Source organism: Acinetobacter sp. A3, assembly GCF_012371415.1.
Taxonomy (GTDB): domain Bacteria; phylum Pseudomonadota; class Gammaproteobacteria; order Pseudomonadales; family Moraxellaceae; genus Acinetobacter.
In genome coordinates this window covers 1-53894 of record NZ_JAAZQW010000018.1, presented here as the reverse complement: position 1 = coordinate 53894, position 53894 = coordinate 1, and the positions used below count along the sequence as shown (strand labels likewise).

Here is a 53894-nt window from a genome sequence, read left to right as displayed (position 1 = left end):
CAAATCTGGCTCATCAATTTTCTGACTTAAATTTCGCTCAAATAAACTTCGAGTAATTTAAACCAATCAATCAATGAAATATTTTCGATCAATCAATCAGTAAAAATCCACACAAGTTGTTCTTCATAATCTCTTAATGATCTTCTCGATGCTTCGTCAGCATCAAGCTAGGTCGGCTATACTACTCTCTATTTTAAGAAAGTCAACATGCAATGTTGATTTTATTTTCAAACCCATCTACTCAAAACAAACTCAACCAATCTTAAACCAATCAACCAAGCTATTGTTTTTCAACAAGTTTTTATCAACATCACCGCCGATGGATGTGCATTATAGATGAATTCCCATCGCTTGCAAGCCCTGTTTTTGGTTTTTAGCAAAAATATTGTTTGAGTGGTTGTTTATTCATCAAAATTGTGTAATTTTCTCGAAAAATCTTGGTTATTTCTTTTTTTGATCATAAAAGGTTCGGGACTCAATACTGCCGCGGGTGCATTTTCCGCCTGATCTTGCTCTTGCCACTTCAGCGCACGACAATCTATATATTCACAATAGCCCGCTTCACCTTGTTGCAAGTTTCCATTGATAGAAAGTTGGAATTGAAAACTCCCCACATAACCTGCAGCCGCGCCAAATTTAAAATCTCCTCGACTTTGCGCCTTGACATAAATACTGTTGCCATTTACATCCTGACAAGCCCATTCAAATTCACGCGGTAAATACATAGCCTGCCCAGTTGGTGTGGTTACTTGTGGATAGACACGCTGAATATGTAGCTGAACCTGTTCATCAAACAGAGTACTTTGCCTAGTGCTTGCATCACGCAAATAAATTCGAGATTGCAGAATGCGATTGAATACATCACGACTTTGTAACAACAGCATTTGTTGCTGATTCTCTAAATTAATTACCTGATAGCAAAAGAATGCGACCGCTAAATAAGGAAACTGAATTGATCTGGCGTATTCAAAACTGCCTAATTGTTGAATCTCAAAATGCTGATCTTTATAACGTATATCACCTTCACATTGGCACAATAATGACCAATGTTCGGCTAGATTCATCCGCAGTTTAGTGAAATAAGAAATTGTGGTACTTGTGGTGATCTGCAAATCAAAACTCAGTTCAGAATCATCACGTTGAATCCGAAATTGCGGAAACCTGCCCGTTATGCGTTCTTTATGAGCAAACTGGAAATTGTGTCGACTGAATTTGCAATCGTGTTGCATGGAATAATGATTGGTTTGTCCCACCATGTGTGGACTGGTGCTGCAATGAATACTGGCAGTATCTAAAGCTGAACCGTTCAGCATCTGTTCAGTACGCAACATATTACTATTCAGATGGCCCAATAAACCGAGAAAATTCACATAATGCAATGGTGCAGGTAAAGCAGGAAGAATTAAGCCCTGATAGATAAATTTATAATGATGTTTTGGCGCATGATAAGGCAATTTACAAAGCGCATCAGGAGTTTGATTAAGTTGTTTGGAACGATCTAAAAAATCTTGAAACAGCTGCATATCAAACTCCTTGTGAGTTGATGTGTCAGTCTAATGCTGCACTAACTCACTGCATTTTTTCTTGCCATAAAGGTGGTCACAAAACCTGAAAGTGCATAAATGATTGAAATGACCAAAATACCTACTGGAATGTTATAAGTCATGGCGGCCAAAATAAAGACGGCTATAGGCAAAACAAAAAATGGAACACGTTTACGGTCAAAGGTTTTAAATGAATAATATTTGATGTTAGAAATCATCAATAAGCCTACTGCAATAATAATCACAGCATTCAAGATTTGTAGCCCAAACTCACGAATATCATACAGTTCAGGGAAATCACGCCCCACCCAAACCAAAGACACAATAATCAGTGCTGCTAAAGGACTCGCAACCCCAATAAAATAACGTTTATCGACCACACCAATTTGCACATTAAAACGCGCCAAACGGAAGGCAGCACAAGCGGTATAAACAAAACATGCCGCCAAGCCAATACGGCCTAAATCGTGCAAGCTCCAGCTATACATAAGAATGGCAGGCGCAACCCCAAAGGCCAACATATCAGACAAAGAGTCAAACTGCTCACCAAAAGGACTTTGCGCGCCAATAGCACGTGCCACACGCCCATCTAGACCATCAAATAATGCCGCTAGAAAAATAGCGTAAATGGCTTGGCTAAACTCACCGTTCATACTAGCAATAATCGAGTAAAAACCCGACAACAATGCTGCTGTGGTAATCAGGTTTGGCCACAGGTAGATACCACGACGTTTCACCTTTTGCCCTTCGCGGGTATGCTCTTCTTCCACCACCTCAAATGTAATTCCGTCATGTTCAAGATCACGGGAACTATATTCACCTTCGGGCTTGGATGTGTTTGTCATTATTTTGTGTCCTAACTGTAACCTGAACGTCTATTTAACTTTTTATTCGCCAACCAACCAGCGCACTGCAGCATGCCCACCATGTTCTTGCATGCGTAAATGAGGGAATAGCCATTGCAAGGCTTCATCTGCATCTTCAGAGAATTTCCAAGGTGGATTAATCACCAACAAACCACAGCCATTTAAACCAACTGGCGTGTCATCTGGCCATACACAAATTTCACAAATTAACTGGCGGCGAATACCTGTTTTAAACATTTTCTTTTCAAAACGTTCAATCATGGCGCGGTCTTTAATTGGATACCATACTGCGAATACACCTGTCGGCCATTTTTTATGCGCAGCTGCCAACAATTCCACCAATTGCGGAAAGTCTTTACGTTCCAATTCATAGGGTGGGTCAATCATCACCAAACCGCGTTTTTCTTTAGGTGGAATCACACCCAATAAACCTTCGTAAGCATCACGTTCATGCAAGCCTGCACGTTTGTCACGAATGTTATGACGTAATTGCTGAAATACGTCGCGCTGCATTTCAAAAATAGTGGCTTTGTCGATGTCACGCATACCCTGTAAGGCAAACCACGGAGAACCTGGATAAGCCCCCTGACCATCGACCGTACGCATTTCTTCAACCAGTTTTAAATATTGCTGTACACCTTCTGGTGCCTGACGCTTGATTGAATCATCTAGTTTTACCAAACGGTGAATACCATTTAAAAATTCACCCGATTTCTGTGCAGGTGCTAAAGACAAGTCATATTTACCCGCACCGCCATGTGTGTCGACATAACGATAAGGTTTATCTTTGGCATTTAAACGCGTCAGAATTTGCAGCAATAAGACGTGCTTCATGACATCGGCAAAGTTGCCTGCATGGAAATGGTGACGATAATTCATGTTTGGTTCATTCCTAAAATCAACCGCTATTTTAGCATGAAAAAAAGTTTCATTCAGGAGCTTGTATTCCTCTAAAATAACCAACTCTCAATTTCATCTTTTTCTGAGTATTTTATATGGACGCTACACTTCTCCCAAAGTCCTGGAATGTTGATCGAATTCTTGAAGATTTGGATCAACATGGTTTTGCAATAATTGATGATGCTTATTCACCCGAATATCAGCAACAATTGCTGCTAGAGTGTAGTCAAAATTTAGATCAGTTTCGTGAAGCCGCCATTCAAAATGGCGTGGTCAGCAATATTCGCAGTGATCATATTTTATGGATTCATGAAAACTTAAGCACAGCCCATCAACATACCCAAACGCTTTTAGCCTTAGCAGAACAATTCAATCAGGCATTTTATTTGGGTATTCGTGAAGTCGAAGCACATTTTGCCAGTTATCAAACTGGGTCTTTTTACGCCTTGCACCGTGACAACCCTCAACAGAAAAATGATCGGGTGATTTCTGCCGTTTATTATTTGCACAGTGAATGGCAGCCTGACTGGGGTGGTCAGCTCCGCCTACAAGATAAACACGACCAATGGCATATTATTGAACCATCACCGAACCGTTTAGCCATTTTTCAAAGTGATTTATTGCATGAGGTTTTGCTCGCCAAGCAACAACGCCTATCTATCACAGCGTGGTTACGCAGTGGCAATACGCTTTGGTAAATTTGCTAAAAATGCTTGCAGTTTTTCCAGTGCTTTGGCTTTAAAAGCTCAAATCTGCCCCGATGTATAGCCCATATCGCAACAAGGAATTCACCAATGCGCCATTCGACTCAACAACTTATTCAACGTATTGGTGAAACCGACCAACTTTTCTTACAAGGGAACACCCCAGAACTAGCTTTGGAACGTGCCGATTTACGCTTACAACTGGTCAGTTTAAGTGAGTTGCGCCAAGAGCAGATTTACTTTTTACAAGAAGCGATTGTTCTGTTGGAGCAAGGTCGCGTTGAATTTGAAGAAATGCCCTTGCCGCTTTATATCAATCTATCTTTGCATTTAGCCAAAGCATATATGATGTATTTTGAACTCACGCGTGATGCTAAATATGCACTGATTACCCAACAAATTTTAAAAGCCATGACCCATTATGCACATGGCGATATTTTCTTTTTCTTGGCCTATGCCAGCGCCAGTAAAAATGAAACTGCACTATGCCGCCATTGGTTAGGCAAATATAGTAAAACTGCTGAGTTTGATTTGGAGTTATTACAGATTCACCCTGCATTTAATGCTTACCAAACTGAAGTGTGGTTTAAACAGATGCTTAAAAGCAGAATGCATTAAAACGCCTCGTATTGAGGCGTTAGCATAAATATGAAATGGTTTTTATACTGCTTGCAAACGGTAAGCATCTAAGTGTAGCTGTTGATTGAGTTCATCAATCCAAATGGCCCAGTCATCATCCTGTACCAAATGACTGATTAAAAATTCACGTTGCGATTTATTCCAAAATGGCGCTTCATGTAAATTAATCTGCGCAGGTAATTGATGTGTACGTACATACAGTTCAATGGCTGCAGGGCTACTGGCTAAACCGAGCTGGCTGAATAACATGGCTAATGATGGAGTATTTTGCATGAGCACCTTGCCCCCTTTATTAGTTTATTTGTAATTCCTTATTGAACCAACTTATAACAATTTGCATAAAAAACCCAGTCCTTTGACTGGGTTTGTTGTATCTTTTTGTGATTAATTTTTTGAGCTGCTCTCACTCAAGTTTTTATAACAACACTTCACGCCATTTACGTACTTGGATGCTGATCACTATGCAATTGCTCATTCAGCGTTTCAATCACAATGGCCCAGTCATCATCTTTTTTCCAATGGCTTTGTAGAAATTGACGCTGACCCTCTGTCCAAAATTCAGCACAGTGTAATTTGGTTTCTGCGGGCAACTGATGTTCACGAATAAATTGATCAATTGCAGCATCATCTGCATCTAGACCCAATTGTTGAAATAACAGTTCTAAAGTTGGTTGTTGATCAAACATGACATCCTCCTTTAACTCTTTCAGTGATTAAGATGACTGTAACTCGCTTTATTCAAGCATTCAGCAGCAGCCGAGTTGCAGCATGTTATTTTTTGTACAACACCACCGTTTCTGTGCAAGTTTCAAAGCATGCAATACAAGTAAGAATGAATCAGAAATTGTTGATAAGAATCATGTCGGATGTTTAGCTTAAAGCTGTAAAGAGACTACAAAATAAAAAAGCCAGTCAAAATTTACGCTGACTGGCTGAATAGGTTTAGTTTTAAATTTAGCAACCTGTTAATTTTTCAGGTTGTGGCTTTTCACTTGGAAAGAAAATTGGGCGCAGTTTTACGCCAATTGCATTCCCCATAAAGGCAAATACCAACCACAACCAACCATGCACACTTCCTGATGCAATACCACTGAAGTAAGCACCGATATTACAACCGTATGCTAAACGTGCGCCATAGCCAAGTAATAGACCACCAACAACTGCTGCAACCAGTGAACGACGTGGAATATTAAAGTTAGGCGCAAACTTGCCTGCCAAACTCGCTGCAAGCAAAGCACCGAGCATGATGCCAAAGTGAATTGGCTAGAGCTTTAGCATTGCCAGGTTGTTGCCAGTAATCCCAAGCACTTACATCCATTCCTGCTAAGGTCGCCACTTTTGCAGCCCAAACTGCAAGTGCAGAGGTTACACCCCACGGACGACCTGCTAAGGCCAAGGTAGCAAAGTTAAGCAGGGTTAAAATAATGCCGCCCCAAATCAACGGCCACGGGCCTTTCAGAAAGCGTTTCCAGCCGTGCTGCTGACTTTGTGGCTCTGCCTCTAAACTGCCATGGCGTTTCTTTTCAACCCATACTGTCACGGCTGCAATTAACGCAAAAATAACGAAACTCAACAACAGCGCAGGAATCACCCCAAAGCTTTCTACAATAGAAATGGGTGCTAAATGTGGTAGGTTAAACCACCAATCCAAATGTGATGTTGCAATCAACGAACCTAAGCAAAAGAAGAATAAGGTCACCAACATGCGGGCACTACCACCGCCAACGGTGTACAAAGTACCTGAAGCACAACCGCCACCCAATTGCATACCAATACCAAAAATAAAGGCACCAATCATGACTGACATGGAAACAGGATTTACATTACCTTTGACAGGATTTCCAAATAATTCACCTGCGCCTAAGGCAGGAAAAAATAGCAATACCGCCAAACCCAACATAATCATTTGGGCACGTAACCCACGCCCGCGCCCTTCTTTAATAAATACGCGCCAGCTAGAAGTAAAGCCAAAAGAAGCATGATACAAGGTCATCCCCAAAGCACCGCCAATCAAAAAATAACAGCGCTTGATTCAGACCAACAATTTGATAGGCACCCAAGGTACCCACAATTAATAAGATAAAAGCCACCCAAACCGAAACATTCGATCTTTGGGAAGCAGCAACAATAACAGACATGGAAGAGAGAATTTGAAAAAGGAAACCCGCGTATTCTACGCAATTTCCCCTACGCTGTAGGGCTGACTGCTTATTTTATCGAAGATAATTCATTCTTATATTTGATCAAAAATATAAGGTAATTTGATTTATAAGTCTTATTTTTATAAGAAATATGAACATAGAAAATAAAAGGCCAGTCAATAAAATTGACTGGCCTAACTCGTAACCGAGTTTTTAATTTAATCTAGAAGATTAAATTATTTAATCATGTCAGCAATTGCTGCGCGCTCTTCTTCAAGTTCATTTAACGTGAAGTTGATACGCTCACGGCTGAACTCGTCGATTTCAAGACCTTGAACGATTTTGTACTCGCCATTTTCGCAAGTTACAGGGAAACCGAACATTACGCCTTCAGGAATACCGTAAGAACCATCAGAAGGGATACCCATCGTTACCCATTCGCCGTTTGTGCCAAGCGCCCAGTCACGCATGTGGTCAATTGCAGCGTTTGCAGCAGAAGCAGCAGAAGATAAACCACGCGCTTCAATGATCGCAGCACCACGCTTACCAACAGTTGGAAGGAATACGTCTTTGTTCCATTCTGCATCGTTGATTTTGTCTTTTAAGCTTTCGCCGTTTACATTTGCAAAACGGTAGTCAGCATACATTGTTGGAGAGTGGTTACCCCAAACTGTCATGTTTTTGATGTCAGAAACTGCAACACCCGCTTTTTGAGCAAGTTGAGTTAACGCACGGTTGTGGTCAAGACGTAACATTGCTGTGAAGTTTTTCGCAGGAAGGTCTGCAGCAGATTTCATTGCAATGTAAGCATTCGTGTTCGCAGGGTTACCTACAACAAGAACTTTAACGTCACGGCTCGCAACTTCGTTCAATGCTTGACCTTGACCAATGAAGATTTCGCCGTTCACTTTTAACAAGTCAGCACGTTCCATACCAGGACCACGTGGACGTGAACCAACTAATAAAGCGTAGTCAGCATCTTTAAATGCAACTTTAGGATCATCAGTACCGATCATGCCTGCCAATAATGGGAAAGCACAGTCGTCAAGTTCCATCATTACGCCTTTAAGCGCTTGTTGAGCTTTCTCAACAGGAATTTCTAACAATTGAAGAATAACTGGTTGGTCTTTACCCAACATTTCACCGCTAGCGATACGGAATAATAAGCTGTAACCAATTTGACCTGCAGCGCCAGTCACGGCAACACGAACGGGTTGCTTCATGTAATTATCTCCAGTTGAGGATAGTCAATGCGATTAAATAGTCAGTCCATTTAATCTAATAATCATAAACGCGAAAGATTGTACTCCAATCATTCAGCGGATGCATGCAAAAGCGCATCAAATTCCACAAAAGTCTGATAGAAAATATAAATAAAATATTTCCAAAAGACTCAAAACCACAAATTTAATGCGCTCAAAAACCTAGTAAGAACCTTTAATCACAAACTGACTTGGGCAATTTGACCCAATGTTGGCAGCACACTGCTTATAGCGCCCAGCACTGTTATAGCAAATTTTGATTTCGGTTAAATAACTGCTGCCCTGATGATTCGAGCATTGAAAATGAATGCTTTTGGATGACATACCTGAGTTGGATTTTAAGAACAGGCTACGCAACTGACCCAGTTGTACGGTTTGAGTGTCTTGGCCCGTCAATACCGCAGGCACGTTAATCCGATCTGCATTGTTAATGATCATGCGGAAATACTGACTGGCATTCATAGGTACACACCCACCTATACCCTGCCAAAGCTGTACTCGCGCAGCATCATCGGGCATGACTCGCGCCACTACCTTCGCTTGTAGCGGCGGCAACTTTGCCGATGAATGGGTACTACATTCACGCGTCGCGACTTCAGGATATAAACCCTCAATATTCAGTGAGTAACCTTCCAAACATTTACGCTTTTTGCTTTTGGTAGAATCAATTAAACATACGGCTGGAGTCATTTGAACCGACATCACATAGCCTTGTACAGGAGCTGAAAATGCGTTTTGTGTACACATGACCAAAGCTGCACCACCCAAACTGAGCAATGCAAAATGAATTGGCTGCAAAATGGTACCCATGCTCATTTTCAATGATTCCGCCCCCTTAACAGTGATTCGATGACAAATGGCATGCTTGAGTATTCCACTAACTATGGTGTATTGCGTGATGGAATACTTTGCATACGACTACTCATAGATTGTCCGCCTTGACCTAACATCAATCCATAATGTGTAGCATTGGTCATGACGTGTTTTACATAGTCACGTGTTTCCAACAAAGGAATGCTTTCCGTATATTGGTCTGCCGCAATTTGCTGAAACTCTGGCTGCCAACGGCGTGCACGGTTTGGCCCTGCGTTGTACCCTGCTGTGGCCAGCACAGGACTATTGCTTAATTGTCGCTGAATGGTCGACAAATAAAATGTACCGTAGCGGATATTGGTATTCATATCACTGAGTGCAGCAGGATTAAAAGTTTCACCCATTTGTCGTGCAACCAAACGTGCCGTGTCTGGCATAATTTGCATGAGTCCACCCGCACCGACATGCGAACGTGCCGTAGTATTGAAACGGCTTTCTTGACGCATCAAACCATAAGCCCAAGCAGGATCAATACCTGCATTTTGACTATGACTCACCACATAATTACGGTGTGGCATCGCATAACGGTAACTGTAGTTGTGCTTATTCACAGTACGGTCTGCTGCATAAATTGCACGATCATACCAACCCATATCAGTCGCACGTTTGGCAGCTGCCAAAATCAAACCATCATCTTGTCTTAAATAGGCCTGACGTACCGCCCAATTCCATTCTCGATTCACATAATTGGCGGGCGCATTAATTTCACGTAAGGCAAAAGCACGGTTAAAGTGAATATCCTGATTTAAACGCTGCAAATCATTAGTTGTCGGCTGGCTATTTACTGGAATGGCATTGTAACGCTGCCCAAGACGATCTTTTGCTAATAAGTTGTGATAATCATCGCCCTGTGCCAACTGTTTATAAATATTTTGCGCACTGCGTTTTGATGCTGCATCACCACGTTGTTCTGAGGCACGAGCCAACCAGTATTGCCAACGGTCTTCTTGTTTCTGAGTCACACTCATGCTGTCTACTGCACGAATCACACTTTCCCATGCACCAAAGCGGATGGCCTGTCTGGCATAAATTTCTGCCTCTTCGGGGCTAAATGGCAAGCCATAACTGGCATCTAAGGCATTTAACACTTCACGGTTGAAATTATTTTTCATCACCGTGGTGCCGCCAATATAGCCTACTGCACGGTGCAACGCTTTTTGTACGGCATCGGGTGTGCCCTCTGCGCTCCGTTTTAGCGAAGACAAGGCCGAATCCAGATCACTGTCGGCTAAACGACCTATGGCATAAATTAAATAAGCGTGATCTTCATTGCTGGCTTTTGGGGCCGACCATAAATAATTCAGTGGATTAGCCTGAATACTGTTCAGTTGTGCCAAACTCAGATTCATACCCAAACTTTGCGCAGTCGCCAAAGCTTGCCCTGACTGCCCTGCACGCAATTGCCCCCACAAACGCTGCTGCTTGTCTTGCTGAGTCATGATTGGACTAGAGAGCATCATGCGGCCCAAACCTGTACAAGATTCAGGTTGTGAATTAGTGGTCAGCCAAACATCTTTATATTCAGCCAGCACTAAAGGATCGCCCGAACGGGTGCGCACCTGCGCCATAGCACAACTTTCCGCCTGATCGGCATTACTCACATAGGCAAGCACAGGTTGTGCACTGCCAAAATCTGCCTGTTTAACTTTTTCTTCGACATAGTCGGCAGCCAATTTTTCCGCCATAGCCGATTGAGGATGTCGCTGTGCAAACTGGATAATAGCGGTGGCAGGCTGCATACCAAGGTTAGTATTTAATGACCAATATTCAGGATAATAGCCCAATACATCATTTTGCATGGCATATTGATACTGCTGCAATAAATCAACATCACCTGAATTGGCGGCACGTAACGCATCATTGAACTGTTCATTTGCCGCATGCGTACTTGCCATGACTGCAAACGAAACAAGGCTCAAAGCAAGCTTTTTAGCTAAATTATTATTTTGTTTCATCATTTGCAGCATTCGCTTGCTTTCGGTCATTTACTTCCGCCTCGAGGTCCGCATCTCATCTTTAGGTTTAGTTTAATTAGTCTAGAACCGCAGTTGTGTTCTGTTATGTAACCTTCTGATTAGACACTATTAATCTTACAACTCATGTTCAAACAAATTTCTTCATATTTCAATCAGCTGTTGTGCTGATTTAAGGCTGTCAGTTTAGCGTGAATTCCTGCTAAAATATGCGCCTTTCTTTTGTCTAATGACGTTTATTTTTTATAAACGATTTAGTGAACTATCTCTTAGGAGCCTACATGACGGTTCAAACCTTCATCCCCAATGGTGCCCAAGCTGCCTCAGAAAACACTGTTACCCAGCCACAGCACACCCCAGCCGACGGTTCAGTCAAAAAACTGTATATCGAAACGCAAGGGTGTCAGATGAATGAGTATGACAGTCACCGTATGGCAGACCTTTTAGGCGATTCTCACGGCTATGTACTGACCAGCAACCCTGCTGATGCCGATATTCTGCTCATGAATACCTGTTCGATTCGTGAAAAAGCGCAGGAAAAGGTGTTTTCTGAATTAGGTCGCTGGCGTAAGCTGAAAGAAAAAAATCCTGATTTGGTGATTGGCGTAGGCGGTTGCGTCGCTTCTCAGGAAGGCGACAATATTCAAAAGCGTGCCCCGTATGTGGATATGATTTTTGGTCCACAAACCTTACACCGTTTACCGCAAATGCTTGATCAACACCACGATCAGGTCGAAAAACCAAAGAAAGAAAAAATCAAACTGGTGGATATTTCTTTCCCAGACATCGAAAAGTTCGACTTCCTACCTGAGCCGCGAGTTGAAGGCTTTAAGGCCTTTGTATCGATTATGGAAGGCTGTTCAAAATACTGCTCATTCTGTGTTGTGCCTTATACCCGTGGTGAAGAAGTATCACGCCCCTTAGATGATGTTTTGGCTGAAATTGCAACACTGGCAGAAAAAGGCGTGCGTGAAATTAGCTTGCTCGGTCAAAACGTAAATGGTTACCGTGGTGAAACTTTTGACGGCAAAATTTGTACTTTCGCAGATTTACTGCGTTTAGTTGCCGAAGTGCCTGGCATTGGTCGTATTCGTTACACCACATCACACCCGCTTGAATTTAATGATGATTTAATTCAATGCTACCGTGATTTACCGCAAATGGTGTCGCATTTACACTTACCTGTACAAAGTGGCTCAAACGATGTGCTACAAGCCATGAAGCGTAACCACACCATTGATGTGTATATCGACAAGATTGCCAAATTACGTAAAGTGCGCCCAGATATGCATTTATCTAGCGATTTTATTATTGGCTTCCCTGGTGAAACCGATCAAAACTTTGAAGAAACTTATCAGTTTATTCAAGAGATGGATTTTGACCACTCGTACAGTTTCATCTATTCAAAACGTCCAGGTACGCCTGCATCTGAACTTGAAGACACCACACCTGAAGATGTGAAAAAAGAGCGTTTGGCCAAAGTCCAACAATGGATCAAACAATCGAGTATTGATAAGACCGATGCCATGCTGGGTACGGTGCAACGTGTCCTGATTGAAAATGTTTCTGATAAAGATCCGAACATTTTGGTCGGCACAGCAGACAATACACGTTTAGTAACATTTATTGGTGACCCTGCTTGGGTCGGACGCTTTGCGGAGATTGAGATTACCGAGATTAAAACTTTGAATTTAGTTTATGGTGAGCTCTTGAATCTTGAGCCTGACGTGGCGTAATGTAGGAGCTAAAGTCCAATAACAGATTAAGGAATTCTCTTGACTGCAGCGATTCGACGTACAGTAACTTTTCCTGGTATTTCAATGGAACGTTTAAAAAGCATGCTCGGTGCTTATAACGGACATTTGAAACAAATCGAACAACGCCTAGACGTCCAAATTTCCCATCGTGGTGACGCCTTTTTTATAGATGGGGAAATTGATGCAGTTGAGCGAGCCGAAACGCTCTTGCAACGCCTGCATGAAGAAGCGGAAAGTTCTGCACAAATCAGTGCAGACACGCTCCACATGATGATTCAAGGCAGTCAGACTGACCGTGAATTACAATCGGATGATGGGCAAGAGCATACTGGATTGGATGCTGTTTGGTTACAAACCCGCAAAGGCCGTATTAACCCACGCGGTGCCAACCAAAAGCGTTATGTTCAGCGTATTTTGCAAAGCGATATTTCTTTTGGTATTGGTCCTGCAGGTACAGGTAAAACCTATTTGGCCGTAGCTGCTGCCGTAGATATGCTGGAACGCAATGAAATTCAGCGAATTCTATTGGTGCGTCCTGCGGTTGAAGCAGGTGAAAAACTGGGTTTCCTACCTGGTGATTTAACCCAAAAAATTGACCCCTACTTGCGCCCACTTTATGACGCCCTATATGAAATGTTGGGTTTTGAGAAAGTGGCCAAACTCATTGAACGTCAAGTAATTGAAGTTGCGCCCCTAGCATATATGCGTGGTCGCACCCTAAATCACTCTTTTGTGATTTTGGATGAAGCGCAGAATACCACCCCTGAACAAATGAAAATGTTCCTGACTCGTTTGGGCTTTGGCTCTCGTGCGGTCATTACTGGTGACGTGACTCAGGTTGATTTACCACGTGGTCAGCAATCAGGTTTATCTCATGCGCTGCGTGTCTTGGAAAATGTGCATGAAATTCACATCACACGTTTCCACTCACGTGATGTGGTACGTCACCAGTTGGTGCAAAAAATTGTTGAAGCCTACGAAGGCTGGGACAGTGAGCAACAGCGTTTAAGTGCCGAAGCACGTGCTGAACGCAAAGCACGTCAGGAAGCTTTAATTGCGGAAAATGATGCCGCAGCAGATGCACAGCACTAGTGGCTGTGCGTTCTGCAACCTACTGAAGTATTAAGGATTCATTTTGAAACTAAGTCTAAGCCTGCAACAGGACATTCAAGCACCTGAGCTGGTATTAAAGCGCGCCTATCTTAAAAAAGTGGTGGAAACCACTTTAAGGCATATAGACACCCAAAGTGACTGTGAAATTGGGATTGCCTGTGTTGATCATGCAGAAAGTCTCAAGCTTAATCTGGAATATCGCAAAAAAGACAAATCGACCAATGTCTTGTCTTTCCCGAGTGATTTACCCGATGAAATGGCACAAGTGTTGCCAAGCTTTCCAATTGGTGATCTGGTGATTTGTATTCCTGTGGTTTTACAGGAAGCAGCCGAACAAGCTAAAACACCTTTGGCACATTTCACTCACATGCTGGTACACGGCACGCTGCATCTCATGGGCTACGACCATGAAACCTCAGATGAGGATGCCGAAGAAATGGAAGCTTTAGAAATTGAGATTCTTGCCAAGTTGGGTTTAGAAAATCCATACGTGGAAAGAGATTGAATTTGAAGTTCTAAAAAACTATAAAAATAGTGGGCTTAGGCTCGCTTTTTTGTTTACCCATCCCTCTAACTCCCTCCCAACGGGAGGAAGAACACAGAGTAGAATCGTATGCGTGTATCACACAAAATTCCCTCTCCTTTCAGGAGAGGGTTAGGGAGAGGTGAATAATCATTAACGCACCTCAAACTCAGCTTCAGCAGGGTCAAAGCGCCACGTCCGCACAATCCGTAATTCAGAAATATCTTTCATTTTCGCATCGAATGCGCCAAAAGGTGCAGCCTTACGCACCGAAGCCTTCGCTGCTTCATCCAACATGGCATGACCTGAACTTTCAATTAAACGAATGGCACGAATCCCACCATTGCTGTTTAAAACTACCATTAAACGCACCTCACCCGATAAATTCTGTGCTTTGGCCTGTTCGGGGTAATAGCGGTTGCCATAAAACTCGACTTTTTGACGGAATTTTTCCATATAGCCCGCAGTGTTATCTTGCTTGGCCTGAATTCCATCAATGGTTTTAATTTTTTGCTGACGGCTAAAGTTTTGTTGGCGTTGTAAATATTGCGCTTCAATACTGGCAACCATGGCCGCCTTGGCCTGAAACTGACTATTCAATTCCTGCATGGCTTTTTTACGCTGATTTTCTGCCGCCTGCTTTTGCCAACTAAGCGTGGTCATCAACACTTTTTCTTCAAAGTTTAATTCGCGCTGTTGCTGCATACGCTCTAAGCTTTCCAGCTGTTGTTCACCTGCACTTTGCTCAGTCATAGGTGCTGGCATGTCACTCGACATGCGATGTTCTTCTCGAAAAGTCCCCGAACCTTGCTGATCGGCCTGTGCTAAAAAGTCTGCATCTTCAACTTTTGTATCACTCATTCGTACCGATACCGCAATTTCTTTAACTGCGGCATCGCTTTGTTGTGGTGCAGCAAATTGTACAGCTAAAATCATCACGTGCAGCACAGCAGCCACGAGTAACGCAGCAGCAAAAATAGGGTCTTTCCACCACTCTTGTGAAGTAGGCATCAATTGAATTTTTTTTAGCATCACATTAATCCGACAAAATGTCCGATTCCCCAAGCCGCTAAATGCGGTATAAATCTAAGAGCAAGTTACTTTGAACAGATTTTACTTTTTTCAAAACTGCCAAGTTCATCAAAAAGCTGACTGCCGAATCTTAAAATATTAAAAATGGTGCAATTTATTTTGCTAAACTGCAAGCTTCTGTGCCTGTATTTTTAATACAATTCGATAAAATATTTGTATCTGAAAAGAATCAATGAACGACCTGGACGCCGTATGCAAAGCCTGATCACCAATATCTCTCAACGTATCCGACAAGTGTACCAAAAAGCGGAAGGATTTATTGAGGATGAACGTGAATTTCCATTATCTCAAGTCTTCTTAAATGCGACTTTTCAGCGCTTTGTGACTGATAATGTGAAAATGTTGCAAGATCTGCATGCAGACTTACACGATGACTGGTTACGCCTGTACGCCACGCTGGACTATAACGGTTTAAACATTACCCTTTCGGTTGATTTAAAACTGGTACAGATGGAGCTGAATAAAAACACACAACTGATTGTGTTTGAACAAATCAGTGACACCCAAGTAATTGATGCTAGTTATCCAAGTGTTTTTCATAAAATTGCCGTGAAATGTGCCTTGTTCTACTATCAAAAAATACGCAATGACGACCCTTTGGGGATGATTTTAGAAAAACTTAAAGTCATTAAAGTCAAAGATGACTTACTGCATTTGGACTTAAACCGCTGGCTAGGCAAAAACCGCTCGATCATTGACACCTTAGGCAAAGTTCACGTGAATCACGCTGTATTACGTGAAGCCGAATTGGTACTGATGGGCAACGTCAATTTAACGGCATTGTTCCGTAAAATGTCTGAAGAAAGACTGGATGACCTGAGTGAAACCCTAGAAGATACACAAGTGACACCATTGAAACAAAAACAAAGCTAATGCCTGCCTTGCTCATCGTATCTACTAAATTTGGTTAAATTTTGGAAGAGAATACATACAGGAAAACTACATAAGCCGCATAATTTCCAATTTTCTCTTCATATTCAATGCGTATAATGGCAACAAGCAAGCAAATTGCATCTCCCTACATACAAAGGAAATATCTCAGCAATGGCAAATCATGTATTGAAAACAATGGGTATGGCAGCCGGTGTGTCCACAGCACTGTTCTTGGCTGGTTTCTCTAGCCAAGCATTTGCCATGAGTCCTTTCCAAGCTAGTTACCAGTTTAACTACAATGGTAAAAACTTGGGTTCTGCAACACGTACCTTAAGCAAAACAGGCAATCAGTGGAATTATGTATTTGCAGCCAAAGCAGGTGTGATTGCATCTGCCACTGAAACCAGCCGTTTTACTTTTAATGACGGTAAAATTGGCTCGTCTAGTTTTAGCCGCAGCAGTAAAATTTTGGTGCATAACAACACCATGAATATTAATTTTAATCCTGCTGCAAAAACCATTAACACCAAAAAAGACAGCGATGTACGCTCGTTTGCGTGGAAAGCAGGTGTGTTGGATGAACTCAATGCAGAATTGCAAATTCGTGAAGACTTAAAAAGTGGCGGTTTAAAGTCGAGCTACTATATTGCTGACAACAAAGAAGTTGAATCACGTCGCTTTATTAAACAAGGTTCAGAAAAAATCAAAACCAATTACGGTACGTTTGACACCATTAAAGTGGTTCTTAAACACAACAAACCTAACCGTGACACGATTTTCTGGCTTGCACCAAAACTTGACTACTTACCTGTAAAAGTCACCCACCAAGACAAAGACAAGTCTTATGGATTATTGCTAACAGGTTATAAAGGCCCAACCAACTAATTCTCAACATAGCTGCTGAGCAAACTCGGCAGCTATTCACCATTTGGTAAATTGTTCTTGCATTTTTTCAGGTGCTTTTTAAAATACGCTTTTGCTTTAAAAAGCACCTGCCCTTGAGGATTCTCCCGTGCATGCACTAGAACAGAAAATTTTAGCTGAAGGTATCGTTTTATCTGAGACGGTTCTCAAAGTCGATTCTTTCTTAAACCATCAAATTGACCCTGTGATGATGCAGCAAATTGGTCAAGAATTTGCGCGTTTATTTAAAGATGCAGGCATCACCAAAATTATTACTATTGAAGCATCAGGTATTGCACCTGCAGTCATGGCAGGTTTAGAACTGGGCGTTCCTGTAATTTTTGCACGTAAATATCAATCTTTAACTTTAAAAGATGATTTATACCGTTCTAAAGTGTTTTCATTTACCAAACAAACGGAAAGCACTATCGCCATTTCAAACAAACACATTCATGCTACCGACAAAGTGTTGGTCATTGATGACTTTTTAGCGAATGGTCAAGCAGCACTGGGGCTGGCAGATCTGATTCATCAAGCCCAAGCAGAAGTGGTCGGCATTGGAATTGTGATTGAAAAATCATTCCAGTCTGGTCGTGAATTACTCTTAGAAAAAGGCTACCGTGTCGAGTCATTGGCCCGTGTTAAATCCTTGGCAAATGGTACAGTTGAATTTGTACGTGATTAAGCCTTGCTCGCAGAAGCAATAAATCTAGTCATGACACAAAATTAAATCTCAAAAAGAGCGCTACGGCGCTCTTTTTTTAGCCCTATTATTTTGCAAACTTAAGCAACTCATTTACATATATTTTATTTACAAAATGACAGCGCTACGCCATGCTGAACCTCTTAAACAATAGTGTGTAAATCTCTTAAATATAAAGAAGGGAAAGATTACTCACTCTTTTGACATCCTGCTTGCAGTTATGCAAACAGCATCAGTACAAGGCATTTTACAGTCATGACACAAGACAATCCGTTGATGGAACACAGTATCGTCTGTCCAAAGTGTGGCTCAACCCAAGTTGAAAAACGCGACCATGAACAAAGCTTACAAAAAATTGGTGGAGTCTTATTAGGCTCGGCAGGAACAGCGGCTGGAACCGTCGGCGGTGCTGCCTCTGGTGCATCAATTGGTGCTGCAATTGGTACTGTGGCAGGGCCTCTTGGGGTGATTATGGGTGGTACCATTGGCACTTTTGTAGGTGCAATTAGTGTTGGAATCACTGGCGGCTTTTTAGGGCATCGCTTTGGTAAAAAAGCAGGTGTAATTGTCGACCAAAATATCTTTCTTGATTTTCACTGTCTGAAATGCAAACACCGTTTTAAAAAACAAATCAAACCAAGCCAATCTTAAACACACCAAACGTAGATTTTCATATAAAAAAGTGCTGTATAAAACAGCACTTTTATCACATCTTTTTATTATTTTACTTGTACATTTTCGGCTGCAATTACTGGCTTTTGAGCTGCTAAATATTGAACTTCTGCAGGTTGTTTTTGGGCTGGTTGTTCTTGGGGGAAGTTCAGACTGTGTACAATCTCAGTTGCAGCTACACTCGACCACGAACAGCCTAAACTCAATACAGCTAAACCAATTAACACTAACTTATTCATTTCCACTTTTCCTCAATCTCTCATTTTTACAGCAATCCATTGTGCTTAATACATATACCTGCACAAAAAATGCTGCGTGAACCGTGACAGAAAATTCTGCTTTTAAAGTGGCTATTAAATGTGAAAAGTGAAAGACTGAATATCACTAAAAATAGTGATTTTACGTGAAAAGTAATTTGTTTTTTTGCATGAATAAAAATACTCAAATTACCGCAGCCAATGAAGCTCAAATACAATCAAGGTGTAAAACATTCTATTCGTTTTACACCTGAGTTAATGATTCAGAAAATTACATTCCTTGTAACTTTTTCACCATTTCGCCTAAACGTTGCCCTTGTGCTTCACACAAGATTTTTTCATCCTGACTCAAAGCCTGATCGTGGCGTGGGCCACTCACATGAGTTGCCCCATACGGTGTACCGCCTGTCTTGGTGTTGGATAACGCAGGATGTGCATTGTGCAAGCCCATGATCATCATGCCATGGTGAAAAAGTGGCGGTAACATAGTCAGTAAAGTGCTTTCCTGTCCGCCATGCATCGAACCTGAAGAGGTAAACACACAGGCAGGTTTATTATGTAACGCACCATTCAGCCACAGACTGGTGGTTTGATCCCAAAAGTATTTCATTTCTGATGCCATATTGCCAAAGCGTGTTGGCGAACCTAAGGCTAAACCTGAACAATTGGCCAGATCATCCAAAGTACAGTAAATATCGCCTTCTGCTGGAATACTTGGCTCAGCTTGTTGTACAACAGTTGAAATATTGGGTACGGTTCTAATTTTAACAGGCATGCCACTGGCCTCTACTCCATTGGCAATTAAATGTGCCATTTCCTTAGTAGAACCATATTTACTAAAGTACAAAACCAGAATATATGCTTGCATCATGCGAATAAATCAGACTAAAAATGAAAACTATACGGTATTTTGCTGCTTTTTTGGTTAAGCTTAAACATGAAAACACATAAAGATGATTAAAAATTGAGACAGCGACTGTATGATTGTTGAGTATTTAAAGAAACTGCCCTTCTATGACAAAAAATGGTTTCAATTTGTCTTATTTGTGCTGCGTCGCTTTGAAGCCGACCGCTGCCGTGAACAAGCAGGTTCTTTAACCTACACCACCCTGTTTGCGGTTGTGCCGATGCTGACCGTTTTTTTAGTGATCATCTCTTCCATTAAGGCACTTGAACCTGCACGCCAACAATTACAACAGCTGATTTACAGTAACTTTTTACCTAAAACCACCATCGCATTCGACAAAGCCTTAAGTGCTTTTACTGATAAATCTAGCAACCTCACGATTATCGGGATTCTGTTTTTATTCATTACCACAGTGATGATGCTGACCAGTATTGAAACCGTGTTTAATCGCATTTGGCGTGTCAAAGAAACCCGTGGTGGCATTATGGGTTTTATGCGTTATTGGACCATTATTTCTTTAGGACCTATTTTGCTGGGCAGTGCCTTTGTTATTTCATCCACTTTGGCATCTATGAATGTACTCAGTAATAACTTTGCAGGTTATGAGCTCAACGGTGCGTTTATTTTATGGCTGATTTCATTCGCACTGACTGTTTTAGGCTTTTTTATTCTAAACTGGACGATTCCCAACCGTAGTGTGCCTGTAAAAGCCGCCCTAATTGCAGGTGTTTTTAGCGCAGTGGTGTTTGAATTATTAAAAAACCTGTTTGGTTTTATTATGTCCAACTTCACCAGCTATGAGCTGATTTATGGTGCATTTGCGGCTGTGCCTATTTTCTTACTGTGGATTTTTCTGTCTTGGAACATCGTACTCTTAGGTGTCGAAATTAGTTATGCCCTGACCGCATTTGAAGCCAGTCGAGAAAAAAAATGCCATCCCCTACTTATGCTTTTAGACTTGCTGGAATTGTTCTATAAAAAGCAAATGCGTGGCGAGAGTGTGAGCGAGGCAGAAGCACTGGATGTTTTAGGCCGCAATGAAATTGGACGCTGGCCATCTTATGTATTGATGTTGGAACAACAAAATTTAATTAAGCGCACTGAAAATGATGAATTCGTGTTGGTGCGTAATTTGTCTCAGGTGGATTTTTGGAGTTTTTATTCAAAATTACCTTACTCTTTACCACGCCGTCAGGAGTTAGCCAATGTGTATCCTGATGATGAATGGATGCAAAAACTAGGGCCTATTTTAATTGAATCTGACGACTACTTAGCTGCCAAACTTTCCATTCCGTTATCTAAAATTTTTGAAGCGAAATAACGGCTAATCTAGATCATTTCAATTTTTGGCACAAACCATCTTCAAGTTTAGGTATGCAATTCCCTAAGTCGCTTGAAGATGGTTTTTGCTTGATTGCAGATAAAGTCTGACAAACCACAACCCAACCGAATTCAAACCGAGCAGCACAGCTTATTTGCTTTGCATTACCTGAGTTTTATTTTTAAACCAACCTTGTGCATTGACCATCAACACGCCCAACATGACCAAAATTGCCCCGACGATAAAACTTTGACTCAGACTTTCATTCAATAACCAAACACCAAACAACACCCCGAATAAAGGCGTTAAAAATGAAAATACGCCTAAGCTAGAGGCTAAATATTGCTTCAACAACCAAAACCAAGCCAAATAGCTAATAAATGAAATCAACACAGCATGAAAAACCAAACTTGCCCATGCAATAGCAGTCCAATGAATGTCTGCTTGCCCGAGTGCATACGCCATAGGCAATAAAATCAGAAAGCCACCTACCAATTGATAAAACAGGGTTTGCGTTGCAGGTGCTTCAGACAAACGGCTTAAACGTACAGCTATCGTGGTGGCTGCCCAAAGCATACCTGCACTTAAGGCCAGTAAATCACCAAAAAGCATTTGGTTGAAGTCTTGCTGTTGAGATTCAGCACGCCACAAAAACGTAACCGCAATCCCAACAAAAGCCAAAATAATTCCGCTCCACTGCAAAGGAGATAACCGCTCTGCAGGTAGTTTCCAATGTAAGCCTAAAGCCACAAAAATAGGTGCAGTGTATAGTAAAACCACCACGTGCGAGGCAGAGGTATATTGAATAGCTTGCCCTAGCATAAAAAATTCTGCGGCAAACAACACCCCGACCAATATGCCGGGATACACGTATTGTGCTGCAAACAATTGTGTATTTCTTGCCATCCACAACAAAGGCAACACCATGCTGGCAGATAAACCTGAGCGTAATGCCAATTGCATTAATGGAGAAATATCAGGTGCGGCCAGCTTCAGCACCACTTGTTGTAAACCCCAAAAGACGCACAAAATAAGCATCATACTACTGGCTTTTGCATCTAGTGCTTGGCGTGAACTCATGGCTGAACCTGATTTAAACAAAAAATAGACTTTCAAATAAGCGGCGAACTCAACCCAAATAGCTTGGTTGATTAAATACGCTTGAGTAGGTGAAATATTTTGGCATTATGCGTGAGTTCGCATAAAAAAAGCGACCTTAAAAGATCGCTAATTTTAAATAAGATATGGGCTTAATCGTCTGTTGCAAAAGCAATATCACTGAGTCCGGCTTCACTCGCACGTGACATCACTTGCGCTACAGTATCATAACGCGCTTCTTTGTCGGCTCTTAACACCACCGTTGGTTGCTGAGCTTGCTGACTGGCGCTGTTAAAGCGGGTTTGCAACTCATCTAAGCTAATAATTTGATCATCCCACGCCACTTCACCATTGGCATTGATACTGACCTGAATTTGCTCAGGTGGTAAATCGACAATCTCTGCAGTCGTTTGCGGCAAGGTTAATGGTATAGATGGGTTGGCAACGGTCGCTGTCACCAAAAAGATGATCATCAATACCAACATAATGTCGATCAGGGGAATGAGGTTCATCTCATTCATGCCTGAGTCGTTGTCTTCACCCAATTGAAAAGCCATTAAACCTGACCTCCCACCAAACTTTGTTGTGTTGCTTTCACTTCTGTTTTTTGCACAGATGAATCTTGCTGCAACATGGTATCAATCAACAAGCTGTGTGCATGATCTTGCAGATTGTTCGATAAGGTACGGTTCACGCGTGAGCAAATGTTGTAGGCAATCACTGCTGGAATTGCGACTGCCAAACCAAAGCCTGTCATAATTAAAGCTTCACCCACTGGGGTTGCGACTTGTGCCAGTCCTGCCTGCCCACTTTTACCTACGGCAACCAGTGCATGGAAAATTCCCCAAACCGTACCGAATAAACCGACAAACGGTGCAAGTGAGGCAATTGTACCCAATACCGACACCCCTTTTTCTGCCGATGCTTTTTCTACAGAAATTTGACGCAATAGGGCCTGTTCTGCAACCGCTTTGCGCTGTTCAAAACTTAGTGGCGCCAGTTTTGCCTTAAGCTGATTTAAAGCCTGAGACAGTTGAGCATAAGCTTGTTGCTTCAATTGGCGCGTGCCCATCAAACGTAATGCGAAGATGGTCCATGTCGCAATCGACATCGCCAATAACACGAAATACAGTGTTTTGCTGACTGCATCTGCATGTTGCCAATAGACGGAAAAGTTCATACTCGAACTCCTGTTAAGGTTAGCCGTTAGGGTTCAATGTCAATTCAAAAGGCTGCTCAGCACGAATTGGATAAGCAACGCCATTTTCTTTGTACGGTTTGAATTTTGCACTACGCACAGCGCGTAAAATCTTTTGATCTAAAGCAGGTAAACCACTGGAACGGGTGATTTGTGCATGGGTAATTGCGCCTTTTTCATTGGCCTCAATGAGAACTACCACTGTTCGGGTTTCACCTTGTAAATCGCGGTTACTATAAGTTGGTTTTGGTGAGCGACTCCATTGCACCCCTGACCCACCAATTGAAACTGTTTTAGGTGCGGCTGGCACGACAGGTGCGGGTGCAACAGGCGCAGGAGTTGGTTTAGGTGCGGCTTGTACCACCTTAGTTTCAGTCACTGTCGCTACAGGTGCAGGTTTCACAACACGCTCGACAGGTTTTTCTACGGGTTTTGCCACAGGCTTAGGCGCTTCCGCTTTTTTCACCTGCTGTACTTTTTCCACTTTTTTAGGTGGCGGTGGTAACGGTTTTTCTACCACTGGCACTTCTTTCACTGGCTGCGGTTTTGGTTTTTCTGGTTGCGGCTCAGCTTTAGGTTGTGGCGGCAAAGGTTTTGGAGGTTCTTGAATTTTTACAAAGCGGACTTTTAAAGGTTCTTTTTCTATTGGCTTTAAGCTTGGGGTTGGCATCTGCCCCAATGCCCACAACACGCCCACGTGTCCCAATGCAACCACGGCTAAAGCTGTTACAACTTTCTTTTTCATGGTGTGGGATGTATGCGTCATAGCGTTGGGAGATTGGTTCATTAAAGTCAGCGACCTTGAAAAGCAATTGCCAAACCATCACAGCTTATACGATCAAACTGATCGGTTAGCACAATTAAAGTAACGCAATAATAAATGAGAAGTGTTTTCATTTGCAACTATTTTTTAATAACACATGTGAACAATCACACATTATGCTTATTAATACACAATTAAAATAAATGTTATAACATTACAATTATAGTATAAAAAAACATGCCTAGACGGCATGTTTTTTGTTCAATCTTGAGATGGCTTTACACCCTATTGAAATACAACAGTTTTGTTGCCATCTACAATAATACGGTCTTCTAAATGCCATTTGACTGCACGAGCCAGTACATTACGTTCAACGTCCTGCCCCAATTCGCGCAACTGATCTACCGTAAAGTCATGGTTTACACGCTCTACATCTTGCTCAATAATCGGGCCTTGGTCTAGGTCTGCAGTCACGTAGTGTGCCGTTGCACCAATCAACTTCACGCCTTTTTCATAGGCTTGTTTGTACGGGTTTGCTCCCACAAAGGCCGGCAAGAAAGAGTGGTGAATATTGATCACTTTCATTTCCCACTTAGACACAAACTCTTCATCCAGAATTTGCATATAACGCGCCAATACCAGCAAATCATTGCCTTGCATCAATTCATCAATTTGAGCATAAGCTTCACGTTTATTTTCTTTATTTACAGGTACCACTTCAAATGGGATACCAAAATTTTCTACCGCTTCACGCAATGTGTCATGGTTCGACACTACTTTGGTAATTTCACACGGTAAACCGCCACGTGAATGACGCCATAACAACTCAAGCAAAGCATGATCGACTTTAGACACCAAAATGCCGACTTTTTTCACATCGCTGACTAAGGCCAAACGCCACTGCATGTCATAGCGTTCTGCCACGTTAGATGCAAACGTTTGCAATAAGCTTTCTTTACGGCTTTGCAAATGATCCAGCTCAAACTCAACCCGCATGAAATAACGCCCGCCCTGTGCTTCTGTTGCGTATTGATCAAGCGCAGTAATGTTAGCTCCCTGATGATACAAAAAGCTTGATACAGCCTGCACAATACCCGGTTTATCTTCACAGGTAATCAGTAAACGTGCAGTATTCGCAGTCGTCATATTCATGTTGTTTTAAGTCACTACTTGGTTAAATTGAAAAACAAGCCGAGTATTCTAACGCGTTTCTCAGACATTCTAAATAGCCATTCACAGCCGCTTAGTCGGCTTGGGTATTTTTACTGGATGATAAACTTGCAAACAGTTCAGATGAACCCAATGTTTCCAATAATCGCTCATAAGTCGCACGGCTTTCACCACGTAAATATGCCCCCTCAAGGAACAACATTTGACGCAAAGCCTGCCATACCCATTTTTCTTCTAAATGATTGGAATCGGTAATGTGACCCGACATATATAAGAAGTTGGTCCAGTTGGTCAGCACAATCCAGATATTAATAATTAAGGCTTCAATTTCCGACTCGGTCATTTGCATGAGTCCTGCATCCACAAAGGCCTGATAAATTTTCTGCCCCTGCTGCATGACCTGCCCTGCAAAACGCGGATACATTTTGCGGAAATCTTCATTGGTTTCGACCAAGTGATAGACATCACGATGCAAAAAACGATAGGCCCATAACTGACTACTGAGTACCTGAAAATAACGAATTTTATCGTTGGCATCCAACCCACGGCTTTCAGGTAAGGCCAACATTTCTAAAGTTTCCTGCTGGTATTGCTCCATCAACTCTTTAATAATTTCGTTCTTATTGCGGAAATGGTAATACAAATTCCCTGGGCTCATGCCCAATTCAGCCGCAATATGATTGGTTGTAACTGAACGCTCACCACGCTCGTTAAACAATTGCAAACTCAATTGCAAAATACGTTCTTTGGTTTTCAACGTTTTGGTTTGTGACATCCTAAAAACAACCATTCTTTAAAATTTGGGGGAGCAAAAACATAAAGTCACTTGACTGTTTAGAGTAAATACTCTAAAAACTAACTTATATTGCTTTTATTGAATGGTAACATGCCATGAACAGTCAAACAAAAACAACTTCAATGACCCCTCATTCACCCGATTTACAACGTCTGGATGATATTTTGGCATTGCAGAAATATGCGTATCAACGTCATCCTGTCCCAAGTGCCAAAGAACGCATTGAGCGTTTAGCTCGCTTAAAACGTGTCATTGTGAAATATCAAGACCAATTTGCTGAAGCGATTAATCGTGACTATGGCAACCGTGCCATTGCAGAAACTAAAATTGGCGAGCTGCTGACTTGTTTAGAACATATCAAATACTACAGTAAAAACCTAAGCAATTGGATGAAACCGTCTAAACGTCAAGTCGGAATCATTCACCAACCTGCAAAAGCATGGGTACAGTATCAGCCTTTAGGGGTGATTGGCATTATTGCACCATGGAATTATCCATTATTACTGTCTTTAGGCCCACTCATTTGTGCTTTGGCTGCAGGTAACAATGCCATGATCAAAATTTCCAGTGCCTCGACCCATTTTGGTCGGGTATTGGAAAATGCCTTGAGTGAAGCGTTCCCACAAGAACTGGTGGCAGTGATTAATGGCGGTGGTAATCTTTCTGACGCCTTCAGCCATTTACCTTTTGACAAAATGATTTTCACAGGCTCTACCGAAGTCGGTAAAACGGTAATGGCTGCAGCATCCAAAAACTTAGTTCCTGTCATTTTAGAACTTGGTGGAAAATCACCTGTTTTGGTTCACCCTTCTAGCGACATGGCCGATGTTGCTCAACGTCTTGCCGTAGGTAAACTTTGGAACGCAGGTCAAACCTGCGTTGCGCCTGACTATATGTTCCTGCCTAAAGGTAAAACTGCCGAATTTATGGAACATTTTGAACGCTATGTGACGGAAATGTATCCACACATTCGTGACAATCAGGACTATACCGCCATTATTAATGACAAACAGTACCGCCGTTTGCAAGGTTATTTGGAAGATGCCCGTGAACGCGGTGCCAATATTATTGAAATTAATCCGCAAAGTGAAAATGTCGCTGCAACCCGCAAAATGGCGCCTACCGTACTGACCAATGTCAGCCCAGACATGCAAATTATGCAAAACGAAATCTTCGGGCCAGTGCTACCTATCTTAGAATATGATCAAATTGATGATGTAATCGAGTTTATTAATAGCCGACCGCGTCCTCTTGCTTTATACTATTTCGACTTTGATCAGGCGCGTGCCGACTATGTCGCACAGCGAACCCATTCAGGGCATTTCGGAATCAATACTGTATTGACCCACGTTGCACAAGATGACCTACCGTTTGGCGGTGTTGGCGCATCAGGGATGGGGAAATATCACGGTCCTGAAGGTTTTTTCAGCTTATCACATGAACGGTCGGTAATGTCTAATCCGAAGCTATATAGCTTGAAGTTCATTCTTCCCCCATTTGATAAGCCGATTCATCGATTGATTTCGAAGACGCTGCTTCGCTAACTGATCAAGGCATGAGCTATCAAACTAGCTCATGCTGTTTTTGAAGAAAATCGCTTGTCTTTTAAGCGTATTTTTGATATAAAACGCCCCTTGAATGAATTCATCCGTTTATTTTTGACTGGCCATACAGATTTGCTGTTGGCTAAATCAATGGAGTTACACCATGTCTAAGGTTTGCCAAGTTACCGGCAAGCGTCCAGTCGTTGGTAACAACGTCTCACACGCCAACAACAAAACTAAGCGCCGGTTCGAGCCGAACCTGCACAACCACCGTTTCTGGTTAGAAAGCGAAAAACGTTTCGTACGTCTTCGTTTAACCACTAAAGGTATGCGTATTATCGACAAATTGGGCATTGAAAAGGTTGTTGCTGACCTACGTGCTCAAGGTCAAAAGATCTAAGTAAGGAGTCAAGACAATGCGTGATAAGATTCGCTTAGTGTCTACAGCGGGTACTGGTTATTTCTACACCACTACTAAAAACAAACGTACTATGCCGGAAAAAATGGAAATCAAAAAATTTGATCCAAAAATCCGTCAACACGTGATTTTCAAAGAAGCTAAAATCAAATAATTTTGGCTTTTTAAAAAAACGACCTGAATTAGGTCGTTTTTTTTGCACTTTTTTTGCCCCACTTGTTAAAATTTCCTCGCATTTTTCTTTTGGCACTGTTTGTGCTTGTCTTCACATAAGGTTAACCATGGCTTCAGGAGTTTCTCGTGCCGCATGATGTAGAACTCATTATCTTACTTGCCGTTGGTTTTGGCTTGGCGCTGGTATTTGGTTATATCGCTGCTCGTTTACGCCTGCCGCCGCTCATGGGCTATTTAATTGCTGGGGTGATCATTAGCCCCAACACCCCCGGAATTGTTGCCGACATCCATTTAGCCAACCAACTGGCAGAACTTGGGGTAATGTTCCTCATGTTTGGCGTGGGCATGCACTTTTCCCTGAACGATCTCATGCAAGTCCGACGTATTGCCCTGCCTGGTGCAATACTACAAATTGCAGTGGCGACCTTATTGGGTGTGGGTGTGTCGATGATGTGGGGTTGGAGTTTTGGCTCTGCGCTCATCTTTGGCTTAAGCCTGTCCTGTGCCAGTACCGTTGTTTTGCTCAAAGCCTTAGGAGATCGCGGCTTACTTGACTCCGTTAACGGTAAAATTGCTGTGGGTTGGTTATTGGTTGAAGACTTAGTGATGGTCTTGGCCTTGGTACTGCTTCCCGCAACAGCCGTATTACTGGGTGGACAAGCCATTGAAGGTGCAAATGATGAAAATATCTGGCTAACTTTGGGGCTAACCTTACTTAAGGTCTCAGGCTTCATTGCCTTTATGCTCATTGTGGGCAAACGCCTTGTGCCCTTTATCATGCAAATTGTGGCGCGGTTGGGCTCTCGGGAACTGTTTACCCTAACTGTAGTTGCAGCAGCGGTATCAATTGCCTTTGGTGCCTATAAAGTCTTTGGCGTATCGATGGCGCTCGGTGCATTCTTTGCAGGTATGGTGGTGAAAGAGTCTGACTTTAGCCATCGTGCCGAAGAAGAAACTCTTCCACTACGTGAAATTTTCTCAATCCTGTTCTTTGTAGCCGTGGGCATGCTGTTTGACCCACGTATTTTAATTGAAGAACCGATACACGTACTGGCTGTGGTTGCCATTATTATGGTGGGTAAAACCATTGCAGCAATGGCGTTGGTGCTGTTCTTCCGCTACCCACTCAACACGGCCTTAACTGTAGGTGCAAGCTTAGCGCAAATTGGTGAGTTCTCCTTCATTTTGGCAACCTTAGGCGTATCGCTACAACTGTTGTCGCTGGAAGGCCAAAACCTGATTCTGGCAGGAGCACTCATTTCTATTACACTCAACTCTTTTGTTTTCTCTGCAATTGAACCCGTGCAAAACTGGATTCGGGAACGCTCTTACTTGGCACGTTTACTGGAACGTAGCAGCGACCCATTAGCGATGCTACCCGATGAAGTCTCACAGGACTATTTACGTGATCAGGTCGTGATTGTTGGACATGGTGAAGTCGGACGTCGTATTACCCAAAACCTCATGGCTGAAAATATTAAGGTCGTGATTGCCGAAGAAAACCGTGAAATTGTAGAAGATTTGCGTGCCAAAGGCATTGCTGCGGTCAGCGGAGTTGCGACAGAAGCAGGTGTGCTGATTCAGGCGCATATCCAGCATGCAAGACTGTTGGTGCTTTCGCCTATGGATATTCTGGACATTCATAAAATTGTGGATATTGCCAAAACCCTCAACCCTGAAATTCAGGTCTTGGTTTGTGCAGAAAGCAAAGCTGAAGCCGAAGTGATTCGTAAGGACAACATTGGTGAGGTGTATTTCGCCAAAGAAGAAATGGCGAAAAATATGAGTAATTATATTTTAAATCAAATTGAAATTGCGCATCATCAACCACCAACGCATTAAGCCAAGTTTGGACTTATGGCGATCTAAGCCAGATATAAAACAAACAAAAAGCGCACTTTAAACAGTGCGCTTTTTATATGAACGATTGCTTTCTCTGCTGATCTAGCAAGTTCACTAAAGCATACAGATCAACTCATAAATTTTGGCTGCTCATCCACAATTTCTGCATGCCACTCATTGACCTGTTTTTCCAACAAGCCAAATAATGCCGCCTGAATCATGTGCTGGGCAACAACAGCAGTCTGATCACCCAATAAGGCTTTGACTTCGTCATTGAACTGGATTTTCACTAACGGCTCTTTCTCTGAGCCTGCATTACGCAATGCCAACTCACCGCCTTCAAGCTGCACCAGCTCCAAAATAGCTTCCTGATTACCAAATAATTCTTTCAATTGCTCTATAGACATATATCCTCCATGCTCGACATGGCGGCAAAGGCGCTTGCACTTTGCATCGTTCAGAATATTTATATCGGGCTGATCAAAAATTTTTCAAGGGCTATTGGTCAGCTTAAAACTCCACCATCTCATTGCGAAAACCATCAATCAATTGGGTCAAATCTCGATGCCATTCGCGTAAAATTTTGGTGTCTGGCAACCATGCTTGCGGCGTTTGCGTGACTTTAATAATTAAATTAGATGATGTTTCATCTTCAGGTTCAGGCGCACTCGGTTCTGGTGTGTACTGACACAAGCGATACGCTCGCTTTAACTCTGCAATAAAGCCCGATTTACTCAGTTGCTGTAAAATAGCCACTTCAGGGGAAATCTGCCCTTTTGCGGCCATTAATTCTTCAATCGATTTAAGGGTCGGATTGCTGTCATTCAGGCGATAATAGCGTACCAATTCCTGCAAAAAAGCCAGTACTGCACCATGCAAATGAAATACCGCAGCTTCACGATGCGCCTGTGCTTGCTGAACGTGTTCGGTTTGTTCTGCCTGTTGGCACGAAAGGCGTGCGAAATATAATTTCTGATTGGTACGATCTGCATGAAAACGAGCAACACGAGACATGAGCCTTTCCTCAATTTAGCGGTCTAAGAGCTTTAGATTAAACCGATTTTTACACGATTCCCAATAAAAAATAGACTGTTTTTATACAACCTAAAATGCGCACCAATACAATACATACATCAGAATTTACATTAAAAAATACGCATAAAAAAGGAGCACTTTTTGCTCCCTTTGAACTATTTTGAGGCAGGCTTATCTTCCGCCACTTTGACTCGAATACCATGGCCATGCAGACGCAGTGTGTTCAAGCCTTTAATGGCTTTCACAGCTTCACGTGCATGCGGCATTTCTACAAATGCAAATCCTTTCGATTTTCCTGTTGCCGCATCCAGCACCAACGTACAAGATTCAACTGTGCCGTATTCCTGAAAAAGTTTTAATAACTCTTCTTCAGTAACCGTGCGCTCTAAATTACGAACTAAAATTTTCATCTTACAACCTTAAAATAGGCAAAAAACATCAAAAAGCACTCGCCTACTCTACTTTTTGCAGGAAACCATGTGACATAGTTTAATCGAGATCAATGCCAAAATCTAAATTAATCGCTTGACGTTCCACCAAAGCACTTTTAACTGTTTGCTGACGGGGACGGTGATGGGTTTCCGTGCTACACAACTGACGTGTCAAATCATTCAAGAAATAACTGTCTAGCTTGCGCCCCTGTTCGTCTACCGTGTCACGCGCCCACAAATTCAGATTTTGTTTGGTTAAAATCAGTTCATTTTGGGCACGGGTCAAAGCCACATACAACACGCGACGTTCTTCTTCAATATCATCAAAACTGCCTTGCGCCCGTGCGTGTGGATACTGCCCCGGTGTCACATTGGCCACATAGCACACTTTTTGTTCTGTACCCTTGGCAGAGTGAATCGTAATCAAAGTGACAACATCAGTATCTGACTGACGTTCAATTTCTGAAATAGATACAGGATCGAGTACGTACTCTTCTAAAAATTCACTTAACTGCGCATGCTTAGCCGCCAATTGTTGCACCAACTGAAAATCGCCCTGACGACGATTCCAGTCTTTTTTATAATTTTCTGCCAATTGTTCCTGAATAGCTTCAATCCCCAAACCGACACAAGCAGCAACTTCATGCCGTAAAACGTCCATCTGCTTCATAATCAGTAAAGTTTTTTCAGGCAATTTTCCAAACTTTTCCAACTTTTCAATAATTTTATCCATGCTCGGTTCAAGCAATAGTTGTTGGGCCAACTTACTTGCACCGACATCACCCACGCCATTCCATAAGGTCAGAAAACGCATCCATGCAATATCATCTAGAGGATTGGCAATGACCCGCAATAAACTGAGCAAGTCTTTCACATGCGCGGTTTCCAATAACTTCATGCCACCAATAAAACGATACGGCACACTTGCCGCAATACATGCTGCTTCAATATGCCGTGCGGCAAAACTGGAGCGTACCAACACCATGTGATCTGACCACGGTGCACCTTCCAAGAAATGTCGCTCTTTAATATCAATGGCGATCCATTTGGCTTCATCAAACTCATTTGGAAAAATATGTATTTTCGGCTTGATGCCATCACCACGATACGCTTGCAATCGTTTGTTATAGCGAATTTCACTTTGCTCCAGCAACCAGTTAGACAGGTCTAATATTTCCTGTGTGGAGCGATAATTTTGTTCCAGTTTAAAAATTTGAGCATTCGGCACACGTTCAGTGAAATGATGAATATTTTCAAAATCCGCACCACGGAAACCATAAATCGACTGCGCATCATCACCCACGCAAAACAGGTTGACCCGATCTTTTAAGGGTTCAAGCAATGCCCATTGCAAAGGATTGGTGTCCTGCATTTCATCGACCAGCAAGTGCTGACAAATGGATGCGACATAATCGACCAGACCTTCAGATTGTGCCAATGCAGAAGCCACCACAGCCAAAATATCGTCATAATCTAGAAAACCACGCGCACGTTTACGGCTTTCATATTCCTGCATGATCTCGGCAATTTGGTCTTTCATTGCCAAATATTCAGGCTGTTGTTTTTCTAATGCCACACTCAATTTTTGGCGGGTATTTCGTGCAAAAGAATATAAGTCACATAATTCTTGAGGCTTAGGCAACTGACTTGGGTTTTTCTTATCATCTTTGCCACGAATTAAACGGAACATCATTAACTGATCATCACGATCAATAATTGAAAACTGCTCTAAGCCAAATGCTTTAGGGATACGGCGCAGCAAATACATACAAAAAGTATGGAAAGTCGAAGCACGCAAGCCCTTAGCTTGCTCACCCAGTGCTAACTCAACCCGCGCCACAATTTCACAGGCTGCACGACGGGTAAAAGTCAAAATTTGAATCTGATTAGCAGGAATACCCTGATCAATTAAATACGCTGCACGTGCCACAATGGTTTTGGTTTTGCCACAGCCTGCCCCTGCCAAAACCAGACTATGTTGATGTGCTGTGGTGGCTGCTTGTTTTTGTTGGGGGTTCAATTCATCAATTAGGCTGGCTAAACTCATAGTGACTCATCGTGCTAGGTGGATGAATAGTTTAACAGATCGGTTTGAGAATAAGCCCACGAATATCAATAGCACATTTCATACACTCAGCATACTTTTGCACAGGCTGTATCGTGAGTTGTGGATAAGTACAGGTTTATCCTCAGGCTTATTTCCAGCCCAGTTCAATAGCGGTAATTTCGTTGATGCGTGTTTGCTCCAACGACTCAGGCATTTTACTTTTGCTTTGTGAAAGCGGGATATAGCCTGCCATTAACTCGGCTTGCTGCTGTGGATATAAAGGCTGTTGATTCGGTGCTGCATAGCCAATCGGGTAAATTGGCTGACCTGTTGCCAAGTCGTATTTGTCTGTTGCACCAAATGCATGTAGTAATTCATGCACCATCACCATGGTATTGCGCTGGCTGTGCGCATTGGAGGCGAATAAATTTACTGAGCCAATTTTGCCTTTTTGCAGTGCGGTGGAGTGTTTTAAAATTTGGGTTTGGCTTGGATCATAATAATTCAGATACAGCGTCACAGTTGCCGCACCATCACTCCCCTGTCTTTGCTGCCAAGCATAAAAACGAAACTTTAAACTCCAAAGAACAGTACTGAGTAAAGAGGCATCCGTCGGGACTTTAGGCGGCAACTGCTTAAGTTCACGGCCTAACTTAAAATACAGCGCAACTGGTTGGTCGCGATACTGCTGTGATGCTTGTTTAAGATAGTCTTGTGCTGTGTTTAAATTAGCAATATTTAAGCCATTGATATAATTTTGTGTGTTTGTCCGTCCATCGGCATTAATGGGGTGTAATAATACGATGATCGGCTTAGTCCAGTCTTGATTCTGATCACGCCATGCATTGACTGCAACAACCAGTAAAACCAGCAATAAGCATAAAATTCGGATTTTTTTCCACATAACACCAGCACGCCTGTTTTCTTCTTTTACTAATTAATTGTGTGTTCAATTGAATAAAAAATGCTGACCGAAGCCAGCATTTTTATTTTGGGTGATTAAGCCTCAACCCATTTACCGTCTTGGTAAACCAATGACCATTTGGTTTGTTTGCCTTCAGGCGTTTCTGAACCAATATATTGCGCTTGGTTTTTACGGCTAAATTTCACCAAAGTTGGATTACCTTCTGGGTCTGCATCGGGTGCTTGCAAAATAAATTGATATTTTGGATCAAGCTGTTCTGCTACCGTACGCAACTCAGCCACTTTCGGGGCACGGGTTTCACGCACTTTCGGGAACTTGCTAGCTGCCAAGAATAAACCTGCTGCACCATCACGTAGTACAAAAAAGTCATCGTGTTTGGTCGAGCGTAAATGCTCCATTTTAATTGGATCAACGCGCGGTGGCGCAGGTTGACCATTCTTGAGCACTTTACGCGTGTTTTCACAACTGGTGCAGGCAAAATAAGGGCCAAAACGACCTGTTTTCAGCTGCATTTCGCCATCACACTTGTCACAAGGAATGGTTGGACCATCATAGCCTTTAATTTTGAACTCGCCTTCTTCAAGCTCAAAACCTGAACAGTCTGGGTTATTCCCACAAATGTGCAGTTTACGACCGCCATCAATTACATAACTGTCCATGGCTGTTTCACAAATTGGACAGCGCTTTTTAGACATCAAATCTGCGGTTTCAGCGGCATCATCATCGGATAAGGCGGCAAGTGATTCTACAGGTGTCAGGTTCAGCGTTCCCTTACAACGCTCTTTCGGTGGCAAGTTATAGCCTGAGCAGCCTAAGAATACGCCTGTCGTACCTGTACGAATCTGCATTGGTCGTGAGCATTCTTTACAATGTACTGCATCGACCTCTACAGGCAAGTTACGGCGCATGCCTTGTTCGCCCTGTGCATTGGTTAAACGCTGTTTGAAATCGCCATAAAAACTGTTAAGCAAATCTTTCCAGTTACGTTCACCATCTGCAACTTTATCTAGCTGACCTTCAAGGTCTGCAGTAAAGTCATAGTTCATCAAGTTATTAAAGCTTTCATCCAAACGGTCGGTTACAATCTCGCCCATTTTTTCTGCAAATAAGCGACGATTTTCCAGTTTCACATAACCACGGTCTTGAATGGTCGAAATAATCGCAGCATAGGTCGATGGACGCCCAATGCCTTTTTTCTCAAGCTCTTTGACCAAAGAAGCTTCGGTAAAACGTGCAGGCGGTTTAGTAAAGTGTTGCGATGGATCAAGCTTTTCTAATTTAAGAATTTCACCCACTTTAACGGCTGGCAACAGCACATCATCATCAGATTTGTTTTGGCCACGCACTTTGGTAAAGCCATCAAAAACCAGTGTACGGCCTTTGGCTTTTAACTCTACGCCATTGGCATCGACTAAAATGGTAGATGACAAATATTCTGCAGGCGTCATTTGACAGGCAACGAACTGACGCCAAATTAGGTCATACAAACGCTGTGCATCACGCTCTACCCCCACCAAACTGTCACCTTTCAGCGCAACATTAGATGGACGAATTGCTTCGTGCGCTTCTTGTGCGCCTGCTTTATTGCCATAACGGTTAGGTTTTGCGGGTAAATATTTTTGACCAAACTCGGATTCAATATGTGTGCGTACCATATTTACGGCATCATCACTCAAGAACGTCGAGTCCGTACGCATATAGGTAATAAAACCTGCTTCATACAGACGCTGTGCCAACATCATGGTTTTCTTGACAGAAAAACCAAGACGGGTACTGGCTGCTTGTTGCAGCGTTGAGGTGATATACGGTGCGCTCGGATTAACTTTGGTTGGCTTATCTTCACGTGCAGATACGGTGTATTGCGCATCTTTAATCAAGTTCAGTAAAGCATCGGTTTCGGCTTTATTGCGTAACTTGAGGGTTTTACCCGCTTGCTTCACCGCTTCTAGGCGAATGTCATCTTTTGCAGATTTAGTATCCGCAAACACTTGCCAGTATTCTTCAGGGACGAAAGCACGAATTTCACGCTCACGTTCTACCACCAATTTAACCGCAACAGACTGCACACGCCCTGCCGATAAACCACGGGCAATTTTTTCCCATAACAGTGGTGAGATCATAAAGCCAACCACACGGTCTAAGAAACGACGTGCTTGTTGTGCATTGACTTTATTGGTATCTAAACGTGCAGGGTGCTTAAACGCTTCCTGAATGGCATTTTTGGTAATTTCGTTAAACACCACACGCTGATAACGTGAGTCATCGCCACCAATGACTTCTTTTAAATGCCATGCAATGGCTTCCCCTTCACGGTCCAAGTCCGTTGCGAGATAGACTTCATCGACCTGCGATGCCAGTTTTTTTAATTCCGCAACGACATTTTCCTTGCCTGGCAGCACTTCATAATGTGCTTTCCAGTCATGTTCAGGATCGACGCCCATACGGTTGACTAATGCTAATTGAGCTTTTTCAGCTTTCTGAGCCTCGGTCAGCTTGGTTCGGGTGGTGGTTTTCTTTTCTGTGGTTTTAGCACCGCCACTGGTTGGTAAATCACGCACGTGACCTACCGAAGACTTCACAATGTAGTCTGAACCAAGATATTTATTGATTGTTTTCGCTTTTGCAGGCGACTCCACAATCACTAAGGCACGTTTGTGACCAGCTTCAGATTTGGCTGCTGTGCTTTTGGATGTGGACCGAGGAGCGTTCGCCATAAGTAACCGTATTTCCTATTTAATGGTTTAAAAATTAATGTTCTGCCAAGCCATGTAAAAAGGCTTTCATTTCATCTAACTGAGTAGCACGAAGGTCGGCTTCTTCATCCCAATAGATTCCTACACAGTTTGCCTGCATATCAATAGCATAAATGCCCTTTAATGCAATGGGTAAGCCCTGAAATTTCTCATCGCCATGCAGCACATTAAGCTTTTGATCTGTCACTAAAGCACGCATCAATGGTAAACGAGCATCAGCGATTAAGACGCTATAATACGCCACCATACTGGCACGTGATTCCGTTGCTTTCGGGATTTTGGTCCAGTCGGGTGCAACCACCAAACGTGGGTGTAGTCCCATTTTTCGGGCTTTCTCGCGCATTAGTCCCAAAGCTTTTTCTCTTGGGCTTACCCGCAGACCAAAAATAGAGCCCATCACAAATACAATGACGGCAACGGCAACCCAAATTCCAGTATTTTCCATAGTACAACCTTTCTATTCTTATATTAGAGTTGCATAAGCACAATATAAAACGCAAGTACCGACGACTAAAATCATAGGCTTTATCCGAAGCTTATGCTCTTTATGACAAAACTTCGGTATTAGGCTGCCCCATTAAATTTGCCTGAATTATTATTGTATTCAAACAAGTTTTGTCTAGACTAGCCCAAGCCTCAATCAAGGAATCGTTATATGTTAGTTTGGTACTCTCTTGTTTAACAATATTTTGCTTTATTAAAATATTGGTAAAATCTTGAGCCGATTGCTGAGTGTTTAACTTTAATACAGATTGAATCGAATTCAGTAAACTATTTAATTTTGCAGGTTTATTATTTCTAATTTTACTTAGATAATCACAATACTGTTTCACTCTTTGTAAATGCGGCTTAATCTGAATTTCATCAACTGATGGTAAAGCTTTACTTAAAGCCTGTACCTCACCTTTTTTTCTAATTTTAAGAGCTTCTTTCATCCTAGATAGCTCATAACTTACAGTCTGATCTTTAATCTGAATTAATTGATAATCTTTTAACTGCTCAATAATTTTTCTAGTATTGCTTGTATATCCTTTTAACCAAGACTTTAAAGCATTGTTTAATGAATTAAATTGTTTTGGTTGATTTTTTAAGAGTAATTGAATTGCAAACAGTAAAGGTTTCATCTCATCAGAGCTTAAATCAATTTCCTGATTTATTAATTTAAACTCTTTACTAGGTGAAGATGAGATATCCTTTTTTAACTGTTGAGACTTAAAACCCATTACTGTCAATAAATCAACAATATATTCAATTTTCTTATCATTCGACATAACATCAAATTCAATATTTGATTTATCCATTTGAATAGACAACTGACCAGCTAAGAAAGCCAACCCAAAGTCTGCAGCATCTGGTCCTATCTTAGGCATTTTAATAAGAACAAGCTTTTTCTTAGTCACAAAATCAGAAAGCATCTGCAAACCGTCCAAGCTTAAATTTATAGGTGATTTTGCATACACCAAATACACATATTGATATTGAGCTAAGTATTTCAAAAGCTCTTTTTCAGTTTTTTGAATATTTTCGATGTCTACTAATAATATTTTTTTCATATACCCTCAGTCTTATCAACTCAAAAACATTTCATGGCTATACAGCACTTCATGCCCATTCCAATAAATATAGCCTTTTTCAATCAGTTCTTTGAGCAATAAGCGAATGTCAGATTTTGGAAAAAGTCGTTCCAATAAATCACGCAACTCATAAATATCTTTAGGCTTATCACCTTTTAGCTCACGTAGTTTTTTTGCCACTTCCCATTGCACAGGGTCAATTTGGCTAAAGTTTTTAAACAACGCATGCTGAGGATGCAATTCTGCAACTTCTGCTTGCTCCGCTAGCGTAGACTTTTCTGTCACCTCTTGAATGGGCTCTGCTACAGCATCTAAATCTAACTGCACCCATTGTTTCAGTACTTTTTTACGGAAACTGATCTGCTCATCTACACGTTTAACAATTTTTAGGTTAATCAACATGCCCAACACATGCTGTGCCTTATCTGCTTCAAGCTGCAAAATATTGGCGATCGAGTTTTTTAAAGCGTCTTGATTCGTCGGTTTACCTGACATTTTTGCCAACGCATCACAGTATTTTTTCACCAACAGCAATTCAGGCTTACTGCGAATTGCTGCAGGGCTCGGTAATTGATGTTTACTTTTCGCAGCCTGTACTTCAGGCTGAATATGAATCAGGTGACAAGCGATTTCTGAAGCCTGCAACATTTCCAATAAAATCTGAATACTGTCTGCGGCAGAAATGACTTCAACCTGTGTATCTGGCTCAAGCAGCGCCATGAGTTGCCCCACCACCACAGCATATTCAAACTCTTTAAATTCAGCACGTGGGCTATCTAAAATAATGAGCTGACCTGTACTAACCCAGCCTGCGAACTCGGTTAAATCTTGCAGGCTGTATTCAAATTTTCCTGCACAATTAAACAGATACACACTAGGATGATGCTCAACAATCTCTCGCAACAAAGTCGCGGTAGGCATGTTGTTTTCAAGATCAAGTAACACAACTTTAGAAGACATAAATTTTAGCGGACACGGGTAGATTTTAAGATTTAGGCGCAGCAGCCGAGCATTACAACGGGAAGTATCGTAAAGGTCAAATAAAATTCATGTCTGACATTGTTTTGATCTCAACTCCCTTCCCTATATTTATGCGTCTTCAAGCCTTAATAATGCGGTGGACGGTTAGTCAGTGGGTCAAATGGTGCAATGCCTTCCGACAAATCGGCAGACTCAACCCGTTGATACAACAATTGCATTTGTTGCTTTAAATCCGCAATTTCCAGACTTTGACGTACCACTTGTTCATTCAATTGTTCAACTAAATCGTCCAAAAATGCAATTCGCACTTGCAAATCTTCAATGGGTGCGGAAAATGACGCCTGATCATCTATACTTTGTTTAGTCATTTCAAATCCTCATTTGAGATTTTTTAGGAAACACTATGGCCTATATTACTTTAAGGGATGTCCAACTTGCATTTGGTGGACCTGCCTTGCTCGACGGCGCGAATTTTAACCTAGAACGTGGCGAACGAGTGTGTTTGATTGGCCGTAATGGGGAAGGTAAGTCTACTCTACTTAAACTGATTGAAGGAAGTTTACTACCCGATGCCGGTGAAGTATCGCTGCAAAATGGCATCACTATTTCTATGCTGGCACAAGATGTACCGATGTCATCTGGTAAAGTGGCTGATATTGTGGCCGATGGTGCAGGTGAAGCAGCTGCGGTGCTCAAAGCCTACCATGAAGCCAGCGATGCCTGTGTATTGGGCGATATGGATGCCTGTGATCGCATGGGGAACCTGCAACACAAGTTGGATCAGCTGGATGGCTGGGCGCTAGAAAATAAGGTCAATGCCATTTTAAGTAAAATGGGACTGGATCCGAATGCAGACTTGGCCGATTTATCGGGCGGACGTAAACGTCGTGTGTTGTTGGCACGTGCCCTGCTCACACAGCCTGATGTGTTGTTATTAGATGAGCCAACTAACCACTTGGATGTAGAAAGTATTGAATGGTTAGAAAAATTCTTACTCGATCAAAACAATTTAACCCTGCTGTTTATTTCGCATGACCGTGCTTTTGTAGACAGTATTGCCACTCGTATTGTCGAGCTAGATCGTGGTGTGTTACGCAGCTATGAAGGCAACTATTCACGCTATTTAGATTTAAAAGCACAGCAACTTGAAGCTGAAGAAAAACAAAACGCACTATTTGATAAAAAACTGGCCGAAGAAGAAGCATGGATTCGCCAAGGCATTAAAGCACGTCGTACCCGTAACGAAGGACGTGTGCGTGCCTTAAAAGCCTTACGTGAAGAATCGAAGGCTCGTCGCTTCCAACAAGGCAAAGTCAATATGGCTGCACAGGAAGCCAACCGCTCAGGCAAACTTGTTTTTGAAATTGAACATTTACAAGTTGCCTTTGGCAATCAAGCACCAATTATTAAAGACTTTTCGGCATTGGTTTTACGTGGCGACCGTATTGGTTTAGTGGGTGACAACGGTGTGGGTAAAACTACACTGATTAAAGCCATTTTGGGTGAAATTGAGCATGGCGGTTCTGTCAAAACAGGAACACAGCTCGAAATTGCCTATTTTGACCAATTGCGTAACGTCTTGGATTTGGAAAAATCAGTTAAAGATAACGTATCTGAAGGTTCAGATTTTGTAGATGTAAACGGACAACGTCGTCATATCTATAGTTATTTGCAAGACTTTTTATTTTCACCTGAACGTGCACGTACGCCTGTTAAAGCCTTGTCTGGCGGTGAACGCAACCGCATCTTACTGGCAAAATTATTACTTAAACCATCTAACTTAATTGTGATGGATGAGCCAACAAATGACTTGGATATGGTCACTTTAGAATTGCTTGAGGAAATGCTCAGCGACTATAAAGGAACTTTATTACTGATTTCACACGACCGTGCCTTTATGGACAACGTAGTGACTTCAACTTGGGTGTTTGATGGCAAAGGCAATATTGATGAATATATTGGCGGCTATCAGGACTATTTGCAGCAGCGTCCAGACCAAACTGTGGTTGATCAAAAAAGTGATGTAAAAAAAGCTGTTGCCAAAGCCGAGGCTGCAGCTGCCGCGCCACAAGCGAAAAAAGTCAAATTAAGCTACAAAGATCAACGTGCTTTGGAGCAATTACCAGGCGAAATTGAAGCATTGGAGCAGGAACAAGCAGAATTGTCTGAAAAACTGGCAGATGGCTCTTGGTTTGTAACGGATGCTGAAGCCGCCACCAAAGCCTCACAGCGTTTGGCAGAAATTGATGAAGAGCTATTGGAAAAACTAGAACGCTGGGATGAGTTAGAAAATCTGGCCAATGGTAACTAGGTAAATAAGCTCGAGGGATATGTCAAACGTGTTTAAGCGCTAGGCATAAATCCTCTAAAATCAGACCTCTTAAAGCATCTTTCCCATTGGACGGATGCTTTTTAATTTTAAAATCGGTTCATGCTACACTGCAACGATGCAACAAGCGATCTGGATATTATGAGTCAACGCACTGAATTTCAACCTGGTGAATTTCAATGGTCTTTCCTGTTACCCAAATACTGGGGGGTATGGATTGGCATCGTTTTTCTCATGATTTTAGCCATTTTACCATGGGCAATTCAGTATCGTTTGGCACAGTTTTTGGGCAATTTAGCCTTTAAAAGCATGAAGTCGCGTCGGTTGACCACCTTACGCAATTTAGAAGTGTGTTTCCCTGAATGGAATGAAGCGCAACTGCATGAAAATGCACGACAAGTGTTTGTAGATCAAATGCTCGGTGTATTTGAAACGCTTAACGCATGGTACAACCCACAATGGTTTAAAGGTCGTACCCAAGTTGAAGGTTTAGAGCATATTCAGCAGGCGCAGAGTGCAGGTCGTGGTGTTTTGCTTTTGGGCACTCATTCTACTTTGCTCGATGCGGGTGGTTATGTCTGTGCCCAATATTTTGATCCTGACGTGGTCTATCGCCCACAAAACAATCCGTTATTAGACATGCTCATTTACCGTTGTCGCGCCACCATTTATGGTCATCAAATTGACCACGATGATATGCGTGGCTTAATCCGACAATTAAAAAACGGTCGTGCGATTTGGTATAGCCCAGATCAGGATTTTGGTTTAAAACAAGGGGTGATGGCGCCATTTTTTGGCGTGCCTGCAGCCACAGTCACGGCGCATCGTCGTCTGTTAAAAATAACCAAAGCCGCTGCAATTCCGTTATATTTTTACCGTACAGGTGAGCTTGCCAACCCTCAATATAAAGTGTTGATTGAACCTGAACTGTTAGATTTTCCAAGTGCAGATGAACTAGCAGATGCCACGCGCACCAATTTTATTATTGAGCAACAACTACGCATCGCTCCTACCCAATATATGTGGTTTCATCGTCGGTTTAAAACGCGTCCTGAAGGTTATCCTAAGATCTACTAATCATGTAGATCTTTAAGCTTGTATTAAAAATATTCTTACACCCTTAAGTAGAACTAAAAATATTTTGTTATAAAATAATTATTTAGTGATTTTTTAGACTATATCTATTAACCTCCAGTTTTAGTTTTTATTCTAGAGGGTTCAAATGTCCAAATTAGAAGTCCGACAAGAAAATCATAAAATTTTTGTCTTTAAGAAAATTTTTGAGTTTGAGGCAGCAAAACAACAAGCGGAGAAAAAGAAACTAAATGCTTTTGGAATGTTTGCTAAGTTTAATCCTCTGAAACGCCCAACAGAAGAAACTGTACTGCTCAGCAATCAAATCTTACGCTACGAACCATTTTGGTTTGTAGCGAGTAAAAGAACTATAAATTATAACTGCTCTGTTACCTATCCAGTTCCCGTACACAACCCAAACGCTGTAACTATCGTCATAAACAATGGGCAAAGTGAACAGCTTTATCCTGTCATGCGCCAACAAGATAAAGCCAAAATAGATGTTCAAGTGATTGAAAAATGCCATAGAGTGATTGAATACTCTACCCATTTAGATGGTTTAAAACGAGAGTTAAAATCAAATGTTTTTATAGATTATAAAAAAAATTTGCCCATGACGAAGTCGACTCCGTTACTGTAGAAAATGTTTTACAACCCCTACTATCCCTAGATTCACTGACTGGCTTAGTCCGCTCAGAGTTACAAAATCAAGTCGTTAATGCTTCAAATATTGAAGATGACTTTGAAGAAATTACGTCCTTACATCTCTACTTCAGACCAGTGTATGCTTTTGAATACCATTGGTCAGCCGCAGATAAAATTGGAGTCATTGAGGTTGATGGACTAACGGGTGAAATTATTGAAAACGGGAACTGGTTCAAAAATACTTTTGATCAAGCATTTACTAGAGATAATCTGGTTGAGTTAAGTGCAGAACTGGCAAGTACTGTTGTCCCAGGTGGTGGTACAGTAATAAAAATAGCATCCAAAGTAATAAATTAACCCCCTAAAAAAATCATCGCCCGAGTTCTACTTCCTGTAAAACTCGGGCTCATGAGGTTGTGCTTTCAAAACTTATTGTTATTTTATTATGTGGCATTCCTTACCTACATCATATCCTTGATGTTCATCCATCGGCGTCGTCTTCCTTAATGGGATATTCCGTTCCCGAGTCCTTGTGCCGATGAAGTAATCTTAACCAGATCAGTCAGAATAAACTATGCGCCATGTGCCTAAATCCGTGTAAGCTATTTCGTACACTTTTCGATTGATTTCTAAACCGATTTACCCTGCTCTTTATACGGCTGCGCAATTTCATCTGTCACAATCTTTTCTTCTAGCTCAGCTTTTTCAATGCCTTCCTGAATTGCGTCCTGTGCTTCTTGCTCATCGGCATCAGTTTGAGGCAACTCTTCTTGAATCCGATCAAAAATACGCCCTGTCTGCAAAACCACATACACAGGAAAATGATCCGAGCCGATATGTGCTAAGCGTTTCATCTTGACCAAAGCAAAGTCTGTACTATGAAAAACATGGTCTAACGACCAACGCAGCAAGGGATAATCTGCATGAAAGGTATTGATGTAATGACGTCCTACCCGTGGATCAAGTAAGCCACTAATCCGCTGAAACAGTCGTGTCGTACGTGACCATGCCACATCGTTTAAATCTCCCATAACAATGCAACTTTCATCCAAATCTTTGATTTGATCACCCACAATAAGTAGCTCTGCATCACGCAAAGTTGAATCTTTGGCTTCAGTTGGGCTTGGTGGTTTAGGATGCAAACAATATAGCTGCACAGGTTGTCCTGAAGGCAAAAATACAGTGGTATGAATGGACGGAATTTCATCACTGAGAATAAATTTAATTTCTGTATCTTTGAGTGGCAAACGGCTATACAAATGCATCCCGTACAAATTATCTAAAGGAACTGCGACCCGATATGGATAATCCACCTCAATTTCAGTCAAAGCCTGTTGCCAAATTTGGTCAGACTCCAAGGTCAAAACCAAATCGGGTTTCAGTTGCTGAATTTGTTCAATGAGCAAATGATGCTTTTGATTGGGCGTCAGCACATTGGACACAATTAAAGAAATTTGTTTTTCAGGGTTCAATTGTTCAGGACGAACTTGCTTCACCTGTTTTTTCCACAATAAAGTGTACGGCAAGACCATTTTGAGTTGATAAGCCAAAGCAGCAATCACGCCAATCAAGATCACTTGGCGTGACATATCCCATGGATGTTCCCAAACTAGCAATAAAATAAAGGCAATAATCCCCAATGCTAAAATTTGCAAACGCGGAAAATCTGCGCCCCGAATCCACCACTCATCACGCGGAATCAGCGACCAAAAACTGAGCCAAATCACCAATATTGCCAGTATCTCCACCCAAATCATGTTGTCTAACTCACTTGTATTTTTTGATTTTTCTTGCTTGAAACAAATGTTATCAATTTGTATGTAACATAAACTAGAGATTTCACTCAATAATACTCATGTTTTGTTCATGTAATGCTTGCAGTTGCGCCCCCTTTTGATAAACTCATACTCCTTTTTGTTTTTTAACGCACCGAGGCAAAGTGACATGAAAGTAGGTCTGGTCGGTTGGCGCGGGATGGTCGGTTCCGTCCTTATGCAACGTATGGTTGAAGAAAATGATTTTGCTCATTTTGAGCCATTCTATTTCTCTACCAGTAATGCTGGCGGTGAAGCACCAGCGTTTGGTGGTAAGACTGCTCCAGCACTTATGGATGCAACAGACCTAAACAGTCTGAAGCAAATGGATGTCATTATTACCTGTCAAGGTGGTGACTATACTTCTGAAGTTTTTCCAAAGCTTAAAGCTGAAGGCTGGAATGGCTACTGGATTGACGCAGCATCTACCCTACGTATGGATGATGAAGCCATTATCGTGCTTGACCCTGTCAACATGAATGTCATTAAAGATGGCTTGGTGAATGGCACTAAAACTTTCGTGGGCGGAAACTGTACTGTTTCACTCATGTTGATGGGCTTGGGCTCACTGTTCCAAAACAATTTAGTGGAATGGGCGACGTCAATGACTTATCAGGCAGCTTCTGGTGCAGGTGCGCAAAACATGCGTGAGCTGATTACAGGCATGGGCTACCTCTACAACAACACCAAAGACTTGTTGGATGATCCACGCTCACCAATTTTAGACATTGACTCTAAAATTGCAGCATTACAACGTGGCGAAGGTTTCCCATCAGAAAACTTTGGTGTGCCTTTAGCGGGTTCTTTAATTCCATACATAGACAAGCAGCTTGAAAGCGGCCAATCGAAAGAAGAATGGAAAGGTCAAGTTGAAACGAACAAGATCTTAGGCAATCAGCAGATCGTTCCAATTGATGGTCACTGTGTACGTATTGGTGCAATGCGTTGTCACTCTCAGGCAATCACCTTGAAGCTGAAAAAAGACGTACCATTGAATGAAATTGAAGATATGATTCGTCAATCAAGCCAATGGGCTAAAGTTGTTCCAAATACTCGTGAAGCATCTATGACTGATCTTACACCTGTAGCTGTGACTGGTACTTTAACTGTTCCTGTGGGTCGTTTGCGTAAAATGAACATGGGCAAAGAGTACTTAGGTGCATTCACTGTAGGTGACCAATTACTTTGGGGTGCTGCTGAGCCATTACGCCGCATGTTACGCATCTTAATTGATTACAAAAACGCCTAAATACTCGCTTGATCACTCAATCATTTTGATGTTGTGATCTAGCAGCAAAAAGCCAGTCAAATTTTGACTGGCTTTTTTTATGTAATCGGTGTGTTAATATTTTACAATCGACCTACAACTCGCTACTCTATCCTTTTCGCCTTGCGATAAATGACCGAGCTAACAATTAAGATGACTGTATATAACAAATTAAAGATCGCCATTTTATCTATTTTGGCTTCGCAGCAAATGTATGCAATGAATGTTGACCCAATTCAAATTCAGTCAACAGCTGGGGAATTGCTTTATGCTGAAATCAACTTTCATCAATCCAATATTAATGAACCGATTGATGTAAGTTTGGCCACGGCAGAAGATTTAATGTCTATTGGTGCAAGCCATCGTCCACCAGGCCATCTTAACTTTTTTACCCGCCGCAACGGCAATGGTACAGGGGTCATTACCATTACCTCCTCACGACCTCTGACAGAGTCTGAGCTTAATATTGTGGTTAAAATTAAAGAAGGTAATGCAACACGTTTACAGCATATTCGTACACCATTAAAGCGCAGTACACCTGCCCCGCTCGCCGCAACGCAGCGCAGTAATGAACAGGCTTTAACCCCTGTGATGATCGTGAATGAGCAAGATATTGCCTTAAATTTACCTGTAAGCACTCATTACCAAGTTGAAACACCAAAGGCGATTGAGCGTAATGCGTTTGAAGCACCGCTTACCATTCAGCGCAGTGCTCCTCCTGCGCTCAATCAGCAGCAAGTGACTGTAGTACAAACAGCACCAAGCCGCAGCAGCACAACAGCAAGTAACACCGTGGTTAACACAACACCAGAGCAACAAATCAGCAATCCCACAACACCTAAAACGACGACCACAACATCCTCTGTGACTGTGGCACAACAATCTGCTGATCCTTTGGTTCAAAAATTTGCTGCCGAACAGCGTGCAAAACAAGCAGCTCAAGCTAAACCCGAATCACCAGCCAGCAAACCTGCTCAAACAGCAACAACCAAAGCAAAACCAAGCGTGACAGCACCAAGCAAGACTCAACATGTGGTGCAATCAAATGAGTCTTTATGGGCAATTGCCTCACGTATTGCGGGTGAAAATAACCAGCCTGTTGCAAAAGTCATGCAACAAATTAAAGCCAATAATGAGCATGCTTTTATTCAGGGAGATGCCAATCGTTTACGTCGTGGTGCAACCCTAAACCTACAGACACAAGCAGGTACAAAAGCCCAGAAAAAAGCAACGATTCCAGTGCCTGAACAAGCCACGGCAGCACAATCTGGCAAAGCCAAATATCGTTTGAATCAGGCTGAAATGAGCCTTGTCGCTGAAAATCAACAAGACTCCACCCATGGTTCTGCGAAAAAGAACACACAATCCACACAAACTTCGGGTGACTTGTCATTAAAAGTTATGACATCCCGCGAGAAAACCGTTAAATTACAAAAGAACGTAACAGAATTAGAATTGGCATTACGTCAGAAGGATCACAGAATTCAATTACTCAATGCGCGCTTGGCTGAACTGCAACAACAATTGCAAAAACAACAAGCAGCAAATAAGCCAAAACACTAAATGTTACTTACAATGATTTTTTTGGGATATAAGGTCAAACACGCACCACATCCTCAAGGGGTATAAACATGCTGATTTATGTGATTCCGTTTATTTTGCTACTGGTAATCGCAATTTTCTTGAAAAAGCGTGAAGCAAGTAAAGAAGCTGAACCAACCACCAAAAAAGCAGCAACGCCAGCAAAAAGTAGTGCAAAAAAAACCACGACTACAAAAAAAACGGCACAAAAATCAGTTGCTGTTGAAGATGTGGTACCTGCAGCACAGCACTCTACCCCTGTACCTGTTAAAATTCAGACGAATATTGAAAATCTGATTAAGGAACGTAATTTCTTTGCTGCAGAAGCACAGATCAATCAGGCCTTAAAACGCGATAATTCTTTACACGGTCTGTATTTATTCTTGCTCGACATTCATTTACAGCAAAAAGATGAGTTTGCGATTGATCAATTGCTGAATCATTTACGCTCTTTAGAGTTAGATGATATTTTGACGCAGGCCGAAGCGAAAAAGGCCAGCTATGTACGTGAGAGCATTGAAGAAAAATCAGCTGACGAGACCTCTCAATCCGCTTCTAATGCTAGCTTAGACTTCACTGCACCATCTAGCACACCTAATCAAACTGCATCATTTGACCAGTTACAACACGAATTAACTTCAAATAAAACTACAGATACTGCAGCTGGCTTAGAATTTGATACCTCATCATTAAACTTAAGCCCTGCTGCACCTGTAGAAAAAGCAGCTGAGCCTGAAGTAAAAGCAAAACCTGCTGCTTTAGACTTTAATTTTTCTGTAGATACTGCACCAGCAACAGAGAAAACTGAAGTACCTACAATTACACCTGAGCCAAGTACAAGTGCTACAGAAGCAGCCCAACCGCTTGAATTTTCTTTTGATTTAGAGCCAAATAAAACTGAAACTGTAGCACCTGAAACACCAGCAAGTGCACCTGCTACAACTGAAGCCCCAAGTTTAGACTTTGACTTTTCAACAACAGAAACCCCTGCGGCTGTTGAAGCAAAAACTGAACCTGCTACATCTGAATTCAATTTCACATTTGACAGCGCACCTGCTCCAGAAACAACAACTGAAGCAGAAGCCCCAGCTGAGGTCATAGCTACTCCAACTCTAGAGCAAGAAACGACAACTGCTCCTGTTGCTGCAACCGTTGACCTGAATGACCCGTTGGTTAAATCATTCCCTGATTTAGCTCAGGTTGATGAAATTCAATTAAATTTAGACTTGGCTGCTCAATATATCGAATTAGGTGCTTTTGATGCTGCCAAGGCCTTACTCAGCGAGCAAGATGCAGATTACTCAACTGAACAACGCCAACGTGCCGATCAGTTACTGAATCAAATCGCTTCTTGAAGCAAATCCAATTAAGATAAAGCAGTCATCCTTGACTGCTTTTTTTATGATGAAAAAAATTGCTTTGATTTATATGGGCGGCACCTTTGGCTGTGTCGGCGAACCCCTAAGTCCAATGCCTGCTGAGCAATTTCTACCTCGCTTAGCACAAGTCCTCCCCCTAAATTTAGATATTGAATGTTTTGTTGCACCTGTTATTAAAGACAGTAGCGCCTGTACCGCAGCAGACTGGCTATTACTGATTCAATATATTCAACAATTACAACAACAAGATTTTCAGCATTTTGTGATTCTGCATGGCACTGACACTCTCAGCTATGCCAGTGCGGTATTGGCACGTTTTTTAACGCATTCTGCTCACGTCATTTTAACCGGTAGCCAATATCCGCTTTTAAATACACAAGGCACAGACACCCGTGAATTTAGTGATGCACTCGACAACCTAAATTTTGCTTTAGCACAGATTCATCAAGTGAATCCAGGCGTGTATCTAGCTTTTCATCACCAACTCATTCACGCTGCAACAGCCCTGAAACAACACACCACGGAGCTGAATGCGTTTACAGGGCAATCTGCTTTAGCCTGCAGTGGAATTCAACCTTACGATGAGCCACCGTTAAGCATCACAGCTCAGCATATTGAAAAAGCTCAGCACTTTAACTGCCTCAATTGGATGCTACAACCGATTGCACTTTCAGCCTTGATACAGAATTTAAAAGCCTTACAACAACATCCACCCCACTGTCTGATTTTACAAAGTTATGGCACAGGCAATATGGCAGTCAATGCCGAGGTCATCGCCCTGATTCATGCCCTGCAAAGCCAGCAATGTGCAGTGATTCTCACCACACAAGTCACCTTTGGAGCAATAGAACAACGCTATGCCATCAGCCAATGGTTGCAGGACAGTAAAATTTTTATCAGCAATTGCCACAGCCATGCAGATCTGTATGCAAAAGCCTTAAAAATGCATTTACAATACGACAGCCTTGCACAGTGGTATGCGCATTGGCATTCTTCAGTGTAATTTGAGGTCATTATGCAGCGTTTTGCAGTCGGAATTGAATTTTGTGGCATTCGTTATCGCGGCTGGCAAACCCAGCAAGCAGGCGTGCCGAGTGTGCAGGAAACTATGGAAAAAGTCCTGAGCAAAATTGCCGATGAACCAATTATTTTACACGGTGCAGGACGTACCGATGCTGGCGTGCACGCAACCAATATGGTGGCGCATTTTGATACTCATGCCATTCGCCCTGAACGTGGCTGGTTAATGGGTGCCAACAGCCAACTGCCTAAAGATATTGCGATTCAATGGATTAAGGCTATGGACATGGATTTTCATGCCCGTTTTAAGGCACAGGCACGCCGCTATCGCTATGTGGTTTACAATAATCCGCAACGTCCTGCCTTATTGCACAAGCAAGTTACGCATGCTTATTATCCCTTAGATGTCGACAAAATGATTGCGGCTGCACAGAAATTTGAAGGTACGCATAATTTTGAGAGTTTTCGTGCTGCTGCATGTCAGTCCAATCAACCTGTACGCCATGTCAGCCATTGCCGCCTGATTCGTCACGGCAATTATTTGGTGCTGGATATTCAAGCTGATGGCTTTTTGCATCACATGGTTCGCAATATCATGGGGTGCTTATTGGAGATTGGGCAAGGGCTGTATGAAATTGACCATATTGACCAAATTTTTGCAGCACAAGATCGTAAAGCTGCAGGCATTACCGCCCCACCTGACGGCTTATATTTTATTCAGGCGCATTATCCGGAACAGTTTAATTTACCCAAAGTTCCTTTAGGGCCGCATTGGTTAAACATGCCTGAATAATTTCTTTTTCAAAATTTTAGTCCCCCTAACCTCCTGATCAGAGAAGAACTAAATTCCCTGAAAAAGTGCAGCAATGAAAAATCCCTCCATTTAGGAGGGACTTGAACAGGCAACTTAACGCTGTTTGCGCTTTCTATATTCCACAGGGGTTTCATTGGTCCAGCGCTTAAATGCACGGTAAAACGTGCTTGGCTCAGAGAAACCCGTTAAGTACACAATTCGCTCCACACTTTCATTGGTATTAGAAAGTAAGCGTTTCGCCAAACGACAGCGATAATCTGACAAAATCTGCTGAAAACTGGTATTGGCTTCACTCAATTGCGTACGTAAGCGACGTGGTGTAATATTCAATTGTGCCGCCACTGTTTCCAGTGTAGTTTCACCACTTTCCAAGGTAGAGCCAATGGCACGTCGTACCTCACCCACCAAATCATAACGTGCCAATTCCTGCAGCTTTTCCAATGCCAGTTGCTCATGTAACTGCAGCAGCTCAGGTTCAGCCTGCCAAAGCGGATACTCTAAAATACTTGGATCAAAGTACAAACGAGTTTCTTTTTGCCCCAAGCTTACTGGACATTCAAACACCCGAAAGTATTCATCATCCATTGCCCCTTCACTAAAATTGAAGTCGATATAAATGGGTTGAAATCTGCCTTCAGTAATGAATTTAAAAAAGCGCAGTACACCCGACATGGCACATTCAGAAAAGTGGCGATTGACAATATTTTCAGACCACGGCTGCACCCCGTTGGTCAAATAACAACGGTCATCCTCAACCACCAGTTTGGCATCAAAGGCATCACTAATCAGACGTTGATAGGCCAAGGCACGCTTTAAGCCTTCACCAAAGTTTTCTGAAGAAATAAACAAGTGCTCAATCACTTGCCCTCGGTACAATGGCAAATGCTCACCCAAGTGCAAACCAATATCAGGGTCTTTACTGACTTCTTCAGCTGCAACCCAAAACGCATATTGTGCATTTAAAGGCGTACGTTGATTGGCATCGACCTGATTTAAGGCCACGCCTGCTTTTGTTAAAATTTCTTCGGTTGGCAACCCCGCACGACGAATCGCTTGGTAGCCTAATCGCAATACAACCGATGCATCAGTTAGCTGACCCACGCAAAAACCTTCCTTGTATGTACTTCATTTATACCCAAAAAGATTGAAATTAGATTAACTGCGATTGACCGAACTGACAACCTACCCAAGCCCCTTTTTACAGAAAAAGTATAAACCGATGATTCGCTTATTTTACTAACAGATGCGCGGCGTATAGGGTAAAGCATCTTGATTTTTTCAGAAAAATTGCCTATAATTTGCGCCTTTCCAATTTGATACTCAGGTAGGCCATGGCCAATAAAGAGGAACTCATCGAGTTCGAAGGCGTTGTCACCGAAACGCTTCCTAATACTATGTTTCGTGTACGTTTAGAAAACGGTCATGAAGTGATTGCTCACATTTCTGGTAAAATGCGTAAACACTATATTCGCATTTTAACAGGCGACAGTGTGAAGGTTGAAATGACACCTTACGACTTAACCAAGGGTCGCATCACTTACCGCGCACGCTAAGTTTTAGAGTAAGCTAAAGCCACTTCCAGAGTGGCTTTTTTACGTTCTTTTTTAAAAATTCTTCCATTCTCAAACCTTTTCTAGCTACCGCCTATCGAATCGCAACATTTCTTCCAGCTTTGCTCGCTACAATAAAATTTTGAGCAATAGAGAAAAGTTTATGTTTTTTCGATCTTGCGTTGCTTGTATAACAGGTCTTTTTGCACTCAGTTTTGTGGCGTGTAGCAGCAATCCCCCACATTCTACTTTAAACCGCGATGCGTATTTACAGCAATTTATTGGTCAATCTAGCCAATATATCCTGACCCATCTGCAATTAAGCCAAATTGGCTATCAACAACTTGGTGCAGCTCAAGCTACCCCTCAATTGCTACATTACCGTATCATTCGTCCTGTACGTGTTCCGATCCCTATGGCGCAGCATCCCACTACAGGTATTAGTGCTGTTCCATTAAATATCGGTATCCCGAGTCATGAAAGTTACGATGTTGCACTGACTTGTGATTTGTATTTTCGCCTACAGCAGGGTATTGCTACCGCAGTGTATGTTTCAGGACAACGCTGTTAATTCTGTTCCTTAAAATGTATTCAAACATACTCAAGGACTAATTCGCACTCTGTTAATGTCTTGTTGCCAAGCGTGTAA

52 protein-coding genes and 2 pseudogenes are annotated in these 53894 nt (G+C 42.1%); 24 read left to right on the top strand and 30 right to left on the bottom strand.

The window, feature by feature from the left end; genetic code table 11:
• Positions 1-401 precede the first annotated feature (401 nt).
• From HHA42_RS07805 to rlmJ, 3 genes are read right to left on the bottom strand one after another with little or no spacing between them, the layout of a single operon-like run.
• A complete protein-coding gene (locus HHA42_RS07805) occupies positions 402-1523 on the bottom strand; it encodes a XapX domain-containing protein (RefSeq protein ID WP_168526030.1) in 1122 nt (373 codons plus the stop codon).
• 41 nt (positions 1524-1564) lie between these two features.
• Positions 1565-2389 (bottom strand): CDP-diacylglycerol--serine O-phosphatidyltransferase, encoded by an 825-nt coding sequence (pssA, locus tag HHA42_RS07800; RefSeq protein WP_168418544.1) that lies wholly within the window; start codon positions 2387-2389, stop codon positions 1565-1567.
• 42 nt (positions 2390-2431) lie between these two features.
• Positions 2432-3289 (bottom strand): 23S rRNA (adenine(2030)-N(6))-methyltransferase RlmJ, encoded by an 858-nt coding sequence (gene rlmJ, locus HHA42_RS07795; protein ID WP_168418543.1) that lies wholly within the window; start codon positions 3287-3289, stop codon positions 2432-2434.
• Between the two features lie 116 nt (positions 3290-3405).
• Between rlmJ and HHA42_RS07790 the strand changes: the two genes are divergently transcribed.
• Positions 3406-4008: a 2OG-Fe(II) oxygenase gene (locus tag HHA42_RS07790; RefSeq protein ID WP_168418542.1), complete on the top strand. Its 603-nt coding sequence runs from the start codon at positions 3406-3408 to the stop codon at positions 4006-4008.
• Positions 4009-4104: 96 nt separating this feature from the next.
• On the top strand, positions 4105-4632 hold the full coding sequence (locus HHA42_RS07785) for a hypothetical protein (protein WP_168461097.1): 528 nt from the start codon (positions 4105-4107) through the stop codon (positions 4630-4632).
• A 42-nt stretch (positions 4633-4674) separates the two neighbouring features.
• On the opposite strand, the gene HHA42_RS07780 is transcribed toward HHA42_RS07785, so the two are convergent.
• The 6 genes and pseudogenes from HHA42_RS07780 to HHA42_RS07755 all read right to left on the bottom strand — a co-directional run bounded on the left by HHA42_RS07780 (position 4675) and on the right by HHA42_RS07755 (position 10824).
• A complete protein-coding gene (locus tag HHA42_RS07780) occupies positions 4675-4932 on the bottom strand; it encodes a DUF2789 family protein (RefSeq protein WP_026438536.1) in 258 nt (85 codons plus the stop codon).
• 158 nt (positions 4933-5090) lie between these two features.
• Positions 5091-5339 carry a DUF2789 family protein gene (locus HHA42_RS07775; RefSeq protein ID WP_004976204.1) on the bottom strand — a complete coding sequence of 83 codons (249 nt, stop codon included), beginning with the start codon at positions 5337-5339 and terminating at the stop codon, positions 5091-5093.
• A 268-nt stretch (positions 5340-5607) separates the two neighbouring features.
• Positions 5608-6791: pseudogene (locus tag HHA42_RS07770) on the bottom strand (YeeE/YedE family protein).
• 239 nt (positions 6792-7030) lie between these two features.
• Positions 7031-8017, bottom strand: a complete 987-nt coding sequence (locus HHA42_RS07765; protein ID WP_168418540.1) for a malate dehydrogenase — start codon at positions 8015-8017, stop codon at positions 7031-7033.
• 201 nt (positions 8018-8218) lie between these two features.
• Complete coding sequence (locus HHA42_RS07760) at positions 8219-8872, bottom strand: ribonuclease I (RefSeq protein WP_168526028.1); 654 nt, start codon at positions 8870-8872, stop codon at positions 8219-8221.
• A gap of 65 nt (positions 8873-8937) precedes the next feature.
• Positions 8938-10824 carry a lytic transglycosylase domain-containing protein gene (locus HHA42_RS07755; protein WP_171525580.1) on the bottom strand — a complete coding sequence of 629 codons (1887 nt, stop codon included), beginning with the start codon at positions 10822-10824 and terminating at the stop codon, positions 8938-8940.
• 359 nt (positions 10825-11183) lie between these two features.
• On the opposite strand from HHA42_RS07755, the gene miaB reads away from it, so the two are divergent.
• The 3 genes from miaB to ybeY are packed head-to-tail and all read left to right on the top strand — an operon-like array spanning position 11184 to position 14277.
• Complete coding sequence (gene miaB, locus HHA42_RS07750; RefSeq protein WP_168418537.1) at positions 11184-12638, top strand: tRNA (N6-isopentenyl adenosine(37)-C2)-methylthiotransferase MiaB; 1455 nt, start codon at positions 11184-11186, stop codon at positions 12636-12638.
• A gap of 39 nt (positions 12639-12677) precedes the next feature.
• The gene (locus tag HHA42_RS07745; protein ID WP_070155261.1) at positions 12678-13751 is read left to right on the top strand and encodes a PhoH family protein; all 1074 of its coding nucleotides are present in this window, start codon (positions 12678-12680) and stop codon (positions 13749-13751) included.
• Positions 13752-13794: 43 nt separating this feature from the next.
• The gene (ybeY, locus tag HHA42_RS07740; protein ID WP_168418536.1) at positions 13795-14277 is read left to right on the top strand and encodes an rRNA maturation RNase YbeY; all 483 of its coding nucleotides are present in this window, start codon (positions 13795-13797) and stop codon (positions 14275-14277) included.
• Between the two features lie 171 nt (positions 14278-14448).
• Here the strand turns inward: ybeY and HHA42_RS07735 are convergent, their stop codons facing one another.
• The gene (locus HHA42_RS07735; RefSeq protein WP_171525579.1) at positions 14449-15306 is read right to left on the bottom strand and encodes a TonB family protein; all 858 of its coding nucleotides are present in this window, start codon (positions 15304-15306) and stop codon (positions 14449-14451) included.
• 273 nt (positions 15307-15579) lie between these two features.
• On the opposite strand from HHA42_RS07735, the gene HHA42_RS07730 reads away from it, so the two are divergent.
• From HHA42_RS07730 to HHA42_RS07715, 4 genes are all read left to right on the top strand, one after another.
• On the top strand, positions 15580-16260 hold the full coding sequence (locus HHA42_RS07730; RefSeq protein WP_168526024.1) for a hypothetical protein: 681 nt from the start codon (positions 15580-15582) through the stop codon (positions 16258-16260).
• A gap of 171 nt (positions 16261-16431) precedes the next feature.
• The gene (locus HHA42_RS07725; protein ID WP_168526022.1) at positions 16432-17145 is read left to right on the top strand and encodes a DUF3108 domain-containing protein; all 714 of its coding nucleotides are present in this window, start codon (positions 16432-16434) and stop codon (positions 17143-17145) included.
• Between the two features lie 127 nt (positions 17146-17272).
• Positions 17273-17848 (top strand): xanthine phosphoribosyltransferase, encoded by a 576-nt coding sequence (locus tag HHA42_RS07720; RefSeq protein WP_168418532.1) that lies wholly within the window; start codon positions 17273-17275, stop codon positions 17846-17848.
• 273 nt (positions 17849-18121) lie between these two features.
• Positions 18122-18517, top strand: a complete 396-nt coding sequence (locus HHA42_RS07715; RefSeq protein ID WP_168526020.1) for a hypothetical protein — start codon at positions 18122-18124, stop codon at positions 18515-18517.
• Between the two features lie 68 nt (positions 18518-18585).
• Here HHA42_RS07715 and HHA42_RS07710 read toward each other — a convergent pair whose 3' ends face one another.
• A complete protein-coding gene (locus HHA42_RS07710; RefSeq protein ID WP_168418530.1) occupies positions 18586-18777 on the bottom strand; it encodes a hypothetical protein in 192 nt (63 codons plus the stop codon).
• A 289-nt stretch (positions 18778-19066) separates the two neighbouring features.
• Entirely contained in the window at positions 19067-19663 is a 597-nt protein-coding gene (gene wrbA / locus HHA42_RS07705) for an NAD(P)H:quinone oxidoreductase (protein ID WP_168418546.1), read from the bottom strand.
• 112 nt (positions 19664-19775) lie between these two features.
• Here wrbA and HHA42_RS07700 point away from each other — a divergent pair, with 112 nt between their 5' ends.
• A complete protein-coding gene (locus HHA42_RS07700) occupies positions 19776-21023 on the top strand; it encodes a YihY family inner membrane protein (RefSeq protein WP_168418529.1) in 1248 nt (415 codons plus the stop codon).
• Between the two features lie 150 nt (positions 21024-21173).
• Here HHA42_RS07700 and HHA42_RS07695 read toward each other — a convergent pair whose 3' ends face one another.
• From HHA42_RS07695 to HHA42_RS07670, 6 genes are all read right to left on the bottom strand, one after another.
• Positions 21174-22103, bottom strand: coding sequence for a DMT family transporter (locus tag HHA42_RS07695; protein ID WP_168418528.1), 930 nt, complete (start codon positions 22101-22103; stop codon positions 21174-21176).
• Positions 22104-22273: 170 nt separating this feature from the next.
• Positions 22274-22678 (bottom strand): biopolymer transporter ExbD, encoded by a 405-nt coding sequence (locus HHA42_RS07690; RefSeq protein ID WP_168418527.1) that lies wholly within the window; start codon positions 22676-22678, stop codon positions 22274-22276.
• Positions 22678-23301: a MotA/TolQ/ExbB proton channel family protein gene (locus HHA42_RS07685; protein ID WP_004976156.1), complete on the bottom strand. Its 624-nt coding sequence runs from the start codon at positions 23299-23301 to the stop codon at positions 22678-22680. The genes HHA42_RS07690 and HHA42_RS07685 overlap by 1 nt, the downstream gene beginning before the upstream one ends.
• A gap of 19 nt (positions 23302-23320) precedes the next feature.
• Positions 23321-24106, bottom strand: a complete 786-nt coding sequence (locus tag HHA42_RS07680) for an energy transducer TonB (protein WP_168418526.1) — start codon at positions 24104-24106, stop codon at positions 23321-23323.
• A 261-nt stretch (positions 24107-24367) separates the two neighbouring features.
• Positions 24368-25234: a formyltetrahydrofolate deformylase gene (gene purU, locus HHA42_RS07675; RefSeq protein WP_168418525.1), complete on the bottom strand. Its 867-nt coding sequence runs from the start codon at positions 25232-25234 to the stop codon at positions 24368-24370.
• 91 nt (positions 25235-25325) lie between these two features.
• A complete protein-coding gene (locus HHA42_RS07670; protein WP_168418524.1) occupies positions 25326-26027 on the bottom strand; it encodes a TetR/AcrR family transcriptional regulator in 702 nt (233 codons plus the stop codon).
• Between the two features lie 116 nt (positions 26028-26143).
• On the opposite strand from HHA42_RS07670, the gene HHA42_RS07665 reads away from it, so the two are divergent.
• The 4 genes from HHA42_RS07665 to HHA42_RS07650 all read left to right on the top strand — a co-directional run bounded on the left by HHA42_RS07665 (position 26144) and on the right by HHA42_RS07650 (position 30026).
• Complete coding sequence (locus HHA42_RS07665) at positions 26144-27592, top strand: coniferyl aldehyde dehydrogenase (protein WP_168418523.1); 1449 nt, start codon at positions 26144-26146, stop codon at positions 27590-27592.
• A 163-nt stretch (positions 27593-27755) separates the two neighbouring features.
• Positions 27756-27992 (top strand): 50S ribosomal protein L28, encoded by a 237-nt coding sequence (gene rpmB, locus HHA42_RS07660; RefSeq protein WP_004976147.1) that lies wholly within the window; start codon positions 27756-27758, stop codon positions 27990-27992.
• Positions 27993-28008: 16 nt separating this feature from the next.
• Positions 28009-28164 carry a 50S ribosomal protein L33 gene (rpmG, locus tag HHA42_RS07655; protein WP_003654787.1) on the top strand — a complete coding sequence of 52 codons (156 nt, stop codon included), beginning with the start codon at positions 28009-28011 and terminating at the stop codon, positions 28162-28164.
• Between the two features lie 146 nt (positions 28165-28310).
• Entirely contained in the window at positions 28311-30026 is a 1716-nt protein-coding gene (locus tag HHA42_RS07650; RefSeq protein WP_168418522.1) for a cation:proton antiporter, read from the top strand.
• 128 nt (positions 30027-30154) lie between these two features.
• Here the strand turns inward: HHA42_RS07650 and HHA42_RS07645 are convergent, their stop codons facing one another.
• The 10 genes from HHA42_RS07645 to HHA42_RS07600 form a co-directional block, all read right to left on the bottom strand.
• Positions 30155-30433, bottom strand: coding sequence for a hypothetical protein (locus tag HHA42_RS07645; protein WP_004976142.1), 279 nt, complete (start codon positions 30431-30433; stop codon positions 30155-30157).
• A gap of 103 nt (positions 30434-30536) precedes the next feature.
• Positions 30537-31040, bottom strand: coding sequence for a DUF6586 family protein (locus HHA42_RS07640; RefSeq protein WP_096901716.1), 504 nt, complete (start codon positions 31038-31040; stop codon positions 30537-30539).
• A gap of 176 nt (positions 31041-31216) precedes the next feature.
• A complete protein-coding gene (locus HHA42_RS07635) occupies positions 31217-31471 on the bottom strand; it encodes an RNA-binding protein (protein WP_168418521.1) in 255 nt (84 codons plus the stop codon).
• A gap of 79 nt (positions 31472-31550) precedes the next feature.
• Positions 31551-33539: an ATP-dependent helicase gene (locus HHA42_RS07630; RefSeq protein ID WP_168418520.1), complete on the bottom strand. Its 1989-nt coding sequence runs from the start codon at positions 33537-33539 to the stop codon at positions 31551-31553.
• Between the two features lie 148 nt (positions 33540-33687).
• Positions 33688-34443, bottom strand: a complete 756-nt coding sequence (locus HHA42_RS07625) for a hypothetical protein (protein WP_168418519.1) — start codon at positions 34441-34443, stop codon at positions 33688-33690.
• A gap of 95 nt (positions 34444-34538) precedes the next feature.
• A complete protein-coding gene (gene topA, locus HHA42_RS07620) occupies positions 34539-37178 on the bottom strand; it encodes a type I DNA topoisomerase (RefSeq protein ID WP_168418518.1) in 2640 nt (879 codons plus the stop codon).
• A 34-nt stretch (positions 37179-37212) separates the two neighbouring features.
• A complete protein-coding gene (locus HHA42_RS07615; RefSeq protein WP_168418517.1) occupies positions 37213-37662 on the bottom strand; it encodes an ammonium transporter in 450 nt (149 codons plus the stop codon).
• Positions 37663-37762: 100 nt separating this feature from the next.
• Entirely contained in the window at positions 37763-38770 is a 1008-nt protein-coding gene (locus tag HHA42_RS07610; protein WP_168418516.1) for a PIN domain-containing protein, read from the bottom strand.
• Positions 38771-38785: 15 nt separating this feature from the next.
• The gene (locus tag HHA42_RS07605) at positions 38786-39751 is read right to left on the bottom strand and encodes a hypothetical protein (protein ID WP_168418515.1); all 966 of its coding nucleotides are present in this window, start codon (positions 39749-39751) and stop codon (positions 38786-38788) included.
• A gap of 146 nt (positions 39752-39897) precedes the next feature.
• On the bottom strand, positions 39898-40140 hold the full coding sequence (locus HHA42_RS07600; RefSeq protein ID WP_154321065.1) for a SlyX family protein: 243 nt from the start codon (positions 40138-40140) through the stop codon (positions 39898-39900).
• A 35-nt stretch (positions 40141-40175) separates the two neighbouring features.
• Between HHA42_RS07600 and HHA42_RS07595 the strand changes: the two genes are divergently transcribed.
• From HHA42_RS07595 to HHA42_RS07585, 3 genes and pseudogenes are all read left to right on the top strand, one after another.
• Complete coding sequence (locus HHA42_RS07595) at positions 40176-42083, top strand: ATP-binding cassette domain-containing protein (RefSeq protein ID WP_168418514.1); 1908 nt, start codon at positions 40176-40178, stop codon at positions 42081-42083.
• A 159-nt stretch (positions 42084-42242) separates the two neighbouring features.
• Positions 42243-43178 carry a lauroyl acyltransferase gene (locus tag HHA42_RS07590; protein WP_168418513.1) on the top strand — a complete coding sequence of 312 codons (936 nt, stop codon included), beginning with the start codon at positions 42243-42245 and terminating at the stop codon, positions 43176-43178.
• A 145-nt stretch (positions 43179-43323) separates the two neighbouring features.
• Positions 43324-44177: pseudogene (locus HHA42_RS07585) on the top strand (hypothetical protein).
• Between the two features lie 272 nt (positions 44178-44449).
• Here HHA42_RS07585 and HHA42_RS07580 read toward each other — a convergent pair.
• Positions 44450-45577 (bottom strand): endonuclease/exonuclease/phosphatase family protein, encoded by a 1128-nt coding sequence (locus tag HHA42_RS07580; protein WP_168418511.1) that lies wholly within the window; start codon positions 45575-45577, stop codon positions 44450-44452.
• A gap of 187 nt (positions 45578-45764) precedes the next feature.
• Here HHA42_RS07580 and asd point away from each other — a divergent pair, with 187 nt between their 5' ends.
• From asd to truA, 5 genes are all read left to right on the top strand, one after another.
• Positions 45765-46883 (top strand): aspartate-semialdehyde dehydrogenase, encoded by a 1119-nt coding sequence (gene asd, locus HHA42_RS07575; protein WP_168418510.1) that lies wholly within the window; start codon positions 45765-45767, stop codon positions 46881-46883.
• Between the two features lie 171 nt (positions 46884-47054).
• Complete coding sequence (locus HHA42_RS07570; protein ID WP_168418509.1) at positions 47055-48464, top strand: hypothetical protein; 1410 nt, start codon at positions 47055-47057, stop codon at positions 48462-48464.
• 68 nt (positions 48465-48532) lie between these two features.
• Positions 48533-49837, top strand: a complete 1305-nt coding sequence (locus HHA42_RS07565; protein ID WP_168418508.1) for a fimbrial protein FimV — start codon at positions 48533-48535, stop codon at positions 49835-49837.
• 46 nt (positions 49838-49883) lie between these two features.
• Positions 49884-50864, top strand: coding sequence for an asparaginase domain-containing protein (locus HHA42_RS07560; protein ID WP_168418507.1), 981 nt, complete (start codon positions 49884-49886; stop codon positions 50862-50864).
• A gap of 12 nt (positions 50865-50876) precedes the next feature.
• Complete coding sequence (gene truA / locus HHA42_RS07555; RefSeq protein ID WP_168418506.1) at positions 50877-51674, top strand: tRNA pseudouridine(38-40) synthase TruA; 798 nt, start codon at positions 50877-50879, stop codon at positions 51672-51674.
• 114 nt (positions 51675-51788) lie between these two features.
• Here truA and HHA42_RS07550 read toward each other — a convergent pair whose 3' ends face one another.
• Positions 51789-52796 (bottom strand): AraC family transcriptional regulator, encoded by a 1008-nt coding sequence (locus HHA42_RS07550; RefSeq protein WP_168418505.1) that lies wholly within the window; start codon positions 52794-52796, stop codon positions 51789-51791.
• Between the two features lie 230 nt (positions 52797-53026).
• Between HHA42_RS07550 and infA the strand changes: the two genes are divergently transcribed.
• Together infA and HHA42_RS07540 are read left to right on the top strand one after the other, a co-directional pair.
• The gene (gene infA / locus HHA42_RS07545) at positions 53027-53248 is read left to right on the top strand and encodes a translation initiation factor IF-1 (protein ID WP_001284370.1); all 222 of its coding nucleotides are present in this window, start codon (positions 53027-53029) and stop codon (positions 53246-53248) included.
• Positions 53249-53408: 160 nt separating this feature from the next.
• Positions 53409-53816, top strand: a complete 408-nt coding sequence (locus HHA42_RS07540; RefSeq protein WP_168418504.1) for a hypothetical protein — start codon at positions 53409-53411, stop codon at positions 53814-53816.
• The last annotated feature ends 78 nt before the right edge of the window (positions 53817-53894 follow it).

Bases quoted from the DNA above. Each gene is read 5' to 3' on its own strand.
- rlmJ (WP_168418543.1), bottom strand. From the start codon at position 3,289: ATGAATTATCGTCACCATTTCCATGCAGGCAACTTTGCCGATGTCATG.
- HHA42_RS07590 (WP_168418513.1), top strand. From the start codon at position 42,243: ATGAGTCAACGCACTGAATTTCAACCTGGTGAATTTCAATGGTCTTTC.
- HHA42_RS07625 (WP_168418519.1), bottom strand. From the start codon at position 34,443: ATGTGGAAAAAAATCCGAATTTTATGCTTATTGCTGGTTTTACTGGTT.
- HHA42_RS07695 (WP_168418528.1), bottom strand. From the start codon at position 22,103: ATGAGTTCACGCCAAGCACTAGATGCAAAAGCCAGTAGTATGATGCTT.
- HHA42_RS07725 (WP_168526022.1), top strand. From the start codon at position 16,432: ATGGCAAATCATGTATTGAAAACAATGGGTATGGCAGCCGGTGTGTCC.
- asd (WP_168418510.1), top strand. From the start codon at position 45,765: ATGAAAGTAGGTCTGGTCGGTTGGCGCGGGATGGTCGGTTCCGTCCTT.
- HHA42_RS07560 (WP_168418507.1), top strand. From the start codon at position 49,884: ATGATGAAAAAAATTGCTTTGATTTATATGGGCGGCACCTTTGGCTGT.
- HHA42_RS07680 (WP_168418526.1), bottom strand. From the start codon at position 24,106: ATGAACCAATCTCCCAACGCTATGACGCATACATCCCACACCATGAAA.
- HHA42_RS07730 (WP_168526024.1), top strand. From the start codon at position 15,580: ATGCAAAGCCTGATCACCAATATCTCTCAACGTATCCGACAAGTGTAC.
- HHA42_RS07615 (WP_168418517.1), bottom strand. From the start codon at position 37,662: ATGGAAAATACTGGAATTTGGGTTGCCGTTGCCGTCATTGTATTTGTG.
- HHA42_RS07785 (WP_168461097.1), top strand. From the start codon at position 4,105: ATGCGCCATTCGACTCAACAACTTATTCAACGTATTGGTGAAACCGAC.
- HHA42_RS07565 (WP_168418508.1), top strand. From the start codon at position 48,533: ATGCTGATTTATGTGATTCCGTTTATTTTGCTACTGGTAATCGCAATT.
- HHA42_RS07645 (WP_004976142.1), bottom strand. From the start codon at position 30,433: ATGTCTATAGAGCAATTGAAAGAATTATTTGGTAATCAGGAAGCTATT.
- HHA42_RS07670 (WP_168418524.1), bottom strand. From the start codon at position 26,027: ATGTCACAAACCAAAACGTTGAAAACCAAAGAACGTATTTTGCAATTG.
- HHA42_RS07595 (WP_168418514.1), top strand. From the start codon at position 40,176: ATGGCCTATATTACTTTAAGGGATGTCCAACTTGCATTTGGTGGACCT.
- HHA42_RS07685 (WP_004976156.1), bottom strand. From the start codon at position 23,301: ATGAACTTTTCCGTCTATTGGCAACATGCAGATGCAGTCAGCAAAACA.
- miaB (WP_168418537.1), top strand. From the start codon at position 11,184: ATGACGGTTCAAACCTTCATCCCCAATGGTGCCCAAGCTGCCTCAGAA.
- HHA42_RS07765 (WP_168418540.1), bottom strand. From the start codon at position 8,017: ATGAAGCAACCCGTTCGTGTTGCCGTGACTGGCGCTGCAGGTCAAATT.
- rpmB (WP_004976147.1), top strand. From the start codon at position 27,756: ATGTCTAAGGTTTGCCAAGTTACCGGCAAGCGTCCAGTCGTTGGTAAC.
- HHA42_RS07570 (WP_168418509.1), top strand. From the start codon at position 47,055: ATGACTGTATATAACAAATTAAAGATCGCCATTTTATCTATTTTGGCT.
- HHA42_RS07715 (WP_168526020.1), top strand. From the start codon at position 18,122: ATGACACAAGACAATCCGTTGATGGAACACAGTATCGTCTGTCCAAAG.
- HHA42_RS07600 (WP_154321065.1), bottom strand. From the start codon at position 40,140: ATGACTAAACAAAGTATAGATGATCAGGCGTCATTTTCCGCACCCATT.
- truA (WP_168418506.1), top strand. From the start codon at position 50,877: ATGCAGCGTTTTGCAGTCGGAATTGAATTTTGTGGCATTCGTTATCGC.
- HHA42_RS07690 (WP_168418527.1), bottom strand. From the start codon at position 22,678: ATGGCTTTTCAATTGGGTGAAGACAACGACTCAGGCATGAATGAGATG.
- HHA42_RS07640 (WP_096901716.1), bottom strand. From the start codon at position 31,040: ATGTCTCGTGTTGCTCGTTTTCATGCAGATCGTACCAATCAGAAATTA.
- infA (WP_001284370.1), top strand. From the start codon at position 53,027: ATGGCCAATAAAGAGGAACTCATCGAGTTCGAAGGCGTTGTCACCGAA.
- HHA42_RS07635 (WP_168418521.1), bottom strand. From the start codon at position 31,471: ATGAAAATTTTAGTTCGTAATTTAGAGCGCACGGTTACTGAAGAAGAG.
- HHA42_RS07665 (WP_168418523.1), top strand. From the start codon at position 26,144: ATGAACAGTCAAACAAAAACAACTTCAATGACCCCTCATTCACCCGAT.
- HHA42_RS07775 (WP_004976204.1), bottom strand. From the start codon at position 5,339: ATGTTTGATCAACAACCAACTTTAGAACTGTTATTTCAACAATTGGGT.
- pssA (WP_168418544.1), bottom strand. From the start codon at position 2,389: ATGACAAACACATCCAAGCCCGAAGGTGAATATAGTTCCCGTGATCTT.
- HHA42_RS07605 (WP_168418515.1), bottom strand. From the start codon at position 39,751: ATGTCTTCTAAAGTTGTGTTACTTGATCTTGAAAACAACATGCCTACC.
- topA (WP_168418518.1), bottom strand. From the start codon at position 37,178: ATGGCGAACGCTCCTCGGTCCACATCCAAAAGCACAGCAGCCAAATCT.
- HHA42_RS07580 (WP_168418511.1), bottom strand. From the start codon at position 45,577: ATGATTTGGGTGGAGATACTGGCAATATTGGTGATTTGGCTCAGTTTT.
- HHA42_RS07805 (WP_168526030.1), bottom strand. From the start codon at position 1,523: ATGCAGCTGTTTCAAGATTTTTTAGATCGTTCCAAACAACTTAATCAA.
- HHA42_RS07630 (WP_168418520.1), bottom strand. From the start codon at position 33,539: ATGAGTTTAGCCAGCCTAATTGATGAATTGAACCCCCAACAAAAACAA.
- purU (WP_168418525.1), bottom strand. From the start codon at position 25,234: ATGAATATGACGACTGCGAATACTGCACGTTTACTGATTACCTGTGAA.
- HHA42_RS07760 (WP_168526028.1), bottom strand. From the start codon at position 8,872: ATGAGCATGGGTACCATTTTGCAGCCAATTCATTTTGCATTGCTCAGT.
- HHA42_RS07755 (WP_171525580.1), bottom strand. From the start codon at position 10,824: ATGGCAAGTACGCATGCGGCAAATGAACAGTTCAATGATGCGTTACGT.
- rpmG (WP_003654787.1), top strand. From the start codon at position 28,009: ATGCGTGATAAGATTCGCTTAGTGTCTACAGCGGGTACTGGTTATTTC.
- HHA42_RS07790 (WP_168418542.1), top strand. From the start codon at position 3,406: ATGGACGCTACACTTCTCCCAAAGTCCTGGAATGTTGATCGAATTCTT.
- HHA42_RS07610 (WP_168418516.1), bottom strand. From the start codon at position 38,770: ATGAAAAAAATATTATTAGTAGACATCGAAAATATTCAAAAAACTGAA.
- HHA42_RS07735 (WP_171525579.1), bottom strand. From the start codon at position 15,306: ATGCCTACTTCACAAGAGTGGTGGAAAGACCCTATTTTTGCTGCTGCG.
- HHA42_RS07700 (WP_168418529.1), top strand. From the start codon at position 19,776: ATGATTGTTGAGTATTTAAAGAAACTGCCCTTCTATGACAAAAAATGG.
- HHA42_RS07540 (WP_168418504.1), top strand. From the start codon at position 53,409: ATGTTTTTTCGATCTTGCGTTGCTTGTATAACAGGTCTTTTTGCACTC.
- wrbA (WP_168418546.1), bottom strand. From the start codon at position 19,663: ATGCAAGCATATATTCTGGTTTTGTACTTTAGTAAATATGGTTCTACT.
- HHA42_RS07710 (WP_168418530.1), bottom strand. From the start codon at position 18,777: ATGAATAAGTTAGTGTTAATTGGTTTAGCTGTATTGAGTTTAGGCTGT.